Source organism: Vibrio azureus, from assembly GCF_002849855.1.
Classification (GTDB): Bacteria; Pseudomonadota; Gammaproteobacteria; order Enterobacterales; family Vibrionaceae; genus Vibrio; species Vibrio azureus.
On record NZ_CP018618.1, the window covers coordinates 57,672 to 115,342 of the forward strand.

The window sequence follows — 57,671 nt, forward strand, 5'->3', positions numbered from 1 at the left end:
ATCCAAACCGATTTGAGCTGTATCACCTGCAACAAGAGTCTGTTGGATTTCATTGATGATATTACCTGGGAATGGTTTGATAAGTTTCAACTTACCAAATGTGTTTTCGATGATGTAACGGTATGCACCTTCCAGCATTACTGAAATGGAGCTACCTTTAGCGTCAAATGATGAACCTAGAGTATAAAAATCAGATTGCTTGAACAGTTCTTCGAGCTCTAGAACTAAGCGTTTACGGCGATTCATGTTTTCATTTGCCTTGTCACGCCTAATTTGTTCTTGCTCTGAGCCTGATGTACTGCTGCTCTTTCGGATGAACTTTTCTGTCTTGATGTAAGTACGGAGTTCATCGAAAATGCGTTGGTTGTCACTTAACTTTATGAGTATGCAGTCTGCGGAGTAGTTCGCGCACGTTGCATCATTGTAGTCATCGTAGCTGTTATCGATTGGCGACACGACTTTGAGCAGTACATCGCTTTCGAGGTTACGGTCAAAAGGCACGCCATTACAAAAACGAGCGACTGGGAAGTCCTGCTTATTTTCTGGGTAACGGTATGTGTTGTTACGACGAAGAATTTCATTGAAGATGATATTGCTCAGCTCAGTAGTTTCATCTGATGGCTCGATATCAGTCTTCTTGATTGCCTCTTCGATCTCTTTTTCTTCATTGGTCAGGAAAATGTACTCATCGCCCTGACGTGCAATTAAGTTGTTGCGCTCAAGTACCTCAAGACTTGCTTCAATATCTAAGCGAAGAGCTCGTTTATCTTGGTCAATCTCGTTGATACAGAGTGTTACTAGGTTATCGATGGTGGACTTAACTTCATCGACGTAACGGATCATAAACAGTGTTTGAAGAAGTTGGACAGAGAAATCGTTAATTGTAGATTTATCTGATGCGTGGTTGATATCGCGAACAACAGCGTCATCAAGGAACTTCTTGATTGAGTTATAGAAGCTGTAAATTGGAATCAGACGTCCAACTGCATCATTAGCATAAATTTTGGAAGCGATTTGGAAAGCATCAATCAAAGATCGCTCACCACGACTCATGTGTTGACCTGATGCTCCCGCACGGCTGATACCCGTGAATATTTTTTGAACGAGATTGAACTGATATGGGACGAATGGGTAGTTGTTTACAAAGTCGTCAGTGCTTTTGTAGTTTGCCATTTCAGCCGAGTTACTTTGTTCAAAGCTAAGCTGACTTCTAATGATGTCACCTTTTTCTTCATAGAGAGCTGAAAGGTTTGCTTTCGCCACCTCTTTTTTGTCTAGCAGGCGTTTCTCAATAACTTCATTGGTGTTTGAACTGGAGAGAGAAATACGTTCGAAACGGCCTTGGATTTTCGAGAAATCTTGGCTTTTTGAGCCTTGCATGCCACCTACAACAGCATCAATATCAGCTTGAGATGTGACAATAACCCATGCTCGACCACCGCAAATGGTTCCTAGATTTTCGGTAATTGTTTGAAGCTTAAGCATCATTTGGGTGTTTTTACCGATGAACTGACCAATTTCATCGACGAAGAAAAGTAGGCGACGATCTGGATTACCGTCTAAGTACTCTTTCACCCATTTACAGAAGTTCGCAATATCAAGCGGGAAGTTATCTTCAATTTTTTCCACCCATTGACGGGTTGCATCAATAGATTGCCCAGTTACTGTGGAGAGGGCTTCAGCGATATCATCACGATAGAAATCATAGGAGTCACGTTGCAAAAGCCAGCTTTCACCAGAGATGGATTCAAATGCTTCTTTGAAGGCTTCATACTGACCGCGAGAGTCTAAGTCGCGCTCCAAGTGTGCAATGTGAGCATGGTCACCTGAGTAACCCATTTCTTCATTGAAAACTTTCAGGAATACCTTAAGGATCGCATCTTCTTTGTCATCGGTATCTGCACGGCTGTCGATGTTAAACAAGATAACTTTGTTGTCTTTTTGAATGGCTTTTTCGATGTCACCTACAAGAAAGGCGTCGTCTTTAAGCTTCTCCGAGAAAAAATCAAATGCGGAGCGAGTACCACCGCCGTTTGTTGCTTCAACGTTTTTGAGTAGGTACGAAAGGATCTTGATAAAGTGTGATTTACCACTGCCGAAGAAGCCCGAAACCCAAATGCCAGATTTACCAGTAGCAGCCGCTTGCTCTGGATTATGGACCGACGGCATATAGAACTTAAAGAAGTTTTCGATGTGCTCTTTCAGCTCATTAGTAACGACATACTCATCCAATTCGATGAAGACCGTTTCGTTTTCTGTTTGATCTGCTTTTACAACGCCGTTGATCTGGCGGTTGATGTCTTTCTCAAAGATTTGTTCTAAGTTCATTTTTCTAACCAACAAGTTCAAATTATTATTTAGTAAGTTACTAAGGAACCAGCTTAAATGCTCGGTAGTAGTTATTGGATTCGATGCGACCAAACGGCTTTAGTGCGGCCCCGTCATACTCTCCAGGGTAAAACATTACGGTTGGGACATTACCAACTTTTGCGTGTAGTGCGTTTAGCAGACCATGCCCTCTGACAATAGGCCAGACACTGCCCAAGCCATGAAGAATGATTGCATTGCATTCCTCAATATTTGCTCGCTCAACAATAAACTCAGCGAAACGATTTTGTTCTAAAGGGCCTTTTAAGGCTTTGAATAATGCATCGTCGCCTTTTTCAAGCTGCATCTTGTATGCGCGGTCAAGCAAGTTGCGAGACTTGAGTAGCTCAACCACCATCTCGAACAGGTTGATATGAGCAAATCGTTTGGCAGTGATTTGACTACGAGTAGCTAGCTTCTTCTCTAAATAGTCAAGGTGCTCACGTACCGTTATTTCATGTTCAGCAGGATAATCAAAGATATAAAAGCCGATTTCGCCACCAAGCTCTTTATTTGTCAGAAACTCGTCACTCTCAAGTTTCTTTTGAACTTTGTCTAAACGTTGCTGTAGCTGTTGTAGTGTCTGCATTATGGCTCCATTACTCTGAGGATATCGTCTCGTTGCATATCTGATAACAACTCTCTGACATCAGGAGAAACATAAATGTTCATGAGTTTTTTGTTTTTAGTCGAGTCGATATAGCCCGCATCAGCAATTACCTTAAAGGCTACTTGGGCGATCTTGTAAGTGGACGCCTCCGACATATCAGCGAGCGCTGGATATAGTCTGGTGCGCTCCTCCCAAAAATGAGTCCAATCATCAACGTTTAGTGATTCGCGGTACATGCGTTTTGCATCTGTGACAACAATGCGCATGAAATCTGCTAGAAGCGGAGAGTTGATGAGAGTAGCTGCAAACATTAGTTGAGTGGCTTCTTCAGCCCCACTGTATGCGAGTTTTTGCAGGTACTCATCGTTTAAACCATTAAGTCGCTTTCTCACAGTGGATGCATTTCGTTTCGCTGACGCAGCGGATGGTTTCTGTAAAATGTTATCTACAGCAATCGCTTCATTCCACTCATCAGGAGTGGGATTTTTTAGCAATAGATCAGCAATGATTTGGCTTTCGCGGATCATGAGGCTACCGCCAATGAGATCGCCAAGGTAGCGTTTATGATCTGACATGGTTGTTTCCTGTGATGTTCTGAGGAGTGTAGTGCTCGTAACCAGCCGCTAGCTGAAGATTATCTACACCATATAACGTGGGACTGTTTCGGAGCCACAACTGATGTTCGGGGGATTCAAGACTCGCTTGACTTGAACAATCGACGTTTAGCTTTCGTAGTAAGTAGCCAGCTACCGCAGCCCTTACCTCAAGATGTAATACCCCCTCAGACATGTTGTAATCTAGCTCAATGGCCTTTGGATACTTAATGTTTGAAGGGTGGGGAACCAGCTCTAGAGGTACGATACGAAGCCATTGGTTGTCGGCCATTTTGTCCTGGTGGCTTTCTACTTTTGTATCACTAAATTTCGCATTAGTTATTCGTGTAATCACAAAGTCCCGAAACTCATTCGACTTAGTATCAAAAGCTCGGATATGCCAGCGTAAACCGTTATCAACAATGGTATGCGGCATGATTTCTCTAGAGCTCTCACCACTTTCTAATGAGATATAGTCGATTTTAACTGCTCGCTGATTTATAGCAGCTTGAGTCAATGTCGCGATGGTATAGATATCTGGAACAGATAGCTGACTAGGAGCTTCAAAAGGGAATTTAAAATCGGTAAGAGCTTCTAGGCTATCACTTAAGTGGTGGGTCATCTTCATCAATGCTTTTTGAGCATCATAATCAAACAACGGTTTGAATGAATGCGTCTGGAAGTACCGCTTTTCTGCATTGTCATAAACGAGGTTGCTGCCCGCCAACTCCTTGTAGAGGTTGATATCGCGAGTTGCATTAGATAGCCCCATTTTAAAGTGCTCAACGACTTCTGAACGCGAGAAGTGTCCAACAAACATCAATCGAAAATCGATGTAGGCGAGTCTTTGCTTTTGAGCGTAGCTGAGATTGTCCATAGTCTTAATTCTGTTTCCAATTTGGATGGAGTATGAACCATTTTGGGCTGGACATCAATTTAATAATGTTTATACATCTTATAGATGTGATAGATAAAGCGTTTGGATTCAAATAATAATTAAATAAGGTAGAATTGTATTTATATTCAATTAAAGTGCGTAATGCGTCGGTCATAACCTGTCATTTAGGTAGAAGTTAAAAGGTAACTGGGGTAGCACTAAATGATTTCTGTCCAGAAATGTGCCGAAGGGGCATAAAACACGAAAAATGCCCCATTCCTTCTCAGCGCTAAAGTCTAACCACAATCTGCAATTGTAAGTTTGCCTTATCTGTAGTTATCCAAGAGAGTGTCGACGTAAACTTTTTAAAAATTATGCGTCATCTTGCGGTCTAATGTTCAATACATCTCACTAACCTATTGATTACCATTTGAATTGCGTTCACAAAGATTGCATGATAGGAGTATGAAAAACGGCTGAAAGCCGTATAGAAAGCGTTATAAGTTAAAGTGAGATAGTCATGAAAGTTCAACCATATCAGATTTATCAGTCTATGATGCTTGAAGTCAAAGTGAGGATTAGAGCTGTGGATGAATGCCTTTCTAAACATTCAGAAAAAAGCTCTTTACCTCCGCTGGATGCTGAGTTCTGCTTTCTTCAATTAAGAAAAATTGTCGAACAAGTTTGCTTTAGCTCTGTTTTATGCGACAAAAATAAATATAAAGAATTTAGACGAATTGAAGGTGAAGAAAGTGACATCAATGGTGATTTTACAAAGGACTGGAATGCGAGAGTTATCCTACAGAAACTTAACTCTATTAGTCCTCACTTTATGCCAATTCCTTTAGGTCAGAGCCAATTTAGCGATGGCTTACATCAAATTCAGCGCAAAGACATTAAAGCTACCCATGGTGAGTTGATTAAGATTTACAAAAAATGTGGTGACTTTATGCATATACCGAAACCATTTTCTGAAGATTATGACTCACATATTTCAAGGTATAAGCAAAAGTACGCAAGCTCAAAAAATACAATTGAATCGTATATTAGCTATTTAAAAGACCTTTTGTGGAATCACGCAGCAATAGGTTTGGAGTTTAATCCTGGGGAGAATCCGCTTACTCCAGGTAACCCAAAGAATGCATGGCTAGTAGATTTTGGTGACTATAGTAGCGATGACATTTCAATTGCTATAGCTATTGCGGATTAACTTATAACAAGTGTTTAAGGTTTCAAGATACTTTATCTAATCTCAGATAAGCACGTTAGAGTCATTAATCTAACGCGTTTATGTCCAACTTCGATCTAGCTGGTGAAGCCAGCTCATTGAGGTTTTAAGTGCTCGTTAGCCAGCTTTTTAAGCAGGGTGTACTAAGATGTGAGCTTGATGTATCTCGGTGTTCCACTCTTTCATTTCAGCAAGAAATAGGCCGTGAGCATTAATAGAATTGATAAGTTCTGGTGCACGCTCTAGTTGGATAAGCATCGATAACGGGGTGACTTGGTTGTGTTCTTGGTCAAAACCGTGTTCGACTTGTTCCTCTAGCATATAAAGAATCCCAGGTTCCGCTTCACAACCCTCCTCAAACAGTCTTGATTCGATACCCTCTACGTCATAAAGGTGTACGAGTAGGTTATAAAGCTTTTCAGCACCGACGAGTTTTGTATGCTTCGACTGTGAATTAAGTTGATGCAGTTTCATTTCTAGGTTCCCACCTTTTTTTCTTGCTACGCTGAGCATCAGTTTGATGTCTTTTTTAATATTCGATAAGGACTTATCGTTGAGCTTTGGCTTAAGGTACTTTCTCAGAATGTCATTGCGTGATGTTACTGGAACAAAACGGGAAGATGCGGATACCTGGCACAGCAAATGAAGCAGGGCGTGGGTAATGACGTTGTGAAGATTGTGGTGGTAGTCAAAGTCTCGTTTGATTTGCATAGCCAAAGTAGCGTTGTGTTTGGATTTTAAGAATATGGGGACTTGCTGTTTTAAATCAACCATAATACTGAGTTCGTAAATGGTTTCCACTTTTAAGGCTTGAGTAAATTTGAAATGGGCGGATATCTCCGCCCTTTTTTGTTCTTATAATCAGTAGCCCAATTAACTCTCAGTAACAAACACACTGAACCCCAAATCAATCGGCATCTCAACCTTTCTCGCGCTCAACTCAAGCTTGTCTGCACGCTTCTTTCGCGGTGGTGTAGCAAATATTGAAGGGAAGCTATCAGGATGAACTACGATTAAGCCAAATTTAGACCTGACAGGCTTTGGGGTATCGTCATCAAAGCTAATTCGACACGTATATTGTGAGCCGGTGAAGTGCCTTACATGAACGCGACTATCATCAGAACATTCTAAATACTGACGTAGCTCATCAATATCAACACGAATAGTCATGAGTTCCCCAAACTTGTCATAGGTCGTTTCAACCGAATCAAACCCATGAGCTTTAAAAGCAGAATGGACATCTGTATTCCACTCCTCATCCACATTGCCAGAGTACAAAGTAAGTTGCCCTTCATCCGGTAGAATCCTGGCACTATACGCATCGTCTCGACTATGATTTATTTGAGCTACACGCTCATGGAACACAGGAAAACGATTGGGGTATCGTGTCTTTTTGCTATCCGCATTCATGAAAGTCACGGCTTTATCATAGAGTTCTGTTAGAACGTTATGCTTCTCTTTACATTCTTCAAACAGCTCAAGTGATTTAAAAGTAATGACTTTTCTGATAAATCTCGGTGGACGGTAACGAACACCAACCTTCACAATCTGCACTGAATATCCAAAAGAAGCAGGTTGACCTTCAACATCGTACATATCTGAACTTGCCTTGATATCGAGCAGGATTAATGCGCTCTTAGAAAGCCAAGAATAGAACCGTTTTTCATATTCGTAGAACGCACCCCACAATTCATTTCTTTTTCCCCTCATGGTGACAGTGTCACTTTTCTGTTCCTGTTTCTTAGAATCAAGTAGGTCATTCTCAATTTGGTCAGTCATCTGGGATGTGCATTTAATAAGTTAATATCTTATTATTGTAGATGAGCAATTTTACGATGTCATACTTAATGTTTCATTAAAACTTTGAAACGCGTGTGCAAAGGGGTAGCAGGGTGAGCCAACCAAAACGTATTAATCAAAGAATTGATATATCCAACGGCAATTTAGGGCTAACAGCGCAAGGCACTACGAAACGTCGAAAGGAGCCGACGAAACCGCCAAAGAGTGCAGATGAAGCAAGGGCTATCATTGAGGAACTGTATGAACGCAGCCCATTACTAAGTCTTACCGCCTCCATGAGTGCGCTTACTGGACTGCGATACAGTGATGCTTCATGGCTCAAATTTTCAGATTTCTTTGATGAATTTGGTCAGTGGAAAAAACATTTCGATCTGTGCCAGCAAAAAGCTTTCAACATGAGGATTGCTCGTAAAGGGATGGATCGAGCCACTGCTTACAATGCCTCACTTGTGCGCGTGTATATCAATGATGGTATTAAAGAAATCGTTGAAGAATGCCGCTACCTAAGTTGTTCTGACGAACTTCTATTCGCCAATTCAAGAAGCAGCTTAAAGCAACCCGATGGCACTACCATTCCTCGTCCTATGTCAGTGCAAAGTGCTAACTGGCATCACGCAAAAGTAAAGGAGAAGTTTAAGCTCGGCTATGCGTTTGGTACTCACTCGTGGAGAAAATACTTTGCTAAGAAAATGATTGAAAAAGGCGTAACAATAGAGAAAATCAGAGATTTCTTAGGTCAATCTAGCCTTAACAGCACCAACCATTACCTAAGCACGTTCGATGAGCAGCTAGCTCCAATTATCAGTGAAATGAGTCTTTTTGAATAAATCACGTTTAGGAAATTTTAACTGTCCTCATATACTCGACATTAGAGAGAAACAAGGGGGCAGTCCTAAATGAAAACACCAGATAAAAACAATAAATTCAATGATTTGAACAATAAAATTGGTGAAATCTTAAAGTATTCAAACGAACTAAATATCCCGCTATCTATTGCTTTTGAGTTGAATAACAACGTTGAGCTAGTTTCAAATGATCAGTGCTCAGGCAAAGAGCAATTCGAAAATATAAAAACCCTTCATGAATCAAAAGGCGATGTGACTGACTTCTTACTCAGCTTATGCAAGTTACCTGAACAGTCAAAACCGCTTAACAATGTTAAGTCACGCAATACTCAAGCTGACTTTACAATAACTAATTCCCAATTTTTGCCTACCAAGCACTAATCGATCAGGAGCAATATTTAATGGAACAGAAGAAGATCAACCTCGGACTAGGTGGCGTCTGCCTAGCTCTAATTATTTCGAATGTAGCGCTTTACACCTCGTTGCAAGAAGAAAGTGAAGTTATAACAAAGCTGTCCGATGCAATGATTAATGTTGAAACCAATTTGCTTCAGGCACCATCATCGTTCGCAGAGGAAGACGTTAAAAACTTTATTATGGATAACCCTGATGTCGTAGTGAAATCCCTTGCCAAGTATCGCTTTGAGCAAGAGCAAGCAGCCAAAGTCCAAGAAGCCAAGAAAGTTGAATCATCTATGGATGCTTTGTACAACGACAAGAACGATCCATTTATTGGCAACCCGAACGGTAAGCATGTAATGGTTGAGTTTGTTGACTATAACTGTGGATACTGTAAACGCTTGGCACCAACGCTAAAAGAGTTTGTTGCCATTGATCCTGAAGCAAAAGTAATCGTGAAGGAATATCCTATTTTCACCAATCAGCCAACATCTGCATATTCCGCAATGGTGGCAACGGCTGTGTTCTACTATAAGCCTGAAATGTATGGAGACATTCACCATGCAATTATGGGCAGCAAATTGACTCGTGAAGGTATTGACCAAATCTTAGTAAATTACGGTATCGAAAAAGACAAGCTTCAACCATACATGGAAACAGCTAGAAAGCAGATTGAGAAGGTAAGAGGCTTAGGTGCTCAATTAAAAGTGACAGGAACTCCAACTGTGTTTATCGGTGCTGAACGAGTTCATGGCGGGTGGTCTGCACAGCAATTGAAAGCCAAATTTACTAATCAAAAGGGCGAGTAATGGCAAAACTTGGCTCTACAATCGACTAATTGTGACGATGAAACAGCATGGATAAATGACTTCAAAGAGTTAATAATGTCTGAAAAATACTTCAACTTGCTGGTTCCCAAAGCCCAATCAATTAATAAGTTGAACAATTTTTGGAAAAACATAAGCGTACTTTAAAGTGCGCTTTTTTATTTGGAAAATTTTTACTCTATGATATTGTTAACCTAGTTTTAGCCGAGAGTCCTATTTGGACTTTCACTAAATGCTCCAACTTGGAGCAAAACCAAGTCCTCTTTATGAGGCAAAAAAGTGGTTGCCGGTAACGGTACGATGTCGGACGAGAATCGTCATAGATCGCGCAAGCGGCGAAAGCAGCGACACCACAAAATCTGTTTTTAAAACATAACCTAATAGTTCTGCTTAACGTGGAATCCTATCAAACCCCAAGGGTAATCTTTTACCCAAAGTGGGGCATAGATTTACCCTTTTTTATTTAAAATTGGAGTAAATTATGAACTCAACTCAACAAACGCTAACATCTGTACTTGTATGTACATTCATTATTGCAATGTATAAAGTTTCAGATTCAGCAGCTCAATTCGTAGCAATGGCAATTTTTGTTTTAGTTCCTGTAACTATTGCATATGCCGCTATTCGACTTGGCAAACTGCTCCTTAACCGTTCTCCCTCTCAAATCAAACGTAATGTTCGTATGACTAAATACGAAGTAGAACAGCGGATCGCAAATGCTAACCAAGCAAAAGCAATCTCTGGCGCAGAACTAATGAATATCCCTGCTTACGCTCGTAAACAGAAAGGTATCCATTACCCGATGACAACTGCCGTTCTAAATGGTCACGTTGTGGTAGCACAAAGTTAATTTTTGGTTAGCTTTCTTTAAATCAAACCCGATGGGGCTATGTCCCTATGGGTGTAGCTCCGTCTTTGGAGTTACAAATGACACATGCTCAAACAAATAATCAAACTCAACATTCACAAAAGGAAGACGCTAACAAAAAGAAGTTGGTCGGAAAAATTGCTGAGAAGTTTGGTGTTGATCCAAGAGGTTTTTGGGAAACACTGAAATCGACAGCTTTTAAGCAACGTAACGGCGATGCACCAACCAATGAACAAATGATGGCTCTTTTGATTGTGGCAGACCAATATGGTTTGAATCCTTTCACTAAGGAGATCTACGCTTTCCCTGACCAAAACAACGGAATAATTCCGATTCTTGGTGTTGATGGATGGTCGCGGATCATAAACTCTCACCCTCAATTTGATGGGTTAGAATTTAGGTTCTCATCTGAAAAGGTGACAATGCCTAATGCCAAAGAGTGTCCTGAGTGGTGTGAGTGCATCATTTACCGCAAGGACAGAACTCGTCCAACGATAGTGCGGGAATACCTCGATGAAGTATTCCGAAACCTAAGCTACAACAACCCTTGGAAAAGCCATACAAAGCGCATGCTGCGCCATAAGGCAATGATCCAAGCGGCTCGCATAGGATTAGGTTACGTGGGTATTTATGATGAAGACGAAGCAAGTCGAATCATAGAGAGCCAGAACCAAGCAACGACTAAGCAGTCCATCGAGTTCGAAGAACAAACTCAGCCTTTACCAAAACCTCAAGCACAATCAGAACTGATGAATGACTTGAATCAAGCTGACTTTGATAACTTCGAAGATGCTCAATATGTTCCTGTTGATGAAGCAAACACACAGACTCAACAAGCCAATACGACTAGCCATTCTCAAGCTAGTGAAGATGACATTGTAAAAACACAATTTGGTATGTTGGCATCCAAGGATGTCAATATGATTGACCAAATGGTGTCTTTTACTGTTGATACTGGCGCATGGGACACAACAAAAGATAGTTTCAAAGAACGCTATAGCGGCGCAACGTTAGATTATGCCTTGAGCACTCTCAACGAAGCGTTCAACAAAGAGTTCTCTGAATAATTAATCCAACCCAATAAGGGCGTATCCTGCCCTTATGAGCATGATGCACCCTTTTATTTTTCAAATTTAAGGAGGGCCTTATGCCTGTAGTAGATATTGTTCAACGTAGTGAGAAATGGTTTGCGTGGCGGAAAGAAGGTATTACAGCCTCAATGCTTCCGGTAATTATGGGGTTATCTCCATATCAAACACCTTACCAACTTTGGGCAGAATTAGTCGGCTTGAAAGAGCCGGATGACCTGTCTAAAAACTACCATGTGCAAAGGGGAGTAGAACAAGAACCTGAAGCACGTGAAGCCGTTGAAAATGAATATGGAAAGCCTTACATGCCAGTATGTGTTGAAGCTGACCATGAACACTTATTTCGAGCCTCTTTAGATGGCCTATACAAATTAGGATCAGATAAAGAAGTATTGGAAATAAAATGTCCTTGCGAAAAGATCTATAACGAAATTTTGGCAATGAAAGGACAAGCCCCAACGTTTCAAATGTACGCAGCGCAAGTGCAGTGGCAATTGAACTGTTCGGGAGCTAACACTGGTAGATTGTACTTCTACTTACGGGGTAAACGCCCAATCTCAACTCTCATTCGTCGCAATGATTCCTTTATTGAAAAGGCAGAAAAAGCAGCGATTGATTTTTGGAAACATGTTCAGTCGAACCACCCTCCAAAGATGATCGAAGGTCGAGATAAGGTTGTCTATGACACTCCAATTTCTAACCAGGATAACTCTTGGCTAGAAAGAGTAGAACAATACAAACAAAAGTCAGCGCGTCATGCTGAACTCGTTCGTCAAAGCGATGCGGTAAAGGCCGATCTAAAACAGCTTGAATCGTATTTCACCGAACAGATACCAAGTGATGTCCAGACCTTTAAAAAAGATGGTATTCGCGCAACCCGTGTCGATAAGACAGGGAATGTGGACTACCAAAGCTTGCTAGCGGAAATTGAAGATACGATGAATGTGGTTATTCCACCTGAACTCATCGAAAAGCACCGTAACAAAGGCTCTACTTACTTCCGAGTGACCATTCAAAAAGAATCCAGCAACCAAGCTGACGTTCCAATTGAACAATATCAACCGAAAGTTGAAGCAGAACAACCTAAGCAAGAAGCAACACCACTTTCAGTGACTCCGGCAGAACAATTTGTTCCGTCCTCGCTTTTAAGTGGCGTTGAAAACCCTACCGAACTTGAAGAAGCAGCACCTATAACAGCGCCAATTAAGCCGCTGGCACCAGGTAACTTCTTCGAAAAATCAGCTCAAAACCACTACTTCTAAGGAGGGGGTATGTTTAACTTCGGTGAAACATATCTTGCTGTTGATCGGCTAATTGATAGCGTTTTGACAGTAAAGTTCGAGTTCCAACCTGACGGTTACAAACTAGAAAAAACTCTGCAAAAGGTTCGCATTATCGAAAACGAAAAACGCATTGTACATGCCATAAAGGTTTATAACCCGGACATGCCATCGTTTGAACGTGACCAAGATAATTACTTGAATGGAGAGTACAAGGTTGCTAATCCGCAATTCGTTTTCAGCTACACAGAAAGCGAGGTGGAATAATGGCAATCAAAGTACCTTTCAAACCCAAAGTACCTCAAATCACACTAGATTTGCGGGGTGAACAAGGAAATGTTTTTCAACTAATAAGTCTTGCTAGAAAGCTATCAGTTCAGCTTGATTTAGATGGAGAAAAAATTCAAAAACGTATGATTGCTGGTAATTATTACAGTGCAGTCAACATCTTCGACGCTTACTTTGGTGACTTTGTCACTTTGTTAGTATCAGAAGACATCAGAGAACAGCTCTCAGTAGAAAAACTACTGTACTCTTAATCTGACATTATCCAACCCATACGGGCAACACAGCCCGTAGGGGAGCTGTAGTTGCCCTTTTTATTATTTGAAGGAAAACAGCTATGGCTAAACTAATTGAAAAAACTTACCCACTCGAAATTTTTGGTTTTAAAGGTACAGGTATCGGCGTAAAAGGTTTTGAACCATGTAACCATCCTAATGTACCGATGCTCAAAAAAGAGTATGTGTTTCGCCGGGAAACGTTAAGAGATGTCGTAAACTTTATTGATTGTTCTTTTGGTGATGGGTTATTGATTGTCGGTCCAACCGGCTGCGGCAAAACATCATTGGTAGAACAAGTTTGCGCTCGGCTGCATTCCCCTGTTCAAAACTACACTTGTGGTGGCTCAACCGAATTTATGGATTTGGTAGGGCAATGGACACTTCAAAATGGTTCAACCGTCTGGATGGATGGTGTGCTAACCAAAGCTATGCGTGAAGGTCATATTCTCATTCTTAATGAAATTGACCTTGTCGACCCGGCTGAATTAGCAAACCTAAATGGAGTGCTAGAAGGTTCACCATTAGTGTTATCGCAAAAGAACGGCGAAATAGTGTATCCACACGAAAATTTCCGTTTGATTGCTACTTCAAATTCAAATGGCTCAGGTAGCGATGGGATGTATGCTGGTGTCCAGCGTCAGAATCTCGCGTTCCTAGACCGATTCATCGTTATTGACGTTGACTATGCAGATGCAGATGTTGAGAAGGATATCTTGGGAAAAGTTGCTCCAAGTATCCCTAACACCGTTCGTGAACGTATGGTCGCACTAGCGAATAAAGTAAGAACTGTGTTTAAAGGAGAGGAAGATACTAGCGTTGAGCTAAGTGTCACTTTTTCTACTCGAACACTAATTCGTTGGGCTATTCAAATCCAACGTAACATAGGAGCACCTTGCGCTTTAAGCTATGCACTTGATCGTGCATTACTTAATCGTTGCTCTAACGCTGAAGAAAAAGAAGCTATTAATACCTGGGCTATAGCCCTATTTGGTAGCAGCTTTGATCCTGAAGCGTAATTAAATCAATCCCAACGGGGTATATGTCCCGTTGGTACATATGCCTCTTGTTGAAAATTAAAGAGGCATAAATGTTTGATTTTTATATAATATATGACTTGTTTGTCAAGTATTTAAAAGTTGTTGTACACTTCGCAAATAAGCGAAAAAAAGAGGTAGCTGTTCAACTAAAACTGCTTGGCACTGCATCCTATACTGCTGCATTCGTGTATACTATCGAGAAAGGTTTAGACTTCAACGTGTTGAAACTAACTGTAATCGGTCTACTCGTTGTAGCACTAGCAGAAAAGCTTAATCAGTAGTAACATAAACTTAGGTTCACTTAATCAAGGAGAACTATAATGACAGCTATCTACATAATTAGTGGTATTGCTATCGCTATTGGGTTGCTAACAATGTACGCACCCAATATCGAGAAATGGTGCGATAAGCAGCTAGCAAAAAAGCACTAAGAAACAACGATAAGAAGTAGCGTAAGCACTCTTATCTAAATTTCAAAACCGCCAAAGGGCATATCAATTAGCCCTATGGCGAATGGTATGTCCTTTTTTTATACATAAAATTGGAGATACCATTATGACTACACAACCTACCTCTGTTCTGAATGACATTGTTGCTGTTCAACTGAACGTTAACCAATGGACAGGCCGGAAAAAACTGGCAGAAAATGACCTTTCACTACAAGGTGAAGTTCCACCGAAAGAGATCATTAACCTCGGCAGTAAACACACTACAGATCCCAAGGCTCTCAAGGTATTCAATACTTTGAAACGTCAAATGGAACGAGCTTGCTTGACCATCGGCATCCCGTTCCTTGGTGGATATGCAATACCTTCAGATAAGGCAGATGAACTAGCCAAACGACTAACAAAAATCGTTGGTCAATTTGAACTAGAGAAAACTGCTTATCTTCAAAAGCATGAGTCAATTCAACAAGACTGGATCAAGAATTTCCCTCAATACGAGCGTATTCTTGTGAAAGCGTTGACTCCTACTTCAGATGTTGAGAAACGTATTAATGCATCTTTCTCAATGTTTAAAGTTCAATCCGCCCAGTCTGCCGTCACTGTCGATGCTGGACTATCAAATCAAGTTGATAGTTTGGGAGAAACATTGGATGCAGACATCTTGAAAAGCTCCAATAAGCTACTTGATAGCTTAACGGGTGCAATTCAACCGAACCAAACCAATGTAGCTTCATTGCGGAAACTCCGCGAGAAAGTACAAGGTTTGGCTTTCCTAAATGGTCGCTTTTTGAAGCTAGTAAATAAGATAAAGCAAGTAGAAAGTGCCATGCCTATTACTGGTAAGCTCAACACTGATGAAGTACATAGACTGTCTGGTTTACTGTATCAAATGAGTGATGAAGATAAGTTGCAAGCGTTAATGAGCAACTTAGAAAATGAACCAGTACTGGTTGCCGCTACTCAACCAGCCGTTGAGCCAACACAACCTGTAAGCTTAGAGTCAGCCTTAGAACCTGCCAGTGTCGATTTTGAATCAGACGATGTGTTTGGGTTGGGTGATGCAGACTTTAGTTTCGGAGAACCTGATTCTGATGAGTCAGATCTGGGACTAAGCGAGGCAGATTTTAGTTTTGAGTTCAGCGATATTCCAACGTCGAGCACACAACAATCTGCAACGAAAGCTACATTCTTCTAAGTTCAAAACAAACCCTAGACGAGAGCAATTCCAGTGCAGTATCTATACGGAGAAGTTTCGCGACCTCCGAACGTAAACTTCGTTCTAGCGTCTACTATCAAAATCGTGAAGATTCATGTGTTACAACAGGTTTAGCCTGACATTCAGCTACCGCCTATAAAGTAACACTCACCCATTCGGGCAATACATTGCCTGTTGGGTGAAGGTATTGCCTTTTATTTATTACCAAAAAAGGAAATACCTATGTGCAAAGAACTTTTCGATAACGGAAATGGTGATTTAGTGGAAGCGGCCATCTTTGTTCGAGATAACGTACTCGATACAGACTGTGACCGCGATGATACTGAATGCCCTAACTGCGGTAATCAAGCATCAGAATACGTATTCGATGAATGCTTAGGGGGGGCAATCAATCAGGTCTCTTCACTTGACTGCATGCACTGCGGACACCACGAATGCTCTCAGGAAGTTTGCCCTACATGTGAAGAGAATTTGGAAGCTTCAATTCAAGCATCCGCGGATGCTTTGGAAAGAGATATGGAGGACGGCGGCAAGCTGAGTTTTATTGCTGAATGCATCGATGAACAAATGTCTGAGGGTAGGCCTGTTTCTGGATGCACTATAACTTTGTTTAAGCTGATCATGACGAACAACCCTGGTGCACGCGCTTTTTGTTATCTGGATGATCCAGATAATGATGGCATGTACCGTAGCTGTAGCGTGAAAGAAGCCATAAACATATTCAAAATGCATTTGTTAAACTTAAAATTCAATCGAAATCTTGAATTGAAGATAGCTCAAGCTAAGAAAGCCCCTTAAAGGCTTAACTGAAAATAAAAATCTTTGTAAGTAAGGCGTTTTTTAGCCTTACTTATCGAAGATTTGAGTAAGCGTAGCGCGCTAGCTCGTTTTCTTAACAAACTTAAACCCTATGGGGCCATCAAAGCCCCTGGGGCATTGCTGGCCTTTAATTTTTTTAACGGAGGCCAATATGGCAATTGAAAAACCTAACATGAATTTAGTAATTAAATCTGAAGCTGAATACAAAAAAGTTATGGGTCAACTGTACGAATTGTGTTCACATCCGCTTTACTTCGAGTGTCGACATTACGATCAAGATATCAAAGAAATGCAAGATGCGTTGGATAAATGGGACGAAGATAACTCGCTCTAACTGCTCGACACCAAATTCAATAATATGGTTTGCAAAGCAAAACCTTAGAAGCGATGTTGAGCATCTTTGTTTTCATGATGATAAAAACGAGCTTAGAGCACTGGGAATAGAGCTGCAATATGAGGCACATAGCCGAATCACGTTGCCTCTAAAATTCTCATTTAATCAAGATGCAGTCTATGATGAATTAACTGAGAGTGTGAGTTGTCCACACAAAGGTTTTTTCTATTAGACTAAGCACGATACACACTAACCCAACGTTAGTGTGTATCTCAATGCTGACTTAGGACGCATTGAGATACACATTATTTTGAAAACTAAACCGAGTGTTATAGAATCAAAGCAAGTTAGATTTTAGCCGAGAGTCCTATTTGGACTTTCACTAAATGCTCCACTTGGAGCAAAGCCAAGTCCTCTTTGTGAGGCAAAAAAAGTGGTTGCCGGTAACGGTACGATGTCGGACGAGAATCGTCATAGATCGCGCAAGCGGCGAAAGCAGCGACACCACAAAATCTGCTTTTAAAACATAACCTAATAGTTCCGCTTAACGTGGAACCCTATCAAACCTACGGGTGCAACCATCCGTAGGGAAGTTGCACCCATTTTATTTTAATGAGGTGCATCATGCTTACTCTTAAACAAAACCTACCGATTACTGTTCCCAACGAACTCATTGAGTTCATTTCTGAACATGTACAACGGGACGGTATATCAATCATTGGCTTCAACGACACAAATTACCACCCAAGTACAGGCGGTTTCCGCCCTGTTGAAGTAATGGTTGAAAAGCTCGGTAATTATGTTGCTTTACACTACTACACTGAATTTGCTTATGAAGGACAAAGCAGCGATGCCCAACTTTGTAAGTCAAATGACTTTGATTTATCACTTAATACCTACTATTCAGAGTTCATGGGGATAATGCCACTGAATGATGAAGTAAGCGAAACGTTTGAAATGTTTGTAAAGAACACTATCTCCTACGCTAACTTAGGTATGTATGACGAACTCAAAGTTGACTTTCTCGGTGGTCATTTACTGCTGCATAAAGACATAGTGGAGGTGTAATGATGGAGCTAAATTTTTTCATTATCGCCAACGTAAATAACATTGTTCGAGACTGGATAGCTGAACTCAGTCTATTAAAGTACACCAACGATTCCTGTTCAGGTTTTTTAGTCGATGTTAACGCGACAAAAGAAATCAATGGGGATTTAGACGAACTACTTACACTGATCAATGCAAACAGCACTGATAGTTACACTTTGAACGAACTGGATAATTGCCAATACGTTCATGTGAAAGTAACTAATTGATCCTCTTTTAAATACTCCCACTTGGGCAAAATCTTGCCCTTGGGGTCTAGTGTTTGCCCGTAAAGGAAAACACTATGAATAAACAAGATCAGCTTATACACAATTCCCTACCATTAATCGCAGCCGGACTTGGAGACAAGTTAGGTGTGCGTATAACGGTATCGGGTAATCAGGCGTGGACTGATGGAAAAACCATCAACATTCCAGATTTCAATATCAAATCGAAAGAACACAAAGATGCGGTACTTGGCTTTGTTTCTCATGAAGCTGCACACCTCAAATTTGATTCTTTCAACCTGCAAGGTGACTTCAGTTCCACAGCGTTAAAAAACTATTGGAATATCTTTGAAGACTTGCGCATCGAGAATGCAATGATTGAAAGCATGGTAGGTACTAAGAACTGGATTAACCAGATCTGGATTAACCGTCAAAATGACGGTAGCCGACCACCAATCCAAACTGACGCAAAACCAGCAAGCTGCATTTGTGAATTGTTACTGATGACTTGTCGTGTCAAGCATCGAGGACAAACGCACTTACAGCCCTACTTGGATGCTGCTGAAGACGCATTTTGTTTAAACCTTGGGTTCAAGCTTTATATACAAGTCAATAACTTGTTAAGCAGTGAGCTTCCAAACCTATCTTCATCCAAAGATGCTTACGACTTAGCGGTAAAGGTAAATACCCTTATTAATGAGTTTGATCCTGATGAAGGTGAACCGGATGAACCTAGTCCAGATAGTTCGAGCGACACACCGGAGGATAGTAATCCAGATGACTCGGCCTCTCCTGATGAATCAAATGAACCTGACAGTTCAGATGAAACAGAAGAAGGACCAGGACAAGCTAATGATGCTGAAAGTGAAGAACCCAACTCGCAAGGGTCGGATGATTCACAATCTAGCAGCGTAGAACCTGAACAGCCGGTGGAGAGCGAAGGTAATAACTCTAGCTCAAATTCGACAAGTTCTGGTCAGCAAGAATCAAATCAACCAACGTCAGAGCAAATCAGAGCATCAATAAAAGCGGCAAATGATTCAACTGAAATGTTTGACGATATGAGTAGTTTCGCTCAATCGCTCGAAGTATTAGCAGAAGCTAATCCAGAGCAATCCAGAGTGTCGCTGCCAGAAGTCATCAATGTTGATCCCATAAGCGGAACACGCTGGGGTATTGATTCAAATGTTAACAGCACTTCATCGCAGATTACTGCAAAGCTACAATCCATTGTTGAAGATGAAATGAGAGTGCGATGTAGAACGAAGTCTTCAGGTTTAAAGCTGAATTCTAAAACTTTACACCGCTACGCTGTTAATGATGCTCGGCTTTTCAAACAGAAAAGCAAAAAGCTTCAGATTGATACGGTTGTTGAGGTCTGTGTAGACAACTCAGGCTCGATGACATCTCGTAATCTGATGAGTACAGCAAGGGAAGCTCAACTCGCTCTTGCAAAGGCTCTATCTCGAATCAATGGGGTAGGCATCGGTGCATCTGCGTTTCCTGACTCTGATTGCGATAGAAACATACTTAACTTGTTAGACGAAGGTGAAAGTGTCAACAAACTAGCCATGCGTTATCACAAAGTTGATGGTAGGGGAGGGTCAACCCCAACAGCTTCTGCATTGTGGCATTGCATACGCAAAGTATGTAGCAGCAGAAAACATCACAAGGTCATCATCATTATCACTGATGGTTATCCGAATGGTGGTCAAAGAGAAGAACTTGCTCGTTTGGTCTGTAAAGCTACCAAAAGTGGTATTACTGTTATAGGCGTTGCCATTGGCACCATTTCTAGTAGTAAACAAGCGTTCTACCAATACTTCCCTAATGCACTGTTTATTCAGGACATTAGAGAACTCAAATCAGAGTTATTCAAAGTAGCTAAAGATATTTTAGTGACTCGGTAACTTATTAATATCAAACCCAATCGGGCAATACTGCCCGTAGGGAATGGTGTTGCCCTTTTTTTAAGGAACAACATCATGGAACAGCTATTAATTCCACTAGAGGTTCAGAGCCAAACCGAGTTTTATGGTGTATGGACTGAAAGCGAAATCGTCATGATGCAAGAGGGCATGTTAATTCAGGCTCTTAATGAAATTAATGACGGACGCAAATCTAGCACAATGCGGAAAGAAGCAATCGAATGGTTAATGAACGAAAGTGATGAACCATTTAGTGCTGATATCTGCGCATTAAAATGTGGCTATGACATTAACACCTTACGTGCTTATCTACGCCCAATTGTTCGGAAATACTACTCTTAACAATCCACTTCCAATTTGATACCTGCCCACACCAAATTCAATTTAAGCCTTGTGCTTAAAGATCATGATTTGGTGATAGGGCATAAATTTGCGTCTAACTATTGGGCACAAATTTATGGGTTATCACTCATACACCCAAACGGGGCTATTTCCCCGTATGGGGATAGTCCCTGTTAATCAGGAGGCTACATGAGCATTTCTATTCCTCTCGTTATTGTTATTGCCATTAAATTATCTGTTATCGCCTATGCGTTGCAGGTATATGGCACTCCAATACCTAAGAGTTCAGACAAGTAATTCTATCGACTTCTTCTACTTGGGGCTTTTCAAAGCCTTGCCTGTCCCTTGCGGGCTTCGAAAAGCCTCAAGGACTATAGGAGAAGCATCATGATAGGCATTACTACACAACCAACCAATCAAAAACATCATTTACAGGCACAGCAAAATCAAAGCCTTGTAGATGAAATTTCAAATCCAACTTGGACTGACCAAATGATTGAAGATCTTCAATACGGCATGATCAAAAGTGCTATTGACGATATTCGGGATGGTCGGAAATCCAAGTTAATGCGGCAAGAAGCAACCGAATGGCTACTAGAAGATGACTATGTTCATCCTCTGTCATTTTGTAATTGTTGCCGTTCATTAGGTTTAGACGCTGAGCTATTACGTTCAATGCTTAGCCGTCTACTACAAGGGAGATTCCACTATGAATCAATCTAAAGTAGCTGTAGTAAAAGCAGCGGCAAAAGGTCGCTGGTTAGAAGTTCTTGAGGCTGTCGCGCCAAGTCTTTCCGAAGCAACAAAAAACGTTGAGAACCACGTACCTTGTCCAATAAATGGTGGTACTGATGGATTTAGACTTTTTAAAGATGCAAAGGAAACTGGCGGTGGGGTTTCAAATCAACACGGTGTATTTCGCAATGGTTTTGACCTACTTATGTGGGTTTTAGATCGAGATTTTCAGTACGTTCTAAATGAAGTTGCAGACTATCTTGGTCTTAGTGGCAAGGAGTGGAAGGGTGCTAGTATCCAAACGCAACAAATACAGCCACAACCAAAAGTGGATGCCAGTCATCTCAAAAAATGTCGGTATTCATTGCGAAAAGCATGGCAAACCGCATATGACTTGACTGCACCGGAAGCTAAGCTAGCTCGAATTTACTTGTCTCGTAGAGGCTTAGACTTAAAAAAGCTAAACCTCTATGGTTTGAGTAAAACTATGCGCTTTAACCCTGCAATGCCCTTGTATGAAACACGTAAAATCAACGGCATTAAGAAGAACCTTTTCATTGGCAAGTTTCCAGCTCTCGTTTCGCTGGTCACTTATCCCGATGGTAAGGCAGCAACAATTCATCGAACCTTCTTGGATCATCAAGGCAATAAGCTAAAGATGGCTGTGGAAGGTATCGATGTTAATGCTAAAAAATTGATGCCTCGATGTGAGTCTCGTCCTTTAACGGGAAGCGCAATACACTTGGCAGAAATCAATGGAGAAATCCTGCACGTAACTGAAGGTATAGAAACAGCATTGTCAGTAAAGCAAATGCTTGCTGACAGAGGTTGTCAAAATGAACCCGTATGGGCGTGTATATCATCAACTATCTTGGAAAGCTTTCAGCCACCTAAAGGGGTCAAGTACATCTTTGTTTGGGCTGATAAAGACACTAAGCGTGTTGTTCATGGCAAAACCGTAGAAGCTGGGTTAGATGCTGCTATGGGGCTTGCAGAACGCCTAGAAGATAGCGATGAATGGGTAGCGATTATGTATCCGACCTGGGATATCCCAACCGGAGTTAAATCTATTGATTGGAATGATGTCTTAGTTGAACACGGCACAAGCAAATTTCCTCATCATCATACACAAATATGGATGGGGGCTTGCTAATGATTCGTTTCATTACAGATATTAAATCTCCACAAGAGCCTGATATTCTCACGCCGAACCGGTTCAACCAGTTGTTAATTGTGAGTTTAGAAGGTCAACTGTTAGCTACCTATAATGCGCCAATGAATGGCTGGACACACGATGTTCTAGTCAGGCTATCGCGGCTATTCCCGCAGCAGTGGGGATATTGCGGGGCAGATGCTCTACTTGGTGATCAATTTGTTGGTTCAACAGAAATTTAATTGAGATAACCCACACGCCAAAGGCGTGTGGGACATCTTTAACTTATACTTAAACACAATTACTCCTTTGATACCTTTCCCTCTGAACACCCAACACCAAACGTCTTAACATTGTTAAGTTGTTCGCTTATCACACTGTTCTAATAATACCCGCAACGCAATCTAGCCTCATTTCTCGCTGACTTTGGAAATTCGAAAAGTGTGAGTCAATAAGAGATGAAACACATTCCGTCGAATTAAGACTAAGGGATTATTAAATGAACAAACTCTTACTACCTATAGCTGTAGGTGTAGTCATTTCCAGTTTTGCTCACGCGCAAAACCAACCAACGCAAACCAAGAAACAAACCTTAGCTAACGAAAGTGGCAGCGATAACAAATACTTCGCAGATAGTGAAAAAGGTTGGTATTGGTATGAACAACTACCGCAAGATGAGAAAGAAAAGTTCCTAGAAAAACTAAAGCAGGAACAACCGCTAACTACACCCAAGCCAGCCAAAACCAAGCCAGAAAAAAAGCCACTATCAAGCGCATGGTTTAGAGAGAATTTTCAAAAATATGCTGATGCCGCGATGAACAATCCATATGACCAGGAGGCAATGCGAACTTATCTGTATTTAGAAAAGTTTATGCGTGACCGCGCCGTTGCATTTGGTATGGAACGACAAAAAGCAGTAATGGCTGAACCGTTCCTTGACCAAACCTCATCTCGCCCAATCGCTAACTTTGGGATGAAGACTATGAATGTACAAGCATCTCAAAATAAGCATGCGCTACTAGAAGAAATGGGTAACGAGTCCGGCTTATATTTCTTCTACCGCAGTGAAGATGTATTCAGTGAACGGCAAGCAGAGCTAGTGGCACAGTTACAGTCGGAGTTTGGCTTCACTATATTCCCTGTTTCAATGGATGGCACACCTCCACCAACCGTTCTTGGTGAAGCTTTTGAAGTCAACACAACACAAGCCCAATCACTAGGTATTCAAGTCCTACCCGCTACGTACCTGTTCAACCCAAACACCAGAGCAATTGAACTAGTAGGTCAGGGGATGCACTCCATAACCGACCTAAAGGATCGCCTTTTGTTTGCTGCATTGCGTTCAGGTCTGATTGACGAACAACAGTACCAATTAACCAAACCAAGCGGTCTTTATGTTGATCCAAATGGCTACGTAACCAGTGGACTTCAAGTTCCTGAGAATGCCCCACAAGAATTTCAAAAACTTTATCAACAAAGCTTATCAGCGCAATAAACAAGGAGATTACTGCAATGAAACTAAATCTATTAACGGGCAGCTTGTTTATGGTCAGCTTATTAAATACGCCACTTGCTACTGCAAGCATAAATGACCAAATGCGCGATACCTTCAATATGCTAACCAACACAACAACTCCTAATGCCTATAACACTGCCCGTCGAGGCGTGATATCCGGTGGCAGCTTGTTTATGAAAGCTCCTATCAAACGCTCAAATTTAGTATCTGCAACCGCGCCATCAGTATCCGCAGGGTGTGGTGGGATAAATCTGTATGGCGGTAGCTTCTCGTTCATTAACAAAGATGAATTTATTCAAACATTTCAGGCAATTGGCGCTAATGCTCTTGGATATGGTGTAAAACTGGCTTTGCAATCAGCGTGTCCAACCTGTGAACAGATCATGACTTCTCTGGAAAAAACAGCGCAGTTTGCCAACAACATTAATATTGATAGCTGCCAAGCGGCGCAAGGCATTGTTAATGCGGGAATAGACTTTGCGACAACGGCAAAAGCCGATACATCAGCGAAGACTCTCGGTGTCAACAGCGGTCAATGGGAAGACCTAAACGAAGCATGGGGATGGGCTAATGAAGCTGGTCACTCTCCATCTAAAGTTTTGGCTACAGCTGATCCTACAACCACGAAGGAGAAAATCACTATCAATGCGACATGGAAAGCGATGAAGGAAAGCAAAGTTCATAGCCTATACGGTGGAGATGACGAGTTCTTAGAGTTACTTATGACCATGATTGGTACAGTAGTAATCAAAAACGGAAGTAGTGACCCAGAATCAGATCCTAAGCCTACGGTGTACCAGGGACGTACCATTAGACTAACCGACTTAATAGACGGTGGCACATTCAAAATTTATGACTGTGATACATCGGATAAAAACGGCTGTTTAAATGCACCGCTTGCACCATCTAAATCTGTCACTATCAAAGGGTTACGTGATCGTGTATATGATGCCTTACTTGGAAGCGATGGTGTCATTGTTGCCTACCAAAATGACACTGAGTGGAGTACTAACGCAAAACAAACTCTCAAGTTCCCAACGATGATTGGTCAATTTTGTAATCAAAAAATCTACCAAGCTGCGGTTAACGGCACAGTGGCTACGGTTGGTACTTACATAGCCAATACCTGTGCGGAGCGTTTGGCTCTTGATCTCGCATATATGCAAATAACGTCATACATCCAAGTAACACAAGCGGCTCTTAAAAACCTTTTCACTACTGACAGTCAAGAATCAGCGAAGACGCAAGCTGAAAAGGTGCTCCTAGATAGCTCTAAGTACTATCTGGAAGAATATAACCTTCTATCTAAAGACTCTGATTTCCAAGATATCAAAGTGAAGCTTGATAGTGTCAACTTTGGTGAAGGTGAAACCAATACACTGACAGGTAAGTAATTATGGTTTGGAACATTGTAAGCTTTGGGGATGTGGTAACACTTCAAACCGTTTTTAACGCTGTTGGTGCAATATCGGCTAACTCAACTTACAAAGCAGCAGCGGCGGCTGTTGCTTTATTAGTGTTCATTATCGCTATGCTTTCTTCATTGTCAGATGGAAAACAGGAGTTACCCATACCACGACTACTAGCGGCGTTTTTCATATATGTTGCTGGATTCAATACATTGGGTACAGTCGGCATTGAGAATAGATATGATGGCACGACTACCACCATAGACAACATTCCTATTGCCATCGCTGTACCAGCTTCGCTAATCAGTAATATTGGGCTAGAGCTGGCTGAACTGACTGAAACCGCATTCGGCACTACCAACCCGCAGGAACGTGTTACTGAGAGGGGCTATCTAAGCCCCTTAAAAGCATTGGCTGCATATAGAGATATCGCGTATAAGTCCTGTCCGGCAGGGGATGGTAACTCTGTATTATCCGGCTATAGATTTTGTCCTAGCTTCCACAATTACATGCGTGACTGTGCGATGGTTAAAGCAAAGCGAGATGGTTTGACTCGAACTATGAAAGAAGGGGACTTTTTTACCAACATTCAGTTCAATTCATCGTCATTCGCAACATTTCTAGTGCGCTCAAGCGGAGTTATAGAAGAACAATCCTGTATGGACGCATATTCGAAAATTATCACTATGATCAACTCTGGTGATTTCGTCACCATGTATTCCTACTTCAACGAGAGAATGGGGGTACGTACTGGCGAGAACGTAGAGAGTGTTACTAGCGATGTCCTCGCTTCAATTGGCGCTAATGCTGCTATGAATCGTAATCTGATGAAAACGATGATGGCAAGCAAACTCGCTGAAGAAGGTGAGCTATCGTTCTACCACAAAAACAACGCTTCCGACTACGCAGAAAACCTACAAAGCTCCGTAGAACAGAGAAATTACGGCTGGATCATTCAAGGAGAGATGTGGGTACAAATCGTAAACAAGTTCATTGCCATAATGGAATGCTTGCTATACGCCCTCACACCGTTCATTGGATTGATGGCGCTATGTGGCTCTGTAGGCTCCAAAACGCTCCTTCTATTCCTACAGATGCTTACGGTCATTCAATTAATCCCGATGCTACTGGTTGTCGCTCAGAGTGTTGTTATGGGACAGATGGCTAGAGCTGTGACAGAGATAGGATTGCAATATGAAACTGGCTCAATTGAATGGATACAAGCAATATTTGAGCAAGCAAAAGATCTCTTAGGCTTAGGGGGAATGATTGCGGCTACTATCGTACCGGCTATGGCTATGTCGCTCGTTACCGGCTCTGGCATGGCGATGATGGGAGCAATGAAAAGTGCAGCAGCAACCGCTAAAGACACAGATGCCACACCGGAAATAGCGAAACAGGGTGGCGCTATTGAAGATTGGGGATCATTAAACAGCGGTACTCGTGATGCGTATGGAAACACCATGACTCAGAGCGCGGAATCGCGTGTCGGCAACATTTCAAGAAATTTGGCGAACGCAAGTTCTGTGTCAGAGGCCCAAACTAGGATGCAAACGGCACAAGCTAATTACCAGCAAGCAGTCGAGAATGCCCTAATCAATTCGAATGGTAATGCTTTCAGCACTAACGAGATACTAAAGGCAGGTCAGTCTATTAATTCCGGCTCTAGCACCATGCAAAACTTCGCTGAGAAGCACCTTACATCTCTTGCTGACTCATATGGCCTACAGGGACAAGAGAAGAACGAATTTATCCTGGCTATGTCTGCCGGGCTCCAAGTGGTCGGTACTGGTGGGAAAACGGCTGAACAATTTGCAGAATCTTTATCGTCAGATGTAGGCAAAGCATATAAAGACGCAACATCAGGCGAAAAGGGAATTGCCCTACAAGCTAAGTTCGATGAAGCAAAAAATGCAGCCTACGAAAATGGCGAGTCTGTTACCACCAATAACAGCGAAATGGACTCAAGAGCTGAGAGGGTATCACAAGCGAGACAAGAGGTAGAAGCTAGCACAGATCAATACCAAAATGCAGTAAGTGCTACAGATACAGCGTCAATCATGAACGACGACGTAAGAATGGGACTAGCCATGATTGGACAAGACGAAAATGTTCAAAGTAGCCTCGATAAACAGATTAACGAAAACAGAGATAATCCTGAGTGGCTAAGAAGGTTTTCTCAGAACTATCAGGAAATGGATGGTGGCGTAAATGCTACAGATTTAGACTCTGACAGTGCCAAACTAGCAGCGTTTATGATAACGAATAACGAGCTAGGAAATATGGAAGATAACCAAGCAGTTCTTAGTCAGTACCATGGACAACAACCATCATCACCTGAAGAGATCAGAACTAATGGAGTCAATCCAAATATATCTGAAGAATTACCAAACAATCTTAAATATGGTGATTTGGATAGACAAAAAATTGTGGGTCCAACAAAAGGTGTAGTACCAAGTAGTCTCAATGTCGATGAGAATGATCCGTTATCCGAAAGTAGAACTAACTTGATGGATAATTTCACCAAGAATGCCAATAACGTTGAAAAATCTGGGGATGAGTTCTTCAACAGTGACCAATTTAAACAGTATCAAGACAAAGTCGATGATATGAAGCAAAAGCTAGGAATTAAAGATGATACCAATATTGTTCCTATGGGACATACACAAGATTATATAAAGGACTCAATTGCTAGCATGCTAGCTGGTGATATATTTGACGATATTTCTCAAAAAATTGGATACGTTGCAAACCCAATTTCTGAACAGGTAAATACTGCAAAAGAAACAATATCGAATGCATATAACACTATGAGAGCTGCCTTTTATGAATCACCAATAGGACAGGCAGAGATAGAAGCAACTGAGATGATTTCTGAAAAGTTCAATGCACTAAATGAATACTTGGACAGCAGTGAATCGTTGGATAATCTAGAACAATTAAAGGAAACAGTTAGTGGGTTTATTGACGATGTCAGTGGAGAAATGGCTAATTTATTCACATACGAAAGTGAATATAAATAACCTGAACAAATTGATTATTAAAATAACGCCTCAACATCAAAGAGCAGCGATAAAAAATATTTACCCGCTATAGTCAATGATAATGAAAACCAATCTGAGGAAAGCATTATAGGAGAAAGTGGCTAGCTTATGTTTAATAGTAATTTAAAGACAGACAAAGAGCCATTTAGCCAATGGTAATGATGATTCAGGTGAATACAGCACTAATTATTCCCACTATGAAAAAATAGAACAAGAAGAAAGGAGAGATGAAAATAGTAGAAATGAAGTTGAAAGATTACAGTCAATAGATAGTGACTACAATCCAGTAGGGGTTGATGATATACTCCGATAGAAAAATAAAAAACCTTGGTTCTTCCAAGGTTTTTATAAGCTTTCATCATATTTATTTTTAATAGTGTTAAAACCATCCTTATCTATAGTTGCATCACCTTTGAACTTCACATCAGGATAACTAGAATTACCTAAACATGAACCATAGACACATTGAATATCACCTTTAATTAATTTATATACAATATAGAAAAAAAAGATATAGCAATACACAAAAACATAAATTAACTCCTAACGTCTTATTTTAATCGGTGCATCATCATAAGTTCTAGCTTTCTTATTCACACCTACACTCTTATCTACTTCAATGAAATATGCTCTATAAACAAGGTAACAACAAACACCTATAATAGCGTCAAACAAACTAAACCCATATTTTAGATAGCCAAAAGAAAGAATTGCGACTATGATTAGGAATACACCAGTATCCGCAAACTTCCACAATATGTTTATTGACTTGTCTTCCATAATCACCTCCATTTACTCATATAGTAACAAATAAATATAGTTTCCAAAAAATATAGTTCATAAGTAAAAATAAACCAGAACCATATTACAGCATTCACAATTAAAAATCACAAGAGCGTTCACATAGTGCCAAAAACCTCCATAGAAATCTTCACATTGGCAAGCTCTAAATGTAAGTGCCAAAAACCTACCTTTTTGGCCCCGTATCTTATAGTGCCAAAAACCTACCTTTTTGGTTACTACATTTGTAATGGTATAATTTGATGAAATCAACTTATAGCATAATCACTAGTATTGGAGAGTGTATGCAAGCGATAGTCGATGCTATCTACGAGGAAATAGATGGCTTGTATAAAAAGACAGAAGCGATTCAAGGTGTTTGGCGAAGGGCTATAGCAGAGAGAGAGTTCAACAGGGACTATTCTGACAAGAAAAACATAGAGTCTACAAATTACGAAATGCGAATAGAGTTTGTAGGATTTAGTTTCCGTGTTCGTTGGCATGAAATTCGATTTGTTAGAAATGGTAATAAGACTTTGCGGTTGGTGAAATCTATTGCTGTTCCTGAAAGTGGGAAATACAAGGCATCACAATTTGGTAAGGCACAGGAATGGGAGCTTCTTCTTATAACAAAAATGGAAGATGCTTTATCAGAAGTCCGTTACCAATTAAAACATTTAGGTAAGGCTCATAATGCTGTAGTTTGGGCTTCAAAACGTTCTAAGCAAAAAATCAAGGCAATAGAAATTAAACATCGTGTTGAGAAAACAAATCGTTCTATCAAAGCGATTAAAGAGTCATTGAAAAAATAGGATGTAGTTAATGGAAATAAAAGTGAGAACAATTGGCGAACATGATTTAACAGATGAGATGAATGCTTTAATGGATGCAATTGAAGCAAAAGAAGATGTTAAAGGTTTTGCTTATGCAGGTTCAGGGAAAAGTACATTCCTAAGAGCTGTAGAAAAATATCAGAAAAATAAAATGGGTATTTACCTTTGCTATAACAAATCTCTTGAACGTGAAGCTAGAAGTTTGTTTGTTGGTACTCATGTTCACATATACACATCTCACTCTTATGCCTTATCAACGTTCTGTAAGGAAGTAAAAGCAGGCTTTTTAAGAAAAGTTAATTTGAAGCCTAACATGAAAATGGTACTAGACCATTCAGAGTTCAATTTAGACAATCCATTATTCAATGCATTAGACATGAAAAATAATTGGCGTGTATTAGTTGATATCTGTGATTGTTTTATTCAAACCGCATCTCTTGAGCTAACAGAGTTGCACGTTACTGAAAAAGCCAAAAAGTTAGTCACCAGTAAAGTTAACAGCAAGGCAATAAAGTCGAACCAAAATCAGGAAGCTTTATTGTATTTGGTCAATCATGCCAACTTACTTTTGAAATCAATGTTTGACACAAACAATGATTGCTATTGCTCTCATGATGGTTACGTTAAATATTGGCAACTTTCAAAACCAGTAATTAACTATGACTACGTCATGTTTGACGAAACACAAGACGCACCACCAGTTCTTGTTAATGTCATTATGTCGCAAAAGATTCAGAAGATATTTGTCGGTGACAAGTACCAAAATATCTATCAGTTCAAAGGCGGCGTTAATGCGATGACTGTGGTTCCGTGTGAGTCATTTCCCTTATCTATTTCATTTCGATATGGGCAAGATTTAGCAGATTTAGCCAGCAAGATATTAAAACACTACGATACCAGCGTAAAAATCACGGGTCGAGGGTTTGATACGGAGATTATAAAAGGCTCCGACTATGATGACTCTGACAATATGCTGTACATTGCTCACACCAATATTCACTTATTGGATATCCTGATTGATTGCTATAAATCAAAAATTCCGACTGTGTTTGTTACGGACAACAAAGCCAGCTTTACATTAGTGAAAGCAGAGTCAATTTTGAACATTTCACAGAATGGTGAAGGTATAGGCTTTTATAAGAAGTACGACAACATTGACAAGCTAATTGCCGAGCAACGCGATTTGGAAACAAAGGTAATTATCGATTGGTTTAAAGAGGACCGTGATAAGTTCATGGATCTAATAATGGCATTAAGGTGGACGCTCGATATTATTCCTGACAAAGCGTTTGTGAAATTATGCACCGCACATGGAAGTAAAGGTTTGGAATCTGATGTAGTGATGCTGGCTGATGACTTTAGTGCCGTTGAAGCAGCGTTCGGTGATGGACAGCCACTTGCTGAAGATGAATTGAATCTGATTTATGTTGCTGTGACTAGGGCGAAGAAGAAACTCATTTTGGCTGATAAGCTTTACGATGCTTTGAATAAGAACCTGGCATTCACACTCAAGCGCCATAAACCCGCGAAGTGTATGTCTGACAACCTCATTCCTGAGTCTTACCAAGTGAAGGGCAAAAAAGCCAAATCAAAACCTAAGCAGCCAGTCAAACCAACACTGTCAGCAGAAAGTAACCTCGCTGCAGAAACCCATAGCGTTCAACCGGAACTGTCGAAGTCAAACAACGCACATTCTAACAAGCCAGCTTCAGATAACATCAGTCAGGCTAAGAGCACGAAGTCTGATGAAAAGCCCTCTCCTTTGGTCAGCTCATCAAACCGTGCGCCGAACAATGAAATATCTATCGTGGTAGGACAATCAAAGGAAACTGGTGAAGACATGCTTTGGTGTCCAACGGATACCAGTTTGTACTTAAACCCTAACCTTGCTGTCGCCGGCACTATGGGAACCGGTAAGACGCAGACTGTGAAAAGTATCGTCACACAGCTTCGAAGACAAAAAGAGTTCAACACAGATGGTGAGTCACTTGGCATCCTCATCTTTGATTACAAGTCAGACTACGTTGATTATGACTTCGTTAACGCAACTGGTGCAACCGTGTTAGAGGCGAACAATCTACCGATTAACCCATTTGCTTTACACTCAGACCACCGCTTAGCGTTAATGAACAATGCGAAGGTTTTCATCTCCACATTGAGCAAAGTTTTTCGTTTGGGAGTAAAGCAGGAGCAAATGCTAAAGAACTGCATCCTCGCTGCCTATGAGAACAAAAACATAGACAATGGTGATGTCAGTACATACAGCAATACTCCACCGACTCTGAGGGACGTTATCGCTGTTTATAATGGTCAGCGCAAGGTTCCACAAGATTCGCTGACTTCTGCGCTTTCTGACTTGTATGATTTCGAGATATTTGAGAACAACGGAAGGAAGTGTAAGACGCTCTATGACCTACTTGATGGAAATGTTGTAGTCGTAACATTGGGTGGCATTGATCCAAACTTGCAGAACCTCATCGTTGCCGTTTTGCTTGACCAGTTCTATACACAAATGCACCTTGCACCAAAGCCTAATCCATCAGGTCAGTACCGAGCTTTGAAAAAGTTAATCCTGGTAGACGAAGCAGACAACTTCATGAGCCAGGATTTCCCAAGCTTGCGAAAAATACTCAAAGAAGGTCGTGAGTTCGGCGTGGGGTGTCTGTTGTCCACTCAAGGACTTGACCACTTTCAGACTAACGAGAACAGCTATAGCGACTACATGACAGCATGGATAGCTCACCGCCTCAATAACCCAAAGAGCAAAGATGTTGAACAACTACTAAACACCAAGACGAAGCAGGATCTTGAGAGCCAATTAAACAGAGTTCGAGAACTAGAGAAGCATCACGCGCTTTTTGTGGATGGAAGGAAAAATGTGGAACATCAATGTTCTACAATGTTTTGGAAGTTAATTAAAAATTATTAGACTTGTCAACGAGGGGTATCCAATAAGGGGTGCTCCTTTTAACAACCTTTGACCGTCAACATCCTCAATCAAAATTGTCCAATATTTGTAGGCGCAATTTAGTAATGTCCGGTTTGAGCAATTTTAAAATGTCCTCTTATGCTTAATGAACACGCTGAGCTTTGAGGACCTCAACCGATGCTAATTCCCATGAATGATCGAGACATTAATCGTTTTAAAGTGCTGCAACTTCCTCGTTAATCGTGCTCATGAATGAGTATTCAAAGTGCCATATTCCGTTTTCCCCTCATTTGTTCATGGCTGCTTTTACACGCTTGACGGTTGAACGTCCTTTACCTGTAAATTCTGCTGTTTGGTTGATAGAGCGGCCACGTTCTAAACTGGTGACAATATCAGAGTGCTTTACCAGAAAGTCATCAGTGCTGACCGTAGTTCCTTTAGGACGACCAAACTTACCGCTCTCTCGTTGGGTTAGCTCGATGCCACGTTTAGAGGCTGCGAGGCGTTTTTCTTCATACTTCCAACGGCCTGTAACGACGAACCGCTCCGCTTTGTTGAAGGGTTCTAGATTGTTGGTCAGCTTTGTAAATTCCGCTTTCAATCGCTTCAATGATTTGTCATCAAGTAGCAGGTATTCTGTGTGCAAACCCACCTTCGCTACTTGGTTGTGATAGCGATGAAAGACATACTGTTCAACATGGCCACAATTGGCAACAACACGCAAAATCTTACTTTTTACCACACTTTGATCTGTTGCTTTTTCAAGATCCTGGACGGTTTCTTTAAGGCGCTGCTCTGGTTGTCTCGATGTCCGACCTACCTTATGAATGATTGAACCATCCCCCAATTGATATTCAAATAAATACAGTGAGGCGGTGAGTATCGATTGTTGACGATGCGATTCAATCTCTAACCAAGCACGATGTTGTTGACCTTGCTCGATAGCATGACGTAAGTCCTGTATACGTTGCTGTAAATGGTCGCGCATCCACTTACTGAATCTTTCCATTGTTAAACTACCGAGTATGACTTTTGCAGTCTCGGTAAATAGTACGTTATCGGTCCAAACATCATGTTCTAACAGTTCATGATGAAGCGAGTGCGGCAGGTGAGAGGCATTTAACTTGAAGACGTTCGGTGATTTACTTTCCGCGTCATAACCTTGCTTCAATGTTTCAACAACCTTCAATGGATAATTGAGGTGAAAGTGATGCCAAGCCGGTATCTGAGGAATTTCATTGAGTGACTCATGACACGTTTCGCCATCATGACGAAAGTGTGCTGATTTTTTAGCGCCTTTCACAGCAATCAAGGGACAAGAGCAAAAAGGGCAGATTAATGGAGTCCTACCTGATTGCTGTGCATCAATGTGAAAGAAGTTCCCTTGGATATTCTTTCCAAAGCTTAAATAAACTGGCATAACAAACCATACTTTTTTGAACCCATGTAATTATAATTCTAGGTGGGTCCAAAAAAGTATGCAAGTTGAGGCTTTACGTTGGGGCTTGCTAAAATTTTGGGCACACCATCATTTCAGCTATCAAATCAGTAAAAACGCAATCACTGTCTGTGCTAATTTAGTTCGATATTAGATGTAAAGACACCGCACTTTCATTTGGGTGATAACAATCTTAGTCATATTAAAGTACATGAAGAAAACAACACTATGGATTGCTTTAGGCGTCATCATTGTTGCGGCTACCGGTGTAGGTGGTTGGGTGCAGTTTCACAGTCAGCCTAAAGAACTTACTGCATTCGAAAAAAGGCTTGATTTAAAAGTTTACCTTGAAGAATTTACTGATTGGGGCTCAAACGGTAAAAAAGTAGATAAAGTAGAATGGAGTATTGTTACTCACTTTCCAGAAAAAGCCATTATGGAACAGTGGGATAGAGTATATACTCAGCCGCAATTAATGTTCACATACAGTAAAGACTCGACCTTATTTACCATGAACATCGATGGCACTGATATACGCAAAGTTGTGGGCCGAGAAGAGTTAGGTGACCGCTTAATTTATCCTGGTTCCGCTGAGCGTACTCCTGATGGTCGTTACTTAAAAATGAGTTACTTTGGTAATGCCAGTACAGATTGTATGGTGTTTGATTTAAAAGAACGCCGATTGCTCCAAACTACCGATCACTGCGGTTACGCTCAATTCAGTCAAGATAGCAAATATTATTATTTCCGTGGCAAAGCCTTTGTCGGGGTGAGTCGCTTAGAGCTGAGCACTGGCAAGGTTGAAGATTTAACACCGGCTACACTCCAATTTGAAAAGGGCGGTTTTACTTACCGAGCACTTCACACAAGTTCATTTGCCATCAATGAAGCGTTGGACCGACTAACCTGGACCGCTACACGCAGAAATCTGGATGGAAATGGTTATAAAATACTAGGCCATGATCAAATTTTATACCGCCTTTCAGATATGTCTCTGATTGGGTTACAAGATTTGTGGTCGCCACATTGTGAGCGTGGCTTTAGGCCAGGCCCCGCTTACCGTTATTTTGTGTGTATTGAAGACAAACACAATTATGCTTATGCCTTCAGTGATCCAAGCACTCTAATCGAAGAGGCGCCAGAAGGTATCGTGTTGCAACCAGGCAAATGGTATATGGAAGCGCAAGGCGATTATATCTATCGTATCCGTCAGCAAGGAGACCCAGGGAAATACAAAAGTATGATGTATTACTATGAGCATGAAGATAGTGATGGCAGTTTTGAGCAGTACCGAAAGATGACCTTATTTATCCCTCAAGCGCTTGCTAAAAACTTTGAAAATATGGACTTGGATGCCTTATTTCCTCGTATTCCGACTCAAGCGGATTATGAAGAATCATACAAACGTCAGCTTGCAAAGCTTAAAGGTTGAAGACCTAAGGTTAGTTAATGGGTAAGCAGCACAACCTAGGTTACGTTGTAACTTAGGTTAAAATCACTTTGCTTAATCATGCCTGAAAGAGGGGCGCTCAATAACTCCATTTAACATAATCTTATTAATACGCACCAAGGGTGTAGGCACAATTTAGTAATGTCCTGTTTAGGCTGTGACAATACTCATCAAGACATAGGTCAATGTTTAGATACACAGGCTCTGGAAACATTATTAACCAGAGAATAAAAATGAGGTGCTCATAAGAACACCCCAGATATAACTTTACTTGTTGCAACAGACCGATTTAGAGTGGAATAAAACCTAATTCGATGTCATACAACCAGGGGGCCGGTGTTTGCCCATCAAAATAAGTGAGCCTTTGTGAGGATGTTAATTTGCTCTTAATTTCTTCTGGGTAGTTGATGCAACAACAAGGTTCAGGCTCGTCAATCCCGATCATATCCCTCTCATAGAAAACCATCGTTTCAATAAACTCATCTAAATTTGAACCCAAAAAGCATAGTTCTCCATCTAAATAATAAAAATCCCCTTGTTTATCTATGTATAGGTATCCTCCAAATTCAGACAGCGAGCCAATTGGGCACAAATCTAACGGGAGTTTATAATCCTCAATCATTTCCTGAACATCTCTTTTTGAGCAATCAAAATTCCTACTCGTTAGACGTAAAGTCCTCTTCTGACCAGTCTTACTAATTAGAGTGAGTCCATATATATTTCTTAATATGCTTTTGACATTATCATTGATTGAATACGCTGCATATTCTTCAGGTAATTCAACCATACGTTCACTACTCCAACCCATGGAGGTGAGATATTCTTTAGTTTTTTGTTGCATTATTTATTACACTGTAAAGTGGTTCAGTTTTATTTTGGTTAAGTTGTGATGAGCCGAATTCCTCAATGAACTCTTCTATATCTTTGGAATTTACGCATGAAAAGAGGTGCTCAGACACACCGAACTCCACGATGGAAAATGCTAAGAGGCCTCTGGGGTACGAAATTCTTCCACTTCAACAACATTGACGATTTTTTCAAGTTGCTGAAACAATCTATATTTAACTTCTTCATTGATAGCAAAGTCTATGGAGTAAAAATTACGGTTTCTTCTAAATAATTGGGGCCGTTCTTCTTCCATAACAATATTCGGCGAAAATCGCAGTTCTTTTAAGTTATGTTTATACCTAACCGCTGAAACAGGATAGACCTCGTATTGTATATCTGAATTAAAAGGGCAAACTTGGACACTAGGGACATTTTTTACTTTATACATCTTAAACGCGGCCAATATACCTGCTCCAGCACCAGCTAAAATAAGGGGGCCCGCTATAATTGTACCAACCACAGCGATAGCTATGCCTAAGTAACCCGAATAGCGTAAGCTTTTGCAGTAAAAATCTGGTAGTAAGGACGTTTCAGTTACAATAAATCCTTTTTCATTCAAAGTAACTTTTTGTTCTGTTTTAGGGTTATCAGCGTAGTAGCTTTGCATACATGCGATACTTATAATGAATATAGCGGAGAGCATATAAAAGACATCAATGACCAAAGGGTCATATATAGCAAACCAAACCACGATACTAGATAAGAAGAACCAAATAACAATCGCAGCATATCTATTAGGCTTTTCTTTTATTAAGGTAAACTCATATAATGGACTAGAGTCAAAGGCCTCTTGCTTTTTTTGGGTCATATATTCGTCGGTAAGAATTGGGAGATTATCCAGTGGCATATACATAGCCAATTACCTTATTAGTAAGTTATGTAAAGATTATACCGAAAGCACTCACCACTTTCGGCATATGTGGTTATAGTGTTTTTTATTATCTGGTACTTTAGGTACTGTGACCTCAATAATAGGATTATATTCCTTTATTGAAGTGTCCGGTTTGATTAAAGCAGAACAAAGGCAGTTAAAAGGATATTTATGAGCCACATTCTATAATAGACCTTCTGACTTTAGACAATTTAAGCTTTCTTTGGATAGTGATTTTTTAAGATAATTAAGAAAGTTATCATCATCAACATCATTTGAGAATATATAAACCTTCTTTCCATCTTTTCTAAACTCCATATCGAGCTCTTTAATCATAGAATTTATCTCTGATAAATAGTCTTCTCTATACTTGTTATCTATAGAAAAGAATTTGAAATTATGGAAACCTTCTATTTCAAAATGCTCATATTCAGTTGTATTCCAAACGTAATGCCTTGCATTCTCATTATGTTCAGATTTCCACCTCTTAACTTCTTCTTCTGAAGATATTCCGATTAGGACTTCAGGATTTTCCTTTTCATCAAATACTAAAGTAAAACCAATGGAGTAGGGTCTTATAAAATTATCGTTTATGTACTTATCTATATTGTTTTTTAAGATATTTGCTAGCATTTTATACCCTTCTAATTTGTTAATTTTTTCACTGAGTAAGCCAGTTGTTAAGCACATTTTTGTTTATCTTCAAGATCACTGATGTGGCTATGTCAGACTTGGCCATAACGCATTGCTCAGTGATAATTCATAGTTAAAGTCTGGCGGTTCGTGAGGTTTTTGCAACAAGCCCAGAATACCTCAATGAGCACGGCAAACTGGTCGCATTTTAGACTTAGGCAGCAAACCCATTCAGATCGAGTACTTGAAAGTGGAAAGGAAAGCAGTAATAAACACGTTAAGTATTAAGATCAAAGTAGTAACTAAATGAGTAAAAACTCTAAATAAAGTAACTAAAAAATTTTTTCGATTACTGTCATTTTTCATTTTTTGAGCAAGAAACGAACAGAAAAAACTAACCAACAACCAAAGCCACGTTTGTGGCATAAATTCCAGACTGCCATAATGAACGGTATCCCCCCCGTATGAAATCATTAAAAATACATAAAAAATATGTAGCACAACAATAGACATAGATAACGGCAAATTTGAAACCCCAGTGAGTACGGTACCACTGGTTGTGGTTTTACATCCTTTGGTGATGACAGAACGGCTCATTTCAAGGCCTCCTCTAATGTGTTCACCGTGTACTTCTTTGCTGAGTAATACACTTTCTCAACTTTTTCCCACGGAATAGGCTCAGCTTTGGCGCCGAGTTCATTCGCTCTCAAATGGAAGCCATTATCATCACCGTAATAAGCGCGAGGCTTTTCTCGTTTTTTACTCTTTGGCTCAAGCTCACCGACATACGTAAAAATTCGACACCCATATAACCAAACCTTGGCTCGCCCATCGGGTAATAACCCAAACGCAAAAGTCGTCTGATAACAATCTTGATCCCACCCCATTGGTTCTGGATGAGGTTGCAGCATAACGGTTTTCATTTCATCGGTAACATTAAGTACAGTCTGATAAATTGCATAATCATACGCTTCCCATTCAATAGAAACTTGATCTGGAAGGATTTTACTTCCAAGATCCATTTGAGAAGTCGTTCCTGAGATGGCTAAAGCGACACCATAACCATCATACGCTTGCCAACCTAAAGCGCGCCGAATGTCACTCATTGAATACATATAAAATGAATAGCTAGGCCTGAGAAGAGGGAATACTTTATCGTATTTTTTGTTATAACCCTGAACATAAAAAGCACTTGTTGAATAGAGGTAAGGGTGATAGATACGGACACTCCAAGGCTTAAAATCTTTAGGAAAGTGCGTTGAAGATGTGCATGTCGCCATAAAGCTCACGGTGCATATTAAAATCAGAATCTTAGTGATTTTTTGTAACGGCATAATCAACCCTTGCGTATTGGTGTTTATTAAGCTCTTTGGCTGTATTTTCTCGCTGCTTTTTTTGTTCATCTGAAGAGTCAGGGGCCATAGGCTCTAATGCTAACAAACTACGAGCCGTGTCAGATGAGTGATGTATAAGGGCTTGTTGCAAACACCTCGAATAAAGGCCAGTTTGATTTTTGGTTACGTCGTGACGAGCCAGAGCTGAGGGTGCAGGAGAGATCCGCCTTCCTCAATGAACTCTTCAATATCTTTGGAATTTACGCATGAAAAGAGGCACCCATATGAGTACCTCAGACACATCTTCAATTTTTGCAACAAGCCCCTGTAGGCCACTACATCCAAATTAAATTTGATGTGGACACGTAATATCCTACACATTCAGGCATTACCACATAATAATGTGGCAACCCCCAAAAACGTATTAATTTCGTTTAATTTTCACACTATCATCAAACGCCCCCTGCCCAATGGTGGGCACTGAATCAGGAATCGTCACGCTGGTAAGATTGTTGTCTCTAAACGCCAACCACCCAATGGTGGTCACTGAATCAGGAATCGTCACGCTGGTAAGATTGTTGTTTGCAAACGCCCCCTGCCCAATGGTGGTCACTGAATCAGGAATCGTCACGCTGGTGAGCTTGTTGCTATAAAACGCATACTCCCCAATGGTGGTCACTGAATCAGGAATAGTCACGCTGGTAAGATTGTTGTATCTAAACGCCACCCCCCCAATGGTGGTCACTGAATCAGGAATGGTCACACTGGTGAGATTGTTGTTTGCAAACGCCTCCTTCCCAATGGTAGTGACTGAATCAGGAAAGGTCACGCTGGTAAGATTGTTGTTTGCAAACGCCCCATCCCCAATGGTGGTCACCGAACTAGGAATGGTCACGCTGGTGAGATTGTTGTTTGCAAACGCCCCCTGCCCAATGGTGGTCACTGAATCAGGAATGGTCACGCTGGTGAGATTGTTGTCACCAAACGCCTTCTTCCCAATGGTGGTCACTGAATCAGGAATAGTCACGCTGGTGAGATTGTTGTCACCAAACGCCTTCTTCCCAATGGTGGTCACTGAATCAGAAATAGTCACGCTGGTAAGATTGTTGTTTGCAAACGCCCCCTGCCCAATGGTGGTCACTGAATCAGGAATCGTCACGCTGGTGAGCTTGTTGCTATAAAACGCATACTCCCCAATGGTGGTCACTGAATCAGGAATCGTCACGCTGGTGAGCTTGTTGCTATAAAACGCCTGCTGCCCAATGGTAGTGACTGAATCAGGAAAGGTCATGCTGGTAAGATTGTTGTTTGTAAACGCCCCATCCCCAATGGTGGTCACTGAATCAGGAATCGTCACGCTGGTGAGCTTGTTTTCTGCAAACGCCCCCTCCCCAATGGTGGTCACTGAATCAGGAATCGTCACGCTGGTAAGATTGTTGTCACCAAACGCCCACTCCCAAGTGGTGGTCACTGAATCAGGAATCGTCACACTGGTGAGCGAGTTGTGTCCAAACGCCCCCTGCCCAATGGTGGTCACTGAATCAGGAATCGTCATACTAGTGAGCTTGTTGTTATAAAACGCATACTCCCCAATGGTGGTCACCGAATCAGGAATCGTCACACTAGTGAGCTTGTTGTTATAAAACGCATGCTCCCCAATGGTGGTCACCGAATCAGGAATAGTCACGCTGGTAAGATTGTTGCTTCCAAACGCATACTCCCCAATGGTGGTCACCGAATCAGGAATCGTCACGCTGGTAAGATTGTTTTCTTCAAACGCATTCTTCCCAATGGTGGTCACTGAATCAGGAATAGTCACGCTGGTAAGATTGTTGTTTCCAAACGCCGACTCCCCAATGGTGGTCATCGAATCAGGGATGGTCACGCTGGTGAGATTCTTGCCATAAAACACCCAATCCCCTATTTCTTTAACTGTTACACCATCCAATACTTTAGGAATAATAATACTAGGATACGATGCAGAATATCGATTTATCATCCCCGTTTTTTTATCAAAGTCTACCATCGCCAAAGTTAGCACCATTGACTTCGTACTTCCTTCTGGAGTTTTGGAGGTGGGATTAACACTTATCCGGCCATCTTCTACAATTTTTTCCGCGTACGAGTAGTGACTCCCCACGGCCACCACAATAGAGGCTAAAAGCACTATAGGAACTTTACTTTTTATCATTTTAAGACCTCAAAAAAACCATTACTCACTTTAAACACTCACAAATTTGCGACAGAACCCATGTTTCCCAGTACATAGAAGTACGACTAGGAAAGGGAAAGCTACAGCCAGGGGGGCAGACATACCAACCTCATTGAACTTAGTTTTTTAGGTATGTTACTAAAGTTTATAAATTTATAGTGTTCAAAAGGCTAGGCAAAACGTGCTTTCTATAGGCAGAATGTCTGTTACATCGGGCTTGTTGCAAAAACCTCACAACCCGCCAGACTTTAACTATGAATCATCACTGAGCAATGCGTTATGGCCAAGTCTGAATTCAAATGGCGGCATTTCACCCCTGAACTGATCTTATGGTGTGTGCGGTGGTATGGAACTACCGTAATGAGCTACGCAAACCTCAGTGATATGCTGGCCGAACGCGGTGTATTCGTGAATCGCTCCACGATTTATCGTTGGTTTATCCACTATGGACCTATCCTACATAAGAAGTTAAGCCGTTATCAATTCACTCGCATCGATTCTTCCTGGCAGCTTGATGAAACCTACGTCAGGGTGAAAGGCAAATGGCATTACCTCTATCGAGCCATCAATAAACGTGGGGAAACGGTGGATTTCTTCTTCTCTCATAAGCGTAATAAAGAGGCCGCTTATCAATTTCTCAAACGCTGCTTACGTCGCTACAAAACTTCCTTTCATCCCAACGCATTGAATACTGACAAACATTCGTCTTATGGGAACGCCATTGATCGTCTCAAGCATGAAGGCCGCTTACGGCAAGATGTAGAACATCGACAAGTGAAATATCTCAACAATGGCATTGAATCTGACCACGCTCCCATCAAAAAGCTTATCGAAGCTACCGGCGGCTTCAAGGTTCGAAAGCGGGCTTGGTCAACGATTCAAGGTTTTGAGGGGGTAAGGATGTTGAATAAAGGCCAGTTTGATTTTTGGTTACGTCGTGACGAGCCAAAGCTGAGGGTGCAGGAGAGATCCGCCTTCCTTAATGAACTCTTCAATATCTTCGGAATCTACGCATGAAAAGAGGCACCCAGATAGGTACCTCAGATACATCTTCAATTTTTGCAACAAGCTCGTATCTGTGTTAATACTTGAAAATCAATGAGTCGATTTAAAGACGCTTACATTCCATTTAATTTTCACACTATCATCAAACACCTCCCCAATGGTGGTCACCGAATCGGGAATGGTCACGCTGGTGAGATTGTTTTCTGCAAACGCCATATACTCAATGGTGGTCACCGAATCAGGAATAGTCACGCTGGTGAGCTTGTTTTCTTCAAACGCCCGCTTCCCAATGGTGGTCACCGAATCGGGAATGGCCACGCTGGTGAGTTCGTTTCCTGCAAACGCATACTCCCCAATGGTGGTCACTGAATCAGGAATGGTCACACTGGTGAGATTGTTGTAAGCAAACGCCCCATACCCAATGGTGGTCACTGAATCGGGAATGGTTACCTCCTTTGTTCTTCCACCATAGGAAAGGACAACCTTCTTGTTTTCAGTACCATCCTCATTACGAGCAAAAATAAAGCCATCTGAAGGCGCATTGTTGATAGTAGAGAGGGCATTATTATTAAATGCCCAGTTCCCAATGGTGGTGACTGAATCAGGAAGGGTCACGCTGGTGAGATTGTTGCTCGAAAACGCCCCCTCCCCAATAGTGGTCACTGAATCGGGAATGGTTACCTCCTTTGTTGCTCCACCATAGGAAATAACAACCTTCTTGTTTTCGGTGCCATCCTCATTGCGAGCAAAAATAAAGCCATCTGAAGGCGCATTGTTGATAGTAGAAAGAGCATTACCATTAAACGCACGCTTCCCAATGGCGGTCACTGAATCAGGAAGGGTCACGCTGGTAAGATTGTTGTTTGCAAACGCCTCCTGCCCAATGGTAGTCACCGAACTAGGAATGGTCACGCTGGTGAGATTGTTTTCTGCAAACGCATCCTCCCCAATGGTGGTTACTGAATCAGGAATGGTAACGCTGGTAAGATTGTTGCCTCCAAACGCCCACTCCCCAATGGTGGTCACTGAATCAGGAAGGGTCACGCTGGTAAGATTGTTGTGGTCAAACGCAAACTCCCCAATGATGGTCACTGAATCAGGAATGGTCACACTGGTGAGATTGTTTTCTGCAAACGCCATATACCCAATGGTGGTCACTGAATCAGGAAGGGTCACGCTGGTAAGATTGTTGTTTGTAAACGCATACTTCCCAATTGTGGTCACCGAACTAGGAATAGTCACGCTGGTAAGATTGTTGTTTGCAAACGCCCCCACCCCAATGGTGGTCACTGAATCAGGAAGGGTTACGCTGGTGAGCTTGTTGCCTCCAAACGCCCACTTCCCAATAGTGGTCACTGAATCAGGAATCGTCACGCTGGTAAGATTGTTGTCACCAAACGCCCCCTCCCCAATGGTGGTCACTGAATCAGGAATCGTCACGCTGGTAAGATTGTTGTTTCTAAACGCCCACTCCCCAATGGTGGTCACTGAATCAGGAATGGTCACACTGGTGAGCTTGTTGCTATAAAACGCCCCCTTCCTGATGGTGGTCACTGAATCGGGAAGGGTTACGCTGGTGAGATTGTTGCCTCCAAACGCCCACTCCCCAATGGTGGTCACCGAACCAGGAATGGTTACGCTGGTGAGATTGTTGTGGTCAAACGCCAACTCCCCAATGGTGGTCACTGAATCAGGAATAGTTACGCTGGTGAGTTCGTTGAATGCAAACGCCCCCTCCCCAATGGTGGTCACCGAATCAGGAATCGTCACGCTGGTGAGATTGTTGCTATAAAACGCCTCCCCCTCAATGGTGGTCACCGAATCGGGAATAGTCACGCTGGTGAGATTGTTGTCACCAAACGCCTTCTTCCCAATGGTGGTCACCGAATCAGGGATGGTCACGCTGGTGAGATTGTTGCCATAAAACGCCAACTTCCCTATTTCTTTAACTGTTACACCATCCAATACTTTAGGAATAATAATACTAGGATACGATGCAGAATATCGATTTATCATCCCCGTTTTTTTATCAAAGTCCACCATCGCCAAAGTTAGCACCATTGACTTCGTACTTCTTTCTGGAGTTTTGGGGGTGGGATTAACACTTATCTGGCCATCTTCTACAATTTTTGCCGCGTACGAGTAGTTACTCCCCACGGCCACCACAATAGAGGCTAAAAGCACTATAGGAACTTTACTTTTTATCATTTTAAGACCTCAAAAAAACCATTACTCACTTTAAACACTCACAAATTTGCGACAGAACCCATGTTTCCAAGTACATAGAAGTACGACTAGGAAAGGGAAAGCTACAGCCAGGGGGGGGGCAGACATACCAACCTCATTGAACTTAGTTTTTTAGGTATGTTACTAAAGTTTATAAATTTATAGTGTTCAAAAGGCTAGGCAAAACGTGCTTTCTATAGGCAGAATGTCTGTTACATCGGGCTTATTGCAAAAACCTCACAACCCGCTGGACTTATCTTATGGTGTGTGCGGTGCTATGGCAGCGGGTTTGGTCAACGATTCAAGGTTTTGAGGGGATAAGGATGTTGAATAAAGGCCAGTTTGATTTTTGGTTACGTCGTGACGAGCCGAAGCTGAGGGTGCAGGAGAGATCCGCCTTCCTTAATGAACTCTTCAATATCTTTGGAATTGACGCATGAAAAGAGGTGCTCAGATAAGCACCTCATACACATCTTCAATTTTTGCAACAAACCCAATCGAATCGATTCAGTAATTTGATATCGCAATTAAGGGTGACTTGACCACTATCGTAAACATATTTCCCATTTTTATCGTACTCAATCAGATTTGCACTTAACACTTCGCCGTTCACTATATAAGAAGTTATTTTGTAACGGCCGTCGACATACATTGATAGCCTCCCTGTTTCGCCGGAGCTGCCTTTTGATGGTACTCTGTGTGATGTCCGGCGGAACTTTGTTAAACAAGCAAACATGTCGCCTAAACGCCCTTCAGGCTCAACACCAAACATCGCTGTACTTTTAGCGATTTTATATGTCGACTGTTCACTAAAATTGACGACGTTTTTAAAAAGTGCCTGTCTATTATGTATGTACACAGACATCCAAACCCAAATAATAAATAATGTAACAATTATTCCAATTAGCAAGATATCGTTCTTTTTCATGTTATCTCAGCTCCTTTTCATCCATTCCAAGATTTTCTTTCGGCTTGTCTTTTAGGCTAAAGAACGTTCCCGTACCAAAGCTAGCCTGGAGCGCAGGGTCTTTAGAGGGGCTTGTTGCAACAACCTTGAACAAAGGCCAGTTTGATTTTTGATTGCGTCGTGATGAACCGAAGCTGAGGATGCAGGAGAGATCCGCCTTCCTCAATGAACTCTTCAATATCTTTGGAATTTATGCATAAAAAGAGGCACCCAGATGGGTACCTCAGAAACATCTTCAATTTTTGCAACAAGCCCAATAATACCAGAATATCCAAATGTTTGCGACAAAACCGTATTTTGCCTCTGTTAAACAGCTTGTTATATTACAATTGCTGGTAACTAGTTAACGATTTTCCAAAAAAAGAATGCTTAGACTCAATTATATATTTTTTACCGTTTATGACGCTTTTAGCGTTTTCTGTTGGGAATTTTAAAGCTAAGCGTTCACCATTTTGAGTTTTTGTTATCAAATCACAGACCTGAATAGTGGCAGTATGATGAGGACATTGAACACTGATAGCTACAACTTTTATTTTTTTATAGTCTGAATGTGCATCTATATGTTCATGAATAATAGAAGATAAACCGTACAGGAACACGATTCCCAAAGTACCCCACAAAGCTAAACCAATAAAGAAATCTGATAAATATTCACGCCAATAAGACCATTTCCCTTCATTTTTACCATGAGAAATATCATTAATACTCATTGTGCTTGGATAAGAATTTGCAATCTCGATCTTAATTTTTTCTCTTTCTGCGAAGATCTTATTAATCTCGGAATTTTTCTTGATTAGTAGGTATATGCAAGGACATAGAATAGAGACAACAAGAAGAGAACTAAAATAGGTATGATTAATTTCAAATGATAAATTAAAAGCATTAATCGCGCTGATTACTACATATAGAGAAACAGCAGATGCTATTGAATTTTTAAAACGCTCCATTAGATTAACTACCCCCTGCCTTTGTAATATAACGCCGTGTTATGTAGTGAACCACGCTAACACCTACCCTAAACGGTATTGGTACAAAACTTGATTTATTTAACATTGTTCACCTTTGTTTTAATTATAGGAAGAGTCGAGGTGTTGGGTAAATATCATTTACTATCAGTATAATGCTCAACATGGGCTTGTTGCAACAGCCTCGTTTTTTTAACAAGCTAATTTCATCACATCAGTAACGGAATTGTTATTAATGGTTATCAGTAAGAAATAAATTCTATAATTTTACTCCACCACTCTTTTTTATTAATAGTTATTGTGTAATCACATTCTTCGAGTTGAAAGTAAAGATATTTATCATGTTCAGGTGGAAAACCGACATAAAATTCTTCATATTCTCTAATAGGGCTTGTTGCGACAAGCCCAATAAATTCATAAACCTCTTAATATTGCATCACAATAGATATCACCAATGGGACAAGTTAATAGAGTATCAGCACTTGACAGATGATTAACTACAATGTTCTCCTTGTTAATATTGTTTACCAGATTTACTTGAACTTGATTAGTTAGAATAATTAATGATGTAATAAATAATTTTTTAATTAACATTTTAAGATTTTCCCTCACATATCCAGCATAACGCCAAATCAAATCCTTCAGGCGTGATATTCACATACCAGTCCAGCTCTTCTTTCCTGCGCATAATTAGGCCGCGTTCCTCTAGGGTTCGACAAGAGACTCGAAAATTGTTGGGATGGACCGTCTTCCCCATCATTCGATTCACTGCATGATTCAGGAACGTTGATTTTACTTCCTTGGTACCTTTTACGAATGCATGCGCCAACCTCAACAAAATTTCTTTTTGTATTTGACTTATCCTCTGATTTGACACGTCGACCTCTTAATCATTGCAACAATGATTAGTAGATTTAACCCTATGTCATTAGGGTATACCCTAAGACCAGTATTCTTTTGTGGCACAAAAACCATTAATGTCATAATATAAATGACATACCCTAAAAAGTCATAACCTAAAAGTCATAGAAAGGACATTATGTACATATTTGGATACCTCAGAGCATCAACAAGTGAGCAAGATGCAGAAAGGGCAAAAGGCGCACTTTCTCAGTTTGTTGAACAAAAAGGCATGCGAGTTGCTGCATGGTATGTTGAGCAAGAATCTGGTGCATCTCTGCAAAGACCTAAATTACTGCAATTACTTAATGATGCTCAAAAAGGAGATGTGATCATCATTGAGCAGATAGACCGCCTTTCACGTTTAAATGAAGCGAGTTGGTCTAAATTAAAGGAAATGCTGTACAAGAAGGAATTGAAAGTCATTAGCCTGGATTTACCTACCAGTCATATTGCCCTGGCTCCAGAAATTTCTGATGAATTCACCAACTCGATGATCAAGGCCATCAACAACATGATGATGGACATGCTGGCCGCGATTTCTAGAAAGGATTATGAAGATAGACGCCGCCGCCAAAAGCAAGGCATCGAGAAGGCCATGAACGAAGGGAAATATAAAGGGAGGAAACCTGACCTAGAACTGCATGAAAAAATCTACAAGCTCAGAGTCGATAACCAAATGAGCATTAATGAGACGGCCAAGATGATTGGTGTCTCTGCCAGGACAGTTGTGCGTGTCGTTAAAAGAATGAAAGCTGAGCGGTGAGTGAAGGATAGTAGAAGGAACTTGACCTTGAGCGAAATAATAAAATCTACAAAATCAAGCTCCTCATAAATCGTTATTTTACGATAAGCTTGCTCTTTGTCATTTCTTCTATAAAGCCTTCAGCTATACCTGAAGCCATAGCTCTTTTTCCAGTATAAAGAGAGCCTGAAGCTTCTAGAACTAGATCTGCCACCCATACTAACTCTCCATCAACAGTAAACAATTGACCTTTAGCAGCTGCACTGTTTGAAGATGAGTAAATAGGTGTTGAAATACTATTACTAGATGCAGAAGCAAAGCCCGAGCCCCATGAGGTTACATTCGCCTGACTGTTATTGATGTTTCCAGTATATCGTATATCTTCCTGCCCTACTTGGCTGTTCACAAGCAGTAGATGGGAAACATCATTTTTCTTGAGAAGACTTTTTAACTCTTCAAGATCATTTGCAAATGCCGCAATGTTTCTTCCAGACACTGCACTAACCTTATTATTATTCAAGTCTTCAACAAGTAAATCCTCTACATATGTATTGTTTGGTGACATAACTGCCAACTTACCAAGGCCAATATTTGTTATATTTGGCGCAAAGGAAGAATTCCCAGTCGTAGATTGGCAACCTACTAACAAAATAGAAAAAAGTAGAACTAGAGTTCTCATAGAAATACCTCACAAAAAATTACCACCTAGCACTTAGCTTGGCTTGATGACTTAAATAATTAAAAGCTAGTTAAATTGTTACAAGAAGTATCGGCTCTATTCTTCTTTGAATGACGCTTAGTAACTTCATATGTCTGCAGATTTGCGCGCGCAGTGTACTAAAATACTATCTCGGGTATTTGATTCGGATCATAAAAACCATTATTGAATGTACAAGAATGCATGATGATGTTAAAAAAAATTGATTTTTGGTTAAGTGGTTTTGGGTAGAAATTGCTCCTCCTTCCTGAACGAGCTATTCAATATCTTTGCAATAAGCTCTGCGTTCCTTGCATTATCTGTAACTTTGCTAAAGTTTAGGTATCATGCCTCACCAAAGTTTACTCAAGCTAACATCATTGCTGTCAGGTTTACTTTCGTGTCTTAATTCATCCACCTGGATTAGCATGGGCAAATCAAATGATGTACCAGTGATAATGCAAGAGCCCCGTGATAAGTTTGGAATCAATGAACGAGAAACAGAATCTAATGTACTGATGGTGTTATCCAGTAAGAACAGGTCACGGTCATTAACTAAACGATGGATAAAGAAATTGTGCAACTGAGACATAATTGTTGCCGAGATATCAGCGGGGCGTTGGCTCGATAACGTTAGGAAAATTCCGAACTTGCGACCTTCCTTAATCAATTCTTCAAACAACTCTAAACGATAGTCTTTCCAGTTAGCCTGTTCACGTACTGATTGCTGAGAAAGGATGTTATGTGCCTCATCAATGATTAGGTGCAGCGTCTTTTCTGGTGGGCTTTTCTTGATTTGATTCTTATGAGAATTGTAATAGTGCTTCGTTACAAGAAGGGGAATGATTTTCTTCACATCTTGGTTGCAGTTGCGCAGCGAAATGACGGTTAGTGCTTTATCGTCAGCAGCAATACTAGATTCAACTTTGATTACCTTGGATAAGCCTCCTAGCGAGGACTCGGCACGTTTTAATAGTGGTTGTATGTGATCGAATTGAACAAAGTTGTACATCAAATCATTAATCAACTTCAATTTGCATAGAATTTTAAATTCCTGAAATGCGTCAAGGTCATTAATCAGAATACTATCAACGGCACTTTTGATGTAGAGATTATACTGGCTTTCGTTATTGAAGAATTTAAAACCATTCCCAACACGGATTTTAAAGTTACTCCCATGCCAACTAACATCTTTGAGGATATCTATGCTATCAGTGTTCTTTAGAGTGCTTTTGAGGAGATCAAGAACTTCTGGTTTTTGAGATGTAGAAGTGAAGCAGAACTTAATCGTGTACTTTAAGTAACTTAGAGCACTCTGTTGACCAGAGCCATACTTTGAGCGTCCTTGCAGGACTCTATTTATAAACGGCTTCTGTGTATTGGTGGTGGCTTGGAAAAGAATTGAAAGCGTCTCCGCATTCCAGAATTCGTCTTCTGCTAGCGGGAATTGATCGACTGCTGTATTCGTATTCAGATCTATGGAGTACTTATGTTCCAGTGATACGATTTGATCTTTGATGTACTCACCATTGAAATCAAGCAGCACGAACTTACTGACAGGTTTTATTTGCTCGTGCTTTTCATCGAATAAAGTGGTGAAGAGTTTAGTTAGAGTATTTGATTTACCGCTACCAGTGTTTCCAAAAATACCAATGTGAGTATTAAATAACTTCTGCCAAGGTAGAGATATCTCAATACCTTCTTTTAACAATGATCCAATGCAGAAATTTGATTCAGCACTAGATGAATATACTGTCTTTAAGGCTTGCTCAGGTAACAGGAAGGCTGGATCACGGATCAACGGTAAGAACTTGATGCCTTCAAAGAAATTACCATTTTCAATATAACCAATAGGGCGAACATACACTTTTCGTACGTACTCGATTTTATCCGTGTTCTCTTGGAAACGTCTTTCATCTAAGTACTCACCCTCAACGATGCATACAATGTCACGAAAGCCACGCTGAATTGAAAGGTACTCCCTGATAGAGATACCCTTGTATCGCTGACCTTCATAGAAAATGGTGTCTTTGTTCGATGTCTCATCAACGGTCAACGTAATTTGAATGCCATTTACCGCTGTGACCTCACCAATGAAGATGCTCATGTGTCATCCTCACCAAGTGTTAGGACATGAGAATTGAAGTAAGAGAAATCTAATGCTTCACCTTCTTCATGGACAACGTACTTGATGTTATTGAAGTCAGCGAAATACTTCTGCAATTCAGGGATGATGGTTTCTCTGTAACAACAGATGTATACCTGTAGAGTAGGATTCGTCAGAGAGCGTTTAATCAAGTTCCTGATATGCTCATCAGCAAATGAGAACCCGAAGGCTATCAATACGCTATTTGGCTTTTCTAACTCGTAACTAAGGTGACGCAGCATCTGGTAATAGTGTTCTTCAAATACCGTTTCGTGAAACTTCCATTTCGTAGGGTTTACGATAGGTAACTGGTTATATTCCCTGTAGAAGTCATTTTGTATGTTCTCGAATGCCGCTTTGTTAACATCATCGATAATCATTGAACACAACTGCTCCACCGTGTGAGAGCCACTTTCTAGCATCTCTTTGAAGTCACCGTAGTAAATGCTGTCGATTGAGGACTCTGAAACGATTTGATTCGCATAAGAATAATCAACGAGGATAGAATCGTTGTGCTTACGCCAGAATGCAGAGCCGTGAAGGTGGATAAGATTGATTTGTCGTTGGACTTCTTTGTTTCGGTCGAAAATACCTGATTCAGTTGTCATGCAATCAAAGTTACGAGCCTCAACGATTTTCTTATGGAAACCACGAGAGCCATCGTTGATGTTAAATCGAATGGATTTTTCTTCGTAAAGTTCATCTGCTGCATAGGCTAGGCAGGAATCGTAGTTCGTGGTGAAGAAATTAATCTTTTTGTCGTAACCTCGTTTACGGCGAAGAATTTCGAGGTTCAATTTCATGAACTTTTTATAATTATCGATGACTGCTTGCTCGTCGTCTTCTAAGGCAGTGAAATCAACAGAACTGACAGGCTTAATGCATTCCTTGTAGTAATACATGAATAGCAAGGCTTTGAGGTGTTTAGCGTCAATAGAATCGAACTCGGTAGCCAAAGTTTCTATCGTCTCCCATTTCCCCTCAGTTTGCATGTCTAATGCAAGAGTAGGGAATAGACCTGCCGATGCTCCGTAAGCGTCTTTAAATCGACTCATTGACTTTCAATTACTAAGTAACTCGGCACAACCAATTGAAAGTATGATCTGAGTTAATTTATCTTATGATTGAAAATCTTTACTATTTTTAAAAATGTTAATATCTTTTAAAGGTAGGTTATTAATATCGTATACCTACTGATACAACTTATCTCTAATGCGAAAGCCCAGTATGATAACCATACTGGGCTTTTTATGCTTCTTTGTAAGCGTTTTTAAATAGGTTAATTATTGAAGACACTGTATTCGATACAGTGTCTATGGTACTTAAGAAGGGAGAAATATGTTAACGAGCAACAGATTGCGAAAGGGCAAATTCCAATTTTTCTTTTAGCTTACGTTGTTTTTCTTCATTCGTCTGAAAACCTAGTACTTTTCTTATCCATTCCATACTTTATCTCCTTATAAAGCCGCTCATATGACATGCATAAAATATAAGCATCTGGTTTAATAATAATGCATTGTTTGTCTAATCATTAGAGGTGAGTCAAATTTGCGATAAACCTCAAAAATTCCATGTAACAAAAACATCATTATCATTGGTTGAATCGACTATTCGCTTTTGGGCATGTTCCAAGGTAGAAGATGATGATGAACATCTCCACTTTTCAACTTAGGAAGCTCTCGGAACACGTATTCCAGATATTCATACGGTTCACAGTCGTTCGCTTTTGCGGTTTCAATGAGACTGTACAAGACGGCACTTGCACGGGCACCATTGTGAGTATTGCTAAAGAGCCAGTTGTTCCTTCCAACCGTAAATGGACGCACTGAACGCTCCGCGCGATTATTATCAATACTGAGTCTGCCGTCATCGACGATACGGGTCAGCTTTGACCATTGGTTGAGACTGTAATTAATCGCAACCCCAAGCTTACTTTTCGGCGGGACTTGGGAGACCGATTTATCTAACCAAGCTTTGAACGCCTTCAGTAGCGGCTCTGTCTGTGACTGCCTCTGCTGATATCGCTCTTCTTGTGTCTTGCCTTTTATCCCTTGTTCGATGCGGTAAAGTTTCTGGAACCAGTTGATTGCCCATTGGATTTTACCTCCTTTAACTTGCTTTCCTTTCGGTTGACTTTGCTCCGCTTCCACGAACTTACGTCTTGCATGCGCCCAGCAACCAACCAGCTTCGCATTAGTTTTCTCATAGGCTTCATATCCATCGACATGGAGGTAACCACCGTAATCAGATAAGTATGAAGCTGGGCAGTGGTGTCCACGGCTCCCGTCTTGGTAATCGAACAAGACGATACCCGGCGATTGTGCATCGCCTCCGCGGTCTGGACCGCATCCATACAACCAGATGTAGCTTTTCTTTCTCTCGTCATTCAAGACTGTTAATGTGGTTTCGTCTGCGAACAGCACCTCTTGAGCAAGTAAGCTCTCTTTGAGTAACGCGATTAACGGCTCTAACTTTTCCGCACATTTCAATATCCACTGGCTCATTGTTTTACGACTTAGCTTAATCCCATGCTGCTTGAACAAGGATTCTTGCCGATAAAGAGGCAACGCGTAGTGGTATTTATTTGTGATAATTTGCGCTAACAGAGACGGCGTAGCAATGCTTTTGGGGATCATCGATGGCGGTGGTGCAGCCATTACCACGGTGTTTTTCTCCCCTTGTCTATCGCATTCGCGACAGACGTACTTCGGCCTTTCTGTGACTTCAACATACAGTTTAGCGGGGATGTACACCAACTTTTCACTGGTGCTTTCACCCATCTTACAAAGTGCTGACTGGCAGCATTGACAGATTTTATCTGAGTCCGCAACATCGACGACAACGCGTTCACGCGGTAGGTCTTCGGGAAGCTTAGGACGACCACGTCGAGAGTCGGATGACGTATTTCCTTTGTCTTGCTTCGTGGCCTGTGTATCGTCGCTTTCTGTTTCTTCAGTATCGGCATGGCTTTCCGCCTCATTGAATTCTAAATCTTGAGGTGGCATGACCTCACTGCTGGCTCCGTAGCGTTTACGTCGTGCCAGGTTAAGCTTTTCAACCAAAGATTGAATGATTGACTCACTCTCACGTAACGACTGGCGAAGAGTGAGGACTGTAGATTCAAGTTCAGTGAGTCGCTTCTCTTTATCAGAAAGTAATGCTTGTAAGAGAGTGAGTTCATGTTGAGTGGGATCTTTTTTCATATAAAGAAGACCAGCAGAGACTGGTCTAAGTTCCTTATATACCATTGTTTTTTTTATTTTTAGCTGAGACTTTGGTAATTCAAAGCTCGATGTGGTTTTATTTTTTCGATATCAAGGCCATCAAGGAGCCACTGCCATTGCTCCTGTGAGAGTGACAAAGTCGAACCGGGCATTTTTCGTGGCCAAGCAAACTTATCTTCTTCCAGGCGCTTCTGCCAAAGGCAGAAGCCATTACGCTGCCAATAGAGTACTTTGATTTTGTCACGGGTTCGATTGCAGAAAACAAATAATGCCTCGCTGAATGGGTTGAGCTGCATTTGCTGCTCAACCACTAAACTCAGGCCATTTATCCCTTTTCTAAAATCAACAGGGGCCTTATGAAGATAAATGTTGCTGGTTTCAATAAGTCTCTTCATTGGGTGATCTCACGAATAACTTGGGCTAACCATTGAGGGGTCACAGATGCAGGGATATATAGCTGGCAGGCTCCGACATCAAGGCGCAAAGAGGAATAATTTTGTTGAAGTCGAGCCCGAGCGGACTCAATTTCCTGCGCAGTCGGTGGAGAGACAGAGATGAATGGATTGTCTTCGTCTGAGGCAGCTTTTAATTTACGTTGCTGACTTTTAAAGGCCTTGAGATCAATGTCATGATGACGGCAAAACTCAGAGGGTGAAAGTTCACTTTGATGATAATTTTGGATGAGTGCAGACCACTCTTTGGAGGTTAGCTGGTTTGACATACGTCCTCATGATGGAAATAAGTGAAGTAAATTAGGTTACTCAGAATGATCCATCATAAGAAGGTGTCGATTTAGAGACGCTTACGATGCTCCTGCACCAATCAAATAGTTTATGTTCTTGTCGTGTAGGTCGTTCAAATCGATTTTGGAAGTCGTCATAAGTTCGAATGCTCAAATGATAATTAACTATGTGTATGAGTAATTTCTTTAAAGCTAAGATTGGCGATAATTGAATTAGCAATCAGAATCTTGCATTTAGAGTTGTTTGATGGTCAGCTGTATAGAGTGGTGTTGCAAAACTTGTAGATGTGTATACCAAGGTTCCTCAGGATAATGGCAATTTTATAGCTCTTTAGTGAGTTGGCCAAAAATTTGGATCTAATCTGATCGCGACACCGTCACCAAACAATTGATACCCCTGACTTACTAAATCTTTGCGATCAATAAATAGAGGAACTTCATTTTCACTATCTACTTGTTTTAATTCATTCAAAAAGGCTAAGACATCAGATTGCCCCTCTAAATATCCTTTTAGTGTATTGGTAAATCGAAGGTAAATGCCCATTTGTTCTAAATTAGATATCGAAATAGCGTCTAAACCTTTTAGAGGCTGGTAATAATTCTCTAATAGTTGCTTTAAGCTTTTATTATCAATCGTATAACATGAACTATCAACTTCTATATTTTCAATTTGGAGCAAGCTTTTTTCTCCACTCTTTTTGAAGTAACTATAAGTTATATATCTATTAATATTAGAATTTAAGTGAATCGATTCTTCGAGTTGTGATTTAGCTTTATTAATAGTTTTACTACTTCTTTGATTGGAAGTTCCTTTTGCTTCAAAAACAAGTAGTGTTTTTTGATATGGAACAAAACCGAACAAATCCGGTAATTTTTTACTTGTTGTATAAAATAGCTTTTTTAAATGTTCATCACTTTTCAAGTTTTGGGCATGAGTTACAAAGTAGCAATTCAATTTTCTTGCGGCTATAAGCTTGGTCATAAACATCCCTAACCAAAAGCTGGCATTGGCTTTTTCAGACGCTTCCATATCTTGATAAGCTTGGCTGCGTACAATTTGCAGATTATTATCACTAAGTAGAGCTCGTAGCATAAAGGCGCGCATTTTTAAGTCATAAATTTTATAAGGTGCGGCCAAATTAGCAAGGGTTGATTTACCCATCATTAGTGCAGACCACACCAGTTCGGCCCAATTTGTTTTTATCTCAGAAGGTTGGTTCACACCGCTTATAAAAGAAAGGCTTAATTTCCTTTGTATTTGACTCTCATTGGGTGATGTTTTCGTATCTAGTTTCTCCATGATAATTTTAGGCTTTAAAATACCGCCTACGTAGTTTAGCATTACATCGGCATCAGACAGGTCTGAAGGATTTATTAATTTTGCTCGTAAAATATTAAGCATATCATTCAATTTTATGCAAATATTATTAGCACCTTCATCAACGGAGCAATTTGCCAATATTTCTTTATCTAAATTTGTAGCAGAATTAATTGTAAAGTTAATTATCTTATTTTTTCTGAGCATGGTTTATAATTTTTATCAATTATCTGTTATAAAGTAAAATTTAATAATCCCTATTTTGGTTCTTTCTCTAAACAAAAATGGAGTAGTAGTTATTTTAATATAATACTTTGTATTAAACATCTGTCTCAAAGTAGTTCTGATTTCCCTCCAGCCATTGTTGATCAAGAGGTTTCCCTAGAAGAGAACTGACATATTGCGATTCGAATCCGGAGCCAATTGGCAGATTTGAGCAAATTACACCATTTTGAACTTTGATAACTCCTAATTCATAAAGATGATCACAACCAAACTTGCACATCGGCATCACAATATAAGGGTCAACCCGTTCATTAAAAGAGCACATGGCTCTTGGTTTTTTGTGTGCAGTTACCAAAGACTGGGTCGAGAATTCATTTTTACAGGAAGCGCACTTTTCCGTATCTTTATCCCCAAACAGCCATTCACGAAGGATATGTTGCTCTTTTCTCCTATTTGCTGACGTGTCAGAGTCTGTGCCGTCTTCACAAATGTTCAATAGCTTCTCC

The 57,671-nt window shown here is 40.8% G+C and carries 56 protein-coding genes and 2 pseudogenes (2 of these 58 cut by a window edge); 31 read left to right on the top strand and 27 right to left on the bottom strand.

Features of this window, described 5'->3' with window-relative positions:
* The 4 genes in view from brxC to BS333_RS21075 are tightly spaced (at most 40 nt apart) and all read right to left on the bottom strand, a layout consistent with a single transcriptional unit that may run on beyond the window.
* Nucleotides 1-2,328, bottom strand: the 5' portion of a protein-coding gene (gene brxC, locus BS333_RS21060; RefSeq protein WP_021709035.1) for a BREX system P-loop protein BrxC. The gene continues 1,362 nt to the left of window position 1, outside the view; only the first 2,328 of its 3,690 coding nucleotides appear in the window; it begins with the start codon at nt 2,326-2,328; the stop codon falls past the left edge of the window.
* A 40-nt stretch (nt 2,329-2,368) separates the two neighbouring features.
* The gene (locus tag BS333_RS21065; protein ID WP_021709034.1) at nt 2,369-2,956 is read right to left on the bottom strand and encodes a DUF1788 domain-containing protein; all 588 of its coding nucleotides are present in this window, start codon (nt 2,954-2,956) and stop codon (nt 2,369-2,371) included.
* Nucleotides 2,956-3,552, bottom strand: a complete 597-nt coding sequence (locus BS333_RS21070) for a DUF1819 family protein (protein ID WP_021709033.1) — start codon at nt 3,550-3,552, stop codon at nt 2,956-2,958. The genes BS333_RS21065 and BS333_RS21070 overlap by 1 nt, the downstream gene beginning before the upstream one ends.
* Nucleotides 3,539-4,447 (bottom strand): helix-turn-helix transcriptional regulator, encoded by a 909-nt coding sequence (locus BS333_RS21075; protein ID WP_021709032.1) that lies wholly within the window; start codon nt 4,445-4,447, stop codon nt 3,539-3,541. The genes BS333_RS21070 and BS333_RS21075 overlap by 14 nt, the downstream gene beginning before the upstream one ends.
* Before the next feature lie 520 nt (nt 4,448-4,967).
* Here BS333_RS21075 and BS333_RS21080 point away from each other — a divergent pair.
* On the top strand, nt 4,968-5,657 hold the full coding sequence (locus tag BS333_RS21080) for a hypothetical protein (RefSeq protein ID WP_021709031.1): 690 nt from the start codon (nt 4,968-4,970) through the stop codon (nt 5,655-5,657).
* Nucleotides 5,658-5,804: 147 nt separating this feature from the next.
* On the opposite strand, the gene BS333_RS21085 is transcribed toward BS333_RS21080, so the two are convergent.
* Both BS333_RS21085 and BS333_RS21090 read right to left on the bottom strand, forming a co-directional pair.
* Nucleotides 5,805-6,386 carry a DUF2913 family protein gene (locus BS333_RS21085; RefSeq protein WP_033003522.1) on the bottom strand — a complete coding sequence of 194 codons (582 nt, stop codon included), beginning with the start codon at nt 6,384-6,386 and terminating at the stop codon, nt 5,805-5,807.
* Between the two features lie 162 nt (nt 6,387-6,548).
* Nucleotides 6,549-7,454, bottom strand: coding sequence for a hypothetical protein (locus BS333_RS21090; RefSeq protein WP_021709029.1), 906 nt, complete (start codon nt 7,452-7,454; stop codon nt 6,549-6,551).
* Between the two features lie 113 nt (nt 7,455-7,567).
* Here BS333_RS21090 and BS333_RS21095 point away from each other — a divergent pair, with 113 nt between their 5' ends.
* From BS333_RS21095 to BS333_RS21205, 23 genes are all read left to right on the top strand, one after another.
* On the top strand, nt 7,568-8,302 hold the full coding sequence (locus BS333_RS21095) for a tyrosine-type recombinase/integrase (protein ID WP_021709028.1): 735 nt from the start codon (nt 7,568-7,570) through the stop codon (nt 8,300-8,302).
* A gap of 69 nt (nt 8,303-8,371) precedes the next feature.
* On the top strand, nt 8,372-8,701 hold the full coding sequence (locus BS333_RS21100; protein WP_021709027.1) for a hypothetical protein: 330 nt from the start codon (nt 8,372-8,374) through the stop codon (nt 8,699-8,701).
* Between the two features lie 20 nt (nt 8,702-8,721).
* Nucleotides 8,722-9,528, top strand: a complete 807-nt coding sequence (locus tag BS333_RS21105; protein ID WP_021709026.1) for a DsbA family protein — start codon at nt 8,722-8,724, stop codon at nt 9,526-9,528.
* 499 nt (nt 9,529-10,027) lie between these two features.
* Nucleotides 10,028-10,396 carry a hypothetical protein gene (locus BS333_RS21110; RefSeq protein WP_021709025.1) on the top strand — a complete coding sequence of 123 codons (369 nt, stop codon included), beginning with the start codon at nt 10,028-10,030 and terminating at the stop codon, nt 10,394-10,396.
* Between the two features lie 77 nt (nt 10,397-10,473).
* Complete coding sequence (gene bet / locus BS333_RS22685) at nt 10,474-11,481, top strand: phage recombination protein Bet (RefSeq protein ID WP_021709024.1); 1,008 nt, start codon at nt 10,474-10,476, stop codon at nt 11,479-11,481.
* 80 nt (nt 11,482-11,561) lie between these two features.
* Nucleotides 11,562-12,764 carry a lambda-exonuclease family protein gene (locus BS333_RS21120; protein ID WP_021709023.1) on the top strand — a complete coding sequence of 401 codons (1,203 nt, stop codon included), beginning with the start codon at nt 11,562-11,564 and terminating at the stop codon, nt 12,762-12,764.
* Between the two features lie 9 nt (nt 12,765-12,773).
* Nucleotides 12,774-13,049, top strand: a complete 276-nt coding sequence (locus BS333_RS21125) for a hypothetical protein (protein ID WP_021709022.1) — start codon at nt 12,774-12,776, stop codon at nt 13,047-13,049.
* The gene (locus BS333_RS21130; RefSeq protein ID WP_021709021.1) at nt 13,049-13,321 is read left to right on the top strand and encodes a hypothetical protein; all 273 of its coding nucleotides are present in this window, start codon (nt 13,049-13,051) and stop codon (nt 13,319-13,321) included. The genes BS333_RS21125 and BS333_RS21130 overlap by 1 nt, the downstream gene beginning before the upstream one ends.
* 83 nt (nt 13,322-13,404) lie before the next feature.
* Complete coding sequence (locus BS333_RS21135; RefSeq protein WP_021709020.1) at nt 13,405-14,361, top strand: AAA family ATPase; 957 nt, start codon at nt 13,405-13,407, stop codon at nt 14,359-14,361.
* Between the two features lie 71 nt (nt 14,362-14,432).
* Nucleotides 14,433-14,663 carry a hypothetical protein gene (locus BS333_RS22255; RefSeq protein WP_021709019.1) on the top strand — a complete coding sequence of 77 codons (231 nt, stop codon included), beginning with the start codon at nt 14,433-14,435 and terminating at the stop codon, nt 14,661-14,663.
* Between the two features lie 274 nt (nt 14,664-14,937).
* Nucleotides 14,938-16,023, top strand: a complete 1,086-nt coding sequence (locus BS333_RS21145; protein WP_021709018.1) for a DUF3150 domain-containing protein — start codon at nt 14,938-14,940, stop codon at nt 16,021-16,023.
* A 243-nt stretch (nt 16,024-16,266) separates the two neighbouring features.
* Entirely contained in the window at nt 16,267-16,842 is a 576-nt protein-coding gene (locus tag BS333_RS21150) for a hypothetical protein (RefSeq protein ID WP_021709017.1), read from the top strand.
* 172 nt (nt 16,843-17,014) lie between these two features.
* Nucleotides 17,015-17,197, top strand: a complete 183-nt coding sequence (locus BS333_RS21155) for a hypothetical protein (protein WP_021709016.1) — start codon at nt 17,015-17,017, stop codon at nt 17,195-17,197.
* Nucleotides 17,198-17,821: 624 nt separating this feature from the next.
* Nucleotides 17,822-18,265, top strand: a complete 444-nt coding sequence (locus BS333_RS21160) for a DUF2787 family protein (protein ID WP_021709014.1) — start codon at nt 17,822-17,824, stop codon at nt 18,263-18,265.
* The gene (locus BS333_RS21165) at nt 18,265-18,513 is read left to right on the top strand and encodes a hypothetical protein (RefSeq protein WP_021709013.1); all 249 of its coding nucleotides are present in this window, start codon (nt 18,265-18,267) and stop codon (nt 18,511-18,513) included. Before BS333_RS21160 ends, BS333_RS21165 begins: the two co-directional genes overlap by 1 nt.
* A gap of 74 nt (nt 18,514-18,587) precedes the next feature.
* Nucleotides 18,588-20,420, top strand: a complete 1,833-nt coding sequence (locus tag BS333_RS21170; protein ID WP_021709012.1) for a VWA domain-containing protein — start codon at nt 18,588-18,590, stop codon at nt 20,418-20,420.
* A 75-nt stretch (nt 20,421-20,495) separates the two neighbouring features.
* The gene (locus BS333_RS21175; protein WP_021709011.1) at nt 20,496-20,780 is read left to right on the top strand and encodes a hypothetical protein; all 285 of its coding nucleotides are present in this window, start codon (nt 20,496-20,498) and stop codon (nt 20,778-20,780) included.
* 387 nt (nt 20,781-21,167) lie between these two features.
* A complete protein-coding gene (locus BS333_RS21180; protein ID WP_021709010.1) occupies nt 21,168-21,503 on the top strand; it encodes a hypothetical protein in 336 nt (111 codons plus the stop codon).
* Nucleotides 21,490-22,668: a toprim domain-containing protein gene (locus BS333_RS21185; protein ID WP_021709009.1), complete on the top strand. Its 1,179-nt coding sequence runs from the start codon at nt 21,490-21,492 to the stop codon at nt 22,666-22,668. The genes BS333_RS21180 and BS333_RS21185 overlap by 14 nt, the downstream gene beginning before the upstream one ends.
* Nucleotides 22,668-22,910, top strand: a complete 243-nt coding sequence (locus BS333_RS21190; protein WP_021709008.1) for a hypothetical protein — start codon at nt 22,668-22,670, stop codon at nt 22,908-22,910. The genes BS333_RS21185 and BS333_RS21190 overlap by 1 nt, the downstream gene beginning before the upstream one ends.
* A gap of 257 nt (nt 22,911-23,167) precedes the next feature.
* Entirely contained in the window at nt 23,168-24,163 is a 996-nt protein-coding gene (traF, locus tag BS333_RS21195) for a conjugal transfer protein TraF (protein ID WP_021709007.1), read from the top strand.
* A 17-nt stretch (nt 24,164-24,180) separates the two neighbouring features.
* Nucleotides 24,181-25,578, top strand: a complete 1,398-nt coding sequence (locus tag BS333_RS21200) for a conjugal transfer protein TraH (RefSeq protein ID WP_021709006.1) — start codon at nt 24,181-24,183, stop codon at nt 25,576-25,578.
* A 2-nt stretch (nt 25,579-25,580) separates the two neighbouring features.
* Nucleotides 25,581-28,616 carry a conjugal transfer protein TraG N-terminal domain-containing protein gene (locus BS333_RS21205; RefSeq protein WP_021709005.1) on the top strand — a complete coding sequence of 1,012 codons (3,036 nt, stop codon included), beginning with the start codon at nt 25,581-25,583 and terminating at the stop codon, nt 28,614-28,616.
* A 564-nt stretch (nt 28,617-29,180) separates the two neighbouring features.
* Here the strand turns inward: BS333_RS21205 and BS333_RS21215 are convergent.
* A complete protein-coding gene (locus tag BS333_RS21215) occupies nt 29,181-29,417 on the bottom strand; it encodes a hypothetical protein (protein ID WP_021709003.1) in 237 nt (78 codons plus the stop codon).
* A 305-nt stretch (nt 29,418-29,722) separates the two neighbouring features.
* On the opposite strand from BS333_RS21215, the gene mobI reads away from it, so the two are divergent.
* Both mobI and BS333_RS21225 read left to right on the top strand, forming a co-directional pair.
* Nucleotides 29,723-30,229, top strand: coding sequence for a conjugative transfer protein MobI(A/C) (gene mobI, locus BS333_RS21220; RefSeq protein ID WP_021709002.1), 507 nt, complete (start codon nt 29,723-29,725; stop codon nt 30,227-30,229).
* Between the two features lie 10 nt (nt 30,230-30,239).
* Nucleotides 30,240-33,179, top strand: coding sequence for a helicase HerA domain-containing protein (locus tag BS333_RS21225; RefSeq protein ID WP_021709001.1), 2,940 nt, complete (start codon nt 30,240-30,242; stop codon nt 33,177-33,179).
* A 286-nt stretch (nt 33,180-33,465) separates the two neighbouring features.
* Here the strand turns inward: BS333_RS21225 and BS333_RS21230 are convergent, their stop codons facing one another.
* On the bottom strand, nt 33,466-34,599 hold the full coding sequence (locus tag BS333_RS21230; RefSeq protein WP_021709000.1) for a GIY-YIG nuclease family protein: 1,134 nt from the start codon (nt 34,597-34,599) through the stop codon (nt 33,466-33,468).
* Nucleotides 34,600-34,828: 229 nt separating this feature from the next.
* On the opposite strand from BS333_RS21230, the gene BS333_RS21235 reads away from it, so the two are divergent.
* Nucleotides 34,829-36,049, top strand: coding sequence for a TolB-like translocation protein (locus BS333_RS21235; protein WP_021708999.1), 1,221 nt, complete (start codon nt 34,829-34,831; stop codon nt 36,047-36,049).
* Between the two features lie 307 nt (nt 36,050-36,356).
* Here the strand turns inward: BS333_RS21235 and BS333_RS21240 are convergent, their stop codons facing one another.
* The 5 genes from BS333_RS21240 to BS333_RS21260 all read right to left on the bottom strand — a co-directional run bounded on the left by BS333_RS21240 (nt 36,357) and on the right by BS333_RS21260 (nt 39,793).
* Nucleotides 36,357-36,908 (bottom strand): SUKH-3 domain-containing protein, encoded by a 552-nt coding sequence (locus BS333_RS21240; protein ID WP_033003506.1) that lies wholly within the window; start codon nt 36,906-36,908, stop codon nt 36,357-36,359.
* A 141-nt stretch (nt 36,909-37,049) separates the two neighbouring features.
* Nucleotides 37,050-37,808, bottom strand: coding sequence for a hypothetical protein (locus BS333_RS21245; protein WP_021708997.1), 759 nt, complete (start codon nt 37,806-37,808; stop codon nt 37,050-37,052).
* 201 nt (nt 37,809-38,009) lie between these two features.
* Nucleotides 38,010-38,516, bottom strand: coding sequence for a hypothetical protein (locus tag BS333_RS21250; protein ID WP_021708996.1), 507 nt, complete (start codon nt 38,514-38,516; stop codon nt 38,010-38,012).
* Nucleotides 38,517-38,690: 174 nt separating this feature from the next.
* The gene (locus BS333_RS21255; protein ID WP_033003505.1) at nt 38,691-39,056 is read right to left on the bottom strand and encodes a PAAR domain-containing protein; all 366 of its coding nucleotides are present in this window, start codon (nt 39,054-39,056) and stop codon (nt 38,691-38,693) included.
* On the bottom strand, nt 39,053-39,793 hold the full coding sequence (locus BS333_RS21260) for a DUF2931 family protein (protein WP_021708995.1): 741 nt from the start codon (nt 39,791-39,793) through the stop codon (nt 39,053-39,055). The genes BS333_RS21255 and BS333_RS21260 overlap by 4 nt, the downstream gene beginning before the upstream one ends.
* A gap of 159 nt (nt 39,794-39,952) precedes the next feature.
* On the opposite strand from BS333_RS21260, the pseudogene BS333_RS21265 reads away from it, so the two are divergent.
* Nucleotides 39,953-40,063 (top strand): annotated as a pseudogene (locus BS333_RS21265) (IS6 family transposase); the annotation flags it as partial.
* A gap of 154 nt (nt 40,064-40,217) precedes the next feature.
* Here BS333_RS21265 and BS333_RS21270 read toward each other — a convergent pair.
* The gene (locus BS333_RS21270; RefSeq protein ID WP_101903988.1) at nt 40,218-41,984 is read right to left on the bottom strand and encodes a leucine-rich repeat domain-containing protein; all 1,767 of its coding nucleotides are present in this window, start codon (nt 41,982-41,984) and stop codon (nt 40,218-40,220) included.
* Between the two features lie 300 nt (nt 41,985-42,284).
* On the opposite strand from BS333_RS21270, the gene BS333_RS21275 reads away from it, so the two are divergent.
* Nucleotides 42,285-43,022 carry an IS6 family transposase gene (locus tag BS333_RS21275; RefSeq protein WP_101903989.1) on the top strand — a complete coding sequence of 246 codons (738 nt, stop codon included), beginning with the start codon at nt 42,285-42,287 and terminating at the stop codon, nt 43,020-43,022.
* 78 nt (nt 43,023-43,100) lie between these two features.
* Here BS333_RS21275 and BS333_RS21280 read toward each other — a convergent pair whose 3' ends face one another.
* Nucleotides 43,101-45,218: a leucine-rich repeat domain-containing protein gene (locus BS333_RS21280; protein ID WP_101903962.1), complete on the bottom strand. Its 2,118-nt coding sequence runs from the start codon at nt 45,216-45,218 to the stop codon at nt 43,101-43,103.
* A 299-nt stretch (nt 45,219-45,517) separates the two neighbouring features.
* Here BS333_RS21280 and BS333_RS21285 point away from each other — a divergent pair.
* A pseudogene (locus tag BS333_RS21285) lies at nt 45,518-45,676 on the top strand (IS6 family transposase); the annotation flags it as partial.
* Between the two features lie 35 nt (nt 45,677-45,711).
* Here BS333_RS21285 and BS333_RS21290 read toward each other — a convergent pair.
* From BS333_RS21290 to BS333_RS22425, 4 genes are all read right to left on the bottom strand, one after another.
* The gene (locus tag BS333_RS21290; RefSeq protein WP_021711792.1) at nt 45,712-46,164 is read right to left on the bottom strand and encodes a hypothetical protein; all 453 of its coding nucleotides are present in this window, start codon (nt 46,162-46,164) and stop codon (nt 45,712-45,714) included.
* A gap of 362 nt (nt 46,165-46,526) precedes the next feature.
* Nucleotides 46,527-47,150 carry a hypothetical protein gene (locus BS333_RS21300; protein WP_021711793.1) on the bottom strand — a complete coding sequence of 208 codons (624 nt, stop codon included), beginning with the start codon at nt 47,148-47,150 and terminating at the stop codon, nt 46,527-46,529.
* 260 nt (nt 47,151-47,410) lie between these two features.
* Nucleotides 47,411-47,578: a DUF6201 family protein gene (locus BS333_RS22690; protein ID WP_369008072.1), complete on the bottom strand. Its 168-nt coding sequence runs from the start codon at nt 47,576-47,578 to the stop codon at nt 47,411-47,413.
* Between the two features lie 185 nt (nt 47,579-47,763).
* Nucleotides 47,764-48,045 carry a hypothetical protein gene (locus BS333_RS22425; RefSeq protein ID WP_033004536.1) on the bottom strand — a complete coding sequence of 94 codons (282 nt, stop codon included), beginning with the start codon at nt 48,043-48,045 and terminating at the stop codon, nt 47,764-47,766.
* A 162-nt stretch (nt 48,046-48,207) separates the two neighbouring features.
* On the opposite strand from BS333_RS22425, the gene BS333_RS21315 reads away from it, so the two are divergent.
* A complete protein-coding gene (locus tag BS333_RS21315; RefSeq protein WP_021711795.1) occupies nt 48,208-48,834 on the top strand; it encodes a recombinase family protein in 627 nt (208 codons plus the stop codon).
* Nucleotides 48,835-48,907: 73 nt separating this feature from the next.
* Here the strand turns inward: BS333_RS21315 and BS333_RS21320 are convergent, their stop codons facing one another.
* The 8 genes from BS333_RS21320 to BS333_RS21355 form a co-directional block, all read right to left on the bottom strand.
* Complete coding sequence (locus BS333_RS21320) at nt 48,908-49,492, bottom strand: hypothetical protein (protein WP_021711796.1); 585 nt, start codon at nt 49,490-49,492, stop codon at nt 48,908-48,910.
* 370 nt (nt 49,493-49,862) lie between these two features.
* On the bottom strand, nt 49,863-51,617 hold the full coding sequence (locus BS333_RS21325) for an ATP-binding protein (RefSeq protein ID WP_021711797.1): 1,755 nt from the start codon (nt 51,615-51,617) through the stop codon (nt 49,863-49,865).
* Nucleotides 51,614-52,711: an SIR2 family protein gene (locus tag BS333_RS21330; RefSeq protein WP_021711798.1), complete on the bottom strand. Its 1,098-nt coding sequence runs from the start codon at nt 52,709-52,711 to the stop codon at nt 51,614-51,616. The genes BS333_RS21325 and BS333_RS21330 overlap by 4 nt, the downstream gene beginning before the upstream one ends.
* 552 nt (nt 52,712-53,263) lie before the next feature.
* Nucleotides 53,264-54,859: an IS66 family transposase gene (gene tnpC, locus BS333_RS21335; RefSeq protein ID WP_033004537.1), complete on the bottom strand. Its 1,596-nt coding sequence runs from the start codon at nt 54,857-54,859 to the stop codon at nt 53,264-53,266.
* A gap of 59 nt (nt 54,860-54,918) precedes the next feature.
* Nucleotides 54,919-55,275: an IS66 family insertion sequence element accessory protein TnpB gene (tnpB, locus tag BS333_RS21340; RefSeq protein ID WP_021711800.1), complete on the bottom strand. Its 357-nt coding sequence runs from the start codon at nt 55,273-55,275 to the stop codon at nt 54,919-54,921.
* Complete coding sequence (gene tnpA / locus BS333_RS21345; protein ID WP_021711801.1) at nt 55,272-55,601, bottom strand: IS66 family insertion sequence element accessory protein TnpA; 330 nt, start codon at nt 55,599-55,601, stop codon at nt 55,272-55,274. The genes tnpB and tnpA overlap by 4 nt, the downstream gene beginning before the upstream one ends.
* 352 nt (nt 55,602-55,953) lie before the next feature.
* Nucleotides 55,954-57,147, bottom strand: a complete 1,194-nt coding sequence (locus BS333_RS21350) for a hypothetical protein (protein WP_021711771.1) — start codon at nt 57,145-57,147, stop codon at nt 55,954-55,956.
* Between the two features lie 112 nt (nt 57,148-57,259).
* A protein-coding gene (locus BS333_RS21355) for a hypothetical protein (RefSeq protein ID WP_021711772.1) crosses the window boundary here: on the bottom strand, nt 57,260-57,671 show its final stretch. The gene runs 1,136 nt beyond the window's last position; only the last 412 of its 1,548 coding nucleotides appear in the window; the start codon falls outside the window, past its right edge — the gene reads right to left on this strand; it ends in the stop codon at nt 57,260-57,262.

What these genes read in the sequence shown, in the direction of transcription:
- BS333_RS21065 (WP_021709034.1), bottom strand. Translation starts at nt 2,956, where the DNA reads ATGCAGACACTACAACAGCTACAGCAACGTTTAGACAAAGTTCAAAAG.
- BS333_RS21260 (WP_021708995.1), bottom strand. Translation starts at nt 39,793, where the DNA reads ATGCCGTTACAAAAAATCACTAAGATTCTGATTTTAATATGCACCGTG.
- BS333_RS21240 (WP_033003506.1), bottom strand. Translation starts at nt 36,908, where the DNA reads ATGCAACAAAAAACTAAAGAATATCTCACCTCCATGGGTTGGAGTAGT.
- BS333_RS21175 (WP_021709011.1), top strand. Translation starts at nt 20,496, where the DNA reads ATGGAACAGCTATTAATTCCACTAGAGGTTCAGAGCCAAACCGAGTTT.
- BS333_RS21110 (WP_021709025.1), top strand. Translation starts at nt 10,028, where the DNA reads ATGAACTCAACTCAACAAACGCTAACATCTGTACTTGTATGTACATTC.
- BS333_RS21135 (WP_021709020.1), top strand. Translation starts at nt 13,405, where the DNA reads ATGGCTAAACTAATTGAAAAAACTTACCCACTCGAAATTTTTGGTTTT.
- bet (WP_021709024.1), top strand. Translation starts at nt 10,474, where the DNA reads ATGACACATGCTCAAACAAATAATCAAACTCAACATTCACAAAAGGAA.
- BS333_RS21315 (WP_021711795.1), top strand. Translation starts at nt 48,208, where the DNA reads ATGTACATATTTGGATACCTCAGAGCATCAACAAGTGAGCAAGATGCA.
- BS333_RS21225 (WP_021709001.1), top strand. Translation starts at nt 30,240, where the DNA reads ATGGAAATAAAAGTGAGAACAATTGGCGAACATGATTTAACAGATGAG.
- BS333_RS21325 (WP_021711797.1), bottom strand. Translation starts at nt 51,617, where the DNA reads ATGAGCATCTTCATTGGTGAGGTCACAGCGGTAAATGGCATTCAAATT.
- tnpB (WP_021711800.1), bottom strand. Translation starts at nt 55,275, where the DNA reads ATGAAGAGACTTATTGAAACCAGCAACATTTATCTTCATAAGGCCCCT.
- BS333_RS21145 (WP_021709018.1), top strand. Translation starts at nt 14,938, where the DNA reads ATGACTACACAACCTACCTCTGTTCTGAATGACATTGTTGCTGTTCAA.
- BS333_RS21245 (WP_021708997.1), bottom strand. Translation starts at nt 37,808, where the DNA reads ATGTATATGCCACTGGATAATCTCCCAATTCTTACCGACGAATATATG.
- BS333_RS21075 (WP_021709032.1), bottom strand. Translation starts at nt 4,447, where the DNA reads ATGGACAATCTCAGCTACGCTCAAAAGCAAAGACTCGCCTACATCGAT.
- BS333_RS21290 (WP_021711792.1), bottom strand. Translation starts at nt 46,164, where the DNA reads ATGAAAAAGAACGATATCTTGCTAATTGGAATAATTGTTACATTATTT.
- BS333_RS21250 (WP_021708996.1), bottom strand. Translation starts at nt 38,516, where the DNA reads ATGTGCTTAACAACTGGCTTACTCAGTGAAAAAATTAACAAATTAGAA.
- BS333_RS21185 (WP_021709009.1), top strand. Translation starts at nt 21,490, where the DNA reads ATGAATCAATCTAAAGTAGCTGTAGTAAAAGCAGCGGCAAAAGGTCGC.
- BS333_RS21230 (WP_021709000.1), bottom strand. Translation starts at nt 34,599, where the DNA reads ATGCCAGTTTATTTAAGCTTTGGAAAGAATATCCAAGGGAACTTCTTT.
- BS333_RS21100 (WP_021709027.1), top strand. Translation starts at nt 8,372, where the DNA reads ATGAAAACACCAGATAAAAACAATAAATTCAATGATTTGAACAATAAA.
- BS333_RS21085 (WP_033003522.1), bottom strand. Translation starts at nt 6,386, where the DNA reads ATGCAAATCAAACGAGACTTTGACTACCACCACAATCTTCACAACGTC.
- BS333_RS21125 (WP_021709022.1), top strand. Translation starts at nt 12,774, where the DNA reads ATGTTTAACTTCGGTGAAACATATCTTGCTGTTGATCGGCTAATTGAT.
- BS333_RS21235 (WP_021708999.1), top strand. Translation starts at nt 34,829, where the DNA reads ATGAAGAAAACAACACTATGGATTGCTTTAGGCGTCATCATTGTTGCG.
- BS333_RS21350 (WP_021711771.1), bottom strand. Translation starts at nt 57,147, where the DNA reads ATGCTCAGAAAAAATAAGATAATTAACTTTACAATTAATTCTGCTACA.
- BS333_RS21105 (WP_021709026.1), top strand. Translation starts at nt 8,722, where the DNA reads ATGGAACAGAAGAAGATCAACCTCGGACTAGGTGGCGTCTGCCTAGCT.
- BS333_RS21330 (WP_021711798.1), bottom strand. Translation starts at nt 52,711, where the DNA reads ATGAGTCGATTTAAAGACGCTTACGGAGCATCGGCAGGTCTATTCCCT.
- traF (WP_021709007.1), top strand. Translation starts at nt 23,168, where the DNA reads ATGAACAAACTCTTACTACCTATAGCTGTAGGTGTAGTCATTTCCAGT.
- BS333_RS21205 (WP_021709005.1), top strand. Translation starts at nt 25,581, where the DNA reads ATGGTTTGGAACATTGTAAGCTTTGGGGATGTGGTAACACTTCAAACC.
- BS333_RS21170 (WP_021709012.1), top strand. Translation starts at nt 18,588, where the DNA reads ATGAATAAACAAGATCAGCTTATACACAATTCCCTACCATTAATCGCA.
- BS333_RS21130 (WP_021709021.1), top strand. Translation starts at nt 13,049, where the DNA reads ATGGCAATCAAAGTACCTTTCAAACCCAAAGTACCTCAAATCACACTA.
- BS333_RS21150 (WP_021709017.1), top strand. Translation starts at nt 16,267, where the DNA reads ATGTGCAAAGAACTTTTCGATAACGGAAATGGTGATTTAGTGGAAGCG.
- BS333_RS21190 (WP_021709008.1), top strand. Translation starts at nt 22,668, where the DNA reads ATGATTCGTTTCATTACAGATATTAAATCTCCACAAGAGCCTGATATT.
- BS333_RS21180 (WP_021709010.1), top strand. Translation starts at nt 21,168, where the DNA reads ATGATAGGCATTACTACACAACCAACCAATCAAAAACATCATTTACAG.
- BS333_RS21165 (WP_021709013.1), top strand. Translation starts at nt 18,265, where the DNA reads ATGATGGAGCTAAATTTTTTCATTATCGCCAACGTAAATAACATTGTT.
- mobI (WP_021709002.1), top strand. Translation starts at nt 29,723, where the DNA reads ATGCAAGCGATAGTCGATGCTATCTACGAGGAAATAGATGGCTTGTAT.
- BS333_RS21275 (WP_101903989.1), top strand. Translation starts at nt 42,285, where the DNA reads ATGGCCAAGTCTGAATTCAAATGGCGGCATTTCACCCCTGAACTGATC.
- BS333_RS21320 (WP_021711796.1), bottom strand. Translation starts at nt 49,492, where the DNA reads ATGAGAACTCTAGTTCTACTTTTTTCTATTTTGTTAGTAGGTTGCCAA.
- BS333_RS21155 (WP_021709016.1), top strand. Translation starts at nt 17,015, where the DNA reads ATGGCAATTGAAAAACCTAACATGAATTTAGTAATTAAATCTGAAGCT.
- BS333_RS21120 (WP_021709023.1), top strand. Translation starts at nt 11,562, where the DNA reads ATGCCTGTAGTAGATATTGTTCAACGTAGTGAGAAATGGTTTGCGTGG.
- BS333_RS21300 (WP_021711793.1), bottom strand. Translation starts at nt 47,150, where the DNA reads ATGGAGCGTTTTAAAAATTCAATAGCATCTGCTGTTTCTCTATATGTA.
- BS333_RS21215 (WP_021709003.1), bottom strand. Translation starts at nt 29,417, where the DNA reads ATGGAAGACAAGTCAATAAACATATTGTGGAAGTTTGCGGATACTGGT.
- BS333_RS21280 (WP_101903962.1), bottom strand. Translation starts at nt 45,218, where the DNA reads ATGATAAAAAGTAAAGTTCCTATAGTGCTTTTAGCCTCTATTGTGGTG.
- BS333_RS21255 (WP_033003505.1), bottom strand. Translation starts at nt 39,056, where the DNA reads ATGAGCCGTTCTGTCATCACCAAAGGATGTAAAACCACAACCAGTGGT.
- BS333_RS21080 (WP_021709031.1), top strand. Translation starts at nt 4,968, where the DNA reads ATGAAAGTTCAACCATATCAGATTTATCAGTCTATGATGCTTGAAGTC.
- BS333_RS21270 (WP_101903988.1), bottom strand. Translation starts at nt 41,984, where the DNA reads ATGATAAAAAGTAAAGTTCCTATAGTGCTTTTAGCCTCTATTGTGGTG.
- BS333_RS21070 (WP_021709033.1), bottom strand. Translation starts at nt 3,552, where the DNA reads ATGTCAGATCATAAACGCTACCTTGGCGATCTCATTGGCGGTAGCCTC.
- tnpC (WP_033004537.1), bottom strand. Translation starts at nt 54,859, where the DNA reads ATGAAAAAAGATCCCACTCAACATGAACTCACTCTCTTACAAGCATTA.
- BS333_RS21090 (WP_021709029.1), bottom strand. Translation starts at nt 7,454, where the DNA reads ATGACTGACCAAATTGAGAATGACCTACTTGATTCTAAGAAACAGGAA.
- tnpA (WP_021711801.1), bottom strand. Translation starts at nt 55,601, where the DNA reads ATGTCAAACCAGCTAACCTCCAAAGAGTGGTCTGCACTCATCCAAAAT.
- BS333_RS22255 (WP_021709019.1), top strand. Translation starts at nt 14,433, where the DNA reads ATGTTTGATTTTTATATAATATATGACTTGTTTGTCAAGTATTTAAAA.
- BS333_RS21200 (WP_021709006.1), top strand. Translation starts at nt 24,181, where the DNA reads ATGAAACTAAATCTATTAACGGGCAGCTTGTTTATGGTCAGCTTATTA.
- BS333_RS21160 (WP_021709014.1), top strand. Translation starts at nt 17,822, where the DNA reads ATGCTTACTCTTAAACAAAACCTACCGATTACTGTTCCCAACGAACTC.